Raw genomic sequence first — 57,613 nt, 5'->3', positions numbered from 1 at the left:
AGTAATTTACTGGCTCCATCGCCTACAAAACCAACACGTTTTGTCCTATAACCCACTTTCAAAAAGAGGAGTCATCATTTGATGACTCCTCTTTTATCTATAATAATCGTCCTCGTAATCGTCTTTATACCGTATTGCATCTAGATCTGATGGAGATAGTCTATTCCCCTCTTCATCAACATATTCTCGGAATTCGTTAAAATATACACCTGGAATATCGGATTCTTCTAACTCAGGCACATCCTCGGGCTCAATATCCCAAAATTCAATCTCTATAGGTTGATTTTGATGCTCCTTAGCAATATTCGATTCACATCTATTATCTTCTAATTTTATTTTAGGTTCTTTAGAAATATTGCTATCCGATGACTTAATTCCTAGAAACTTCAATAATCCACTTATCATTACATAACACTCCCTTTATTAGAGCACTCTATTTAAAGACAAACAAACTTCCTATAATGTTAAGTACTATCAAAAAAATGATTCTACTATATATACTAAATCGACTAATAACATCAGTTAATTTATAAGGCAAATTCGTTTCTTTATTAATCACTTGATTTACAATTTTCTTCAAATAAACCAATTTAATCATTTCAGATATAGATACTAAGAATAAAACAATAGAAAATATCTTATTACTATAATCAGCAAAAATTAAACCTAAATAAATTACTAATATTTGAAAGATTTGTATAAATAGAAAGGATTTATTTCTTTTAAAGGAAACAGATACAAAATATATTTCTTTTGATTTAACTAGAAATACTATTGTAATAACAGTCATTAATGTTATAAAAAGAAAAATCATGTTATCCTCTTACTGTCTTTTTGACAAGCAATAATATTATTAATTAAACACAGCAACACATATAAATCATTTATTTTTAAATTGTAACTTTATTTTAGCAAAATATATAAAAATAAGCACTATATCACCTTTTGGGTATATAGTGCTTATTTTGTATTTAAGTTTTAACTTATATTTTATTATGCTCCAAAGAGTGACATTTGTTCGTCTTCAGGTAGTTCACCACAGCATTTGAGTTCTTTCATAAGATCAATGATGGTGTTAGATACTTTACAACGACGTTGCAAGTCTTTTAAAGATGTAAACGGACGTTCTTCTCGTTCAGCTACGATAGCATCTGCTACTGTTTCACCTAAAGAGTCAATAGCCAAGAATGGCGGCAATAAAGCACCATCTTTAATGCTAAAACGTCTTGCTTCAGAGTGTTGAATATCTACATTAACAAAACGATAACCCCGTTGGTACATTTCCATAGATACTTCTAAGGCACTCATAAGGTCCTTATCTTTAGGACTGGCACCACGATCAAGAGCTTTAATACGATTGAACTCAGTCATTTGCGTTTTAAGGTCTCCCGTCATAATGCGCAAATCAAAGGCCTTGGCACGAATGGAGAAGTAGGCAGCATAGAATGCCAATGGATGGTATACCTTAAACCAGGCTATACGGAATGCCATCATTACATAAGCTACCGCATGGGCCCGTGGGAATAGATAGGAAATCTTTTTACAAGATTCAATGAACCATTCTGGAATATTATTTTCCCGCATTTCAGCTTCAAATTCCGTCGTAGCTTGACCTTGTTTATTCCGTTTTTCTATGCCCTTCCCTTTACGTACGTTTTCCATTACGAAGAAACTATGCTTTCGATCCATACCGCGATGAATCAAGAAGTTCATTACGTCGTCACGGGTAGAAATGGCTTCGTTCAATTTACAAGTACCATTTTTAATGAGGTCTTGTGCATTATCGAGCCATACGTTAGTACCATGAGAGAAACCAGAGATACGAACCAAGTCAGAGAATGTTTGAGGACGAGAGTCTTCAAGCATGCCCCGTACAAATTTCGTACCACATTCTGGCACTGCTAAACTTGCTACCTGGTCACCTTGTAATTGCTCAGGTGTTAAGCCAATCCCCTCTGTCGAAGAGAATAAGCTCAATGTCTTTGGATCATCAAATGGGATTGTCTTAGCATCTATACCGGTCAAATCCTCTAGCATACGAATGATAGTCGGATCATCATGCCCCAAGATATCAAGCTTAGTCATACGGCCTTCGATAGAGTGATAGTCAAAGTGTGTTGTTAATACACCACTTTCCTTCTTATTCGCTGGATGTTGTATAGGTGTAAAGTGATGCACATCCATATCGCGAGGACATACCATGATACCGCCAGGATGCTGGCCTGTTGTATTCTTTACGTTTGTAAAGCCTTTTGCTAAATGTTCAAAGAAACCACTACGAGCTTGTATATCTCGAATTTCTGCATACTTTTTAACATAACCAAAGGCAGTTTTATCAGCTATTGTACCGATGGTACCCGCTTTAAATACATTGTCACGTCCAAATAGTTCTTCCGTATATTTGTGAGCCTTTGCTTGGTAATCACCGGAGAAGTTAAGGTCAATATCTGGAACCTTATCACCTTCGAAACCAAGGAAGATGGCAAACGGAATATCATGGCCATTTGTTTGTAAAGCTTGACCGCATTCAGGACAATCTTTACGTGGTAAGTCAAAGCCACCTGCGTATTCGCCCTTTTCAAAGAATTCTGAATATTTACAGTTAGGACATACATAATGCGGCGGTAATGGATTCACCTCTGTAATTTCAGACATGGTTGCTGCAAAGGAAGAACCTACAGAACCACGGGAACCTACAAGATAACCATCATCAAGTGATTTTTTTACTAGCTTATGCGCGATGTAATACAATACACCGTAACCATTGGAGATAATACAATCTAGTTCATAATCAAGTCGCTCTTGTACTACGCGAGGCAATGGATCACCATAAATGGCTTTCGCATTTCTATAACACATTTCTGTGAAAGCTTCATCAGCACCTTCGATCTTTGGTGAATATGTGCCATCTGGAACTGGTTTAATATCTTCAATGCTATCATTAATTGCACGAGTATTAGTAACAACTACTTCATAGGCCTTTTCTTCACTTAAGTAAGGGAAGGATGCCAACATTTCATCGGTGGTACGTAAATGTAAATCTGGTTGTTCATCTGCATCTGGATAACCACAGGCAGTCAACATGATTTCACGGTAAATCTTTTCTTCTGGTGTTAAATAGTGAACGTCACACGTTGCACAAACAGGCTTATTTAATGCATCCCCTAATTCAATAACCGTTTTGTTCATATCGATAAGGGCTTGCTCATCTGGCATAAGTCCTTTACGAACCAAGAACATATTATTTGTATGTGGCTGAATTTCAAGATAGTCATAGAAAGATGCAATCCCTAATAGTTCTTCCTTTGTAGCGCCGCGAACAATGGATTGCATAAGTTCACCAGCTTCACAAGCAGAACCGATAATAATGCCTTCACGATGTTCTTCAATAACAGAACGAGGCAAACGAGGACGTACCTTATAGTGTTCAAGGTGAGAAATAGATATCATCTTGTACAGATTGCGCAAACCTACCATATTTTTAGCTAATAAGATAATATGGTAACGTTTATCTTTTTCTTTTTTCTTCTTCTTATCTACTACAGGCTCTTCATCACGAGCAACAATTTCATCATCAATGAGATAGCCTTCTACACCGTAGATAACCTTAACGCCCAACTCTTTACCAAGAGCTTGAGCTTCTGGAAAGGCTTGTACAACGCCGTGATCTGTAATAGCTACCGCAGGATGGCCCCATTTTTTTACTGTTTTAAATAGGTCTTTAACAGATATAAGGGCATCCTTATCACTCATCTTAGTATGTAAGTGAAGCTCTACACGGGAGTCTGGACGGTTTTCAGTACGTTCTACACTAGTAGTCTCCATAGCTTCAATGCTTCGAATAGATAAGATATAATCCTTATCAAATCGATCATCAAAGCTGACGCTACCTTGTACGCGTACACGTTGCAAACCTTTTAACTGTTTAAGTAACGCATCCCCTTCTTCAGGGCTGTTCGTAAACTTGATGAATTTGATACTATTCGTATCGTCTACGATGCTGCCGTTAACGATACTTTTACCAGTCTTAGTATCACGTTTATCTAGACCAACAAATACACCTTCAAAAATAACACTAGGCGTATCTAAAGTACCCATAATTTTAGAGGTAACTCCCTCAATTTTAGGTCCTAAAATCATGCCTTCATCAGTAGGAGCATCCTTTGGGGCACGACGAGGGTATTTACTATCTCCTTCACTACCTTTAGCAGTAGATTTTGTAGTACTTTTATGTGCAAAACCTTTACTTGTTTTAGGTGTACTGCTCACAGCTGCGACAGTATCACTATTGCTAGATGCGGCAGCCGTTTGATTAGAACGAGATACAACAACTGGACTATTGTTGAAATAACCTAACTCAACAGCCTCTACGAATGGAGCAAAATCATCTTCGTCAACATCATCATATTCATCTTGTTGATCATAACCTGCAAAAGACTTGCCTCTAGGGGCTTGATTTTTAGCTTCTTCAGCCTCACGTTGCGCCTCAGCAGCTTCAATCCATTCACCAGCGCCGCAGCCGCCACCATAATAATAGGTATCTAAACCTTCCCCAGTTTCAGTATCTACCTTCCAGGCGAAGCAACAAGCTGTATCTGTATTAGTTGGAATATCATCAAAAGAGATATTTTTTTCCTTATACCATGCAGACAATCTTTCACGCAAACTAAGTAATGTAGAAAAGGCCGAATCTGCTGCTTGAATCGTCACATGTTGGCTATGACAGTTTACATAGAAGGATGATTTCTTATTCTGTTTTGGTACAACACGATAACGTACTTTCATTTTTATCCCTTATACCCACAATAGGTAATACATAAATCTCTAAATCGCCAAATATCGCCCTTGCTACTACGGCTATCCAATATAATCTCATAGAGCCCTTTTAATAAAGCTCGTAGCGCCTTAATTGAAATTCTAGGACTCGCCTCATAAGCTAGCTTAATTGGATATGGTTTAAATGACGAATCATAATCCTTACATAAGTTTTGAATAGCTTGAACAGACATTCCCGCTTGACGGCATTCGCTAACCAGTAACTGTAAACGTAATTGCCCCTCAATATAGCTCATTGCACGGTCTAATTCTTTATAGCCGAACATAAACGGAAATAGTTCAAGCAATGTATCAATATCTCGTTTTAACAGAGCCTCTTTAAAGGTGAAAATGTTTTTAGCCCCATAATCGCTACCATTTTCTTCGAGAAACTCTTTAGTAATGACTTTATCACCTGTAATTTGTAGAAAATACCGGTCAAATTCGGTTCTCATAAAAGAAACCGGTACATCTTGCCACAAATCGATGAGATGAGCTACATATTCCTGTGCATCAGGTGTCATTTTAAAACCATTAGAAGTGCAATACTGACGTATCCACATCACAAGGTCTGCCCCTTCAAGGCGCTTACATTGATGATTGGGAATTTTATCTAAAATCGCTTTATTCTGCTTGATGCGTTTATCAATCATATCATGATAAATCAAAAGGATGGGATTATTCCCATTATATTCCATAATGAGTTCATATAATGGAACCCAAGCATCGCTATTTTTACCGCTTTTACGAATAATAGGTAAATTCACTAAACAAAATACCTTTTGATCGCCAAAGAGCGAATCTTCACATAGCTTTTCACTTATTTTCTGTGGCCCAGCTTCATCATCTAATACAGTTACTGGAAGGTCAGGATAGGCACTTAAAAATTTACGTTTTTCTTCTTCAATTAATTGTGGCTCATCGCCATAAATGAGTTGAATATGTGCCATAGTTCCTCCTTTCACAGATAGATATCTTTAATGTAACTGTACCCCATTATATACATGTGTTTTGATGATGGGTCCACATCGCGTAATGCACCATGAGGACTACTAAATAAAACAGTATTATCCGGTAATATGCGACCAATTTCGTTCATTATACTAGATCGACTCGTAATAAATAATGTATTAGTCTTATCATTTAATTTTAGATTTTTTTCTCCTCTTTGTCCATTATATACATCGATTTCTTTCATACTATTTTTATATATTGTTTTTGCAGATCCGTTACTATGAAAGTAGTCTACTTTTACAACTTTTGGATTGACACCATATGCCCGTATAGCTTGATTGATAAGCCTTTCATTAGGTGTAGTTTTAATATGGTCTGGCGCATCAATTAATACATAGGCCCCTTCGTGATTAGGTTCTATACAAAGTAACACATTACACTGCTTCATAGGAATATAGTGAACCAATACATCCTTATGATAATGTGTAACATAAAATGATGCCCCAAAGCTGATAATCATAAAAAACAAGGACATAACTATATAAATAGTATACTGTTTTCCATGTGTCAAAAAGTACGTAAATAAACCTAATAGGACAAAATACATATAAGCACAATAAGGATTCATCATGCCGAACCAAAGTAAACTGCCACTACGACCTAACACATGATTTAAATATAAGGATATACGTAATAGTACATCTATCAATGACCATAGAAATGATATCGGCAATACATAGCTAATAACAGTACTTATAAAAATTAAAACGATAGATAAATCTAATAAAGGTGCCACTATACAAGCTGCTAACAAACTAGCAATACTAATATAATGAAAGTAATATAGCTGTAGAGGCAAGATGAGCAACTGTGCTGATACACATAATACAAGAGGTGTTTTAATCCATTTAGGTAACCATTGAATACGTTCATATAATACTTTTCCCCATATGAGCAAACCATAGGTTGCACCAAACGATAGCTGAAAACTTACATCAAATATAGAAAAAGGATCATATACTAAACATAGTATGGCACATATGCATAATGCTTGCTTAGCTTGATATAATCGACCTTTTATGTAAGCCATACACATGAGTATGCTCATTATCGTTGCCCGTACAACAGGAGCATCACCACCAACGACACCACAATACATACAGGCCACTAAAATTCCCATAATCAAACTGGTTCGTTTTCTTAATTTAATAAGTCGTCCCAGTCCATATACCAATGCTAACAAGAGAGCAATATGTGAACCTGATATGGATAAAATATGGATAAGTCCTGTGTAGGAAAAATCCTTCATTGTATCTTCCCCTAGCTCACTATAATGGCCACCTAAAGCTAATGATTGTGCTAATACATGTTGTGGACCCTCTAGATAATTAGAAATAGTTTTATCTATAGACTCACGTATTGATCCACAAATAAATAAGAGTTTCCTATACAGTTTTTCAGAAAAGGGCTCTTTATAGTTGAATGCTTGTAAGTCTTTATTTGTAGCAGTTCTATATACACCATCGTAGATTCGCCCTCGAGAATTGGAACTCATATATCGACCGCGAAGATTAATACGACCTTCCTCTTCGATAAGAAATAAGGACTTTGGTGTACCTTCTACAACTGCGTATTCCCCTAGTCGTATGGGATGTTTGGTGGTAGACACCTTTGAATATACCTGTAACCTTCCCTGTGCATTAATATAATCATTTTTGGCAGTATCTTTATAAGGATGTAAGCCATGAGTTTCAATTGTATATTTGTAGCACTCCTGTCCGTTCAAATTTACTCTTTCAGGAGCAGTTACAACCGTACCAAGATATTCTCCTTCTTGCTGCAAATAATATGAAGTATAGCTATTAAAATGTATAATCCGTAAATCTGTTTGATAATACGACAGTCCTACAAAAACGGACACTAAAACTATTAACTTACCAAGTGATCGCCACCAATTAGACGATTGTAAGACTTTAAAAACACCGACACCTATAATGGCTATCCCTATCGCAAAGATGTAGTACATTTGATTGAGTACAGGAAAATAATTTCCATACCCTAGTATTGTTCCTATAATGATAGATCCTAATATAACATGTGCCCATTGACTATGAGTTAACACCACTTTTGTACGATCAATAATATTTGTATGTAGTGGCATACCTTCGTGATTACAATTTTGATTGTTAAATTGTAATTTTGTCTTTAATTTTCTTAAATACGCCGTCACCAATGCCCTTCACCCCCTTGATACCTTCAACGGAAGTAAAGGGGCCTTTTTGTGAACGATATTCCTCAATTCTTTTAGCCATGGCAGGGCCTATACCTGGCAGAGAGTCTAATTCTTTTGCAGTGGCAGAGTTTATGTTTATCTTATTACCACGCAATAACACTTCAGGATTACCGTGAAAGTTAAATACTACATGGATATGATCACCTGCAGTAACTGGCTTAGCCATATTTACCGACTCTACATCTGCATACGGTAATAGTCCTCCTGCTAGCTTAACAATATCACCTACAGTAGCTGAGCTTTCAAGCTCATATAAACCAGGTGAAGCGACTGCACCTGTTATATAAGCGATTTGTTTATTAGGCTGTTGTTCTACAGTAGATATAGAAGAATTTCCATCTATACCCCCTTCAGCTAGGACAGAATCGCTTTCATCTGTTATAATAGGCCATAGGAAATAAATTCCTACTAAAATACATAGGATTAATACAATTATCATATAGGGCTTCAATTTAACTTTCATAGTGCACCTCCTACTGAAGGATTTCCCTATGAAAAACAAAACTCCTACCGATGACTCTATTGGTCACACTAGCAGGAGTTTAACAATTGATGACGAATTAAAGGAGAAATTATGAATCAAGATACATTAAGAAAATATGCCCGTACATTATTACAATACGGTGTAAACTTGCAGCAAGACCAAACATTAGTTATTTCTGTAGATGTAGAAAACAAAGACTTTGCAGTGATTGTTACTGAAGAAGCTTATGAACTTGGTGCTAAGGAGGTTGTTCTGAACTGGAGATGCTCCCCAATTGCCCGTCAACGTTTATTGCATGCTAACGAATCTGTTTTAGAAAAACCAGCTAACTGGATTCCTGAATTCTACAAGCAGTACATCGATGAAAAGGCTGCCTTCTTATCGTTAATCAGTGCTAATCCAAAAGCCTTAGAAGGTATTCCAACAGATCGTATTTCCTTACAATCTCGTAACTTAAATAAAGCGTTATCCTTCTATCATACAGCCATCATGAACTCTTCTGTTACATGGTGTGTTGCTTCTGTACCAACAGTTCTTTGGGCAGATTTATTAGGCTATAAAGGTACAGACGAAGAAAAAATTAACCAGTTATGGGATACATTATTGAAACTTTGCCGCATTGAAGGTGTAGAACCAAAAGATACGTATCGTCATCATATGGCAAAATTACGTCACCGCTGTGAAGCATTGAATAAATTAGACTTAAAGGCATTGCGTTATACTTGTGAAAATGGTACTGACCTCCTATTAGAATTGCCAGAAGGTCATATTTGGCTAGGTGGTGAAGAATCCTCTAAAGATGGTACTATTTTCAATGCCAATATACCTACAGAAGAAGTTTTCTCTGCTCCACAATACAATGGCGTTAATGGTATTGTGTACAGTACAAAACCTTTAATTTACCACGGTAATACTATTTCTGATTTCTCCTTTACGTTTAAAGAAGGTAAAATCGTTGAATATACAGCCAAAGAAGGTTATGAAGTATTGAAAGAATTAGTAGAAACTGATGAAGGTTCCCACTACCTCGGCGAAGTTGCTTTAGTTGATCACTTCAGCCCAATTAGTCAATCTAACCAAATCTTCTTCGAAACATTGTTTGATGAAAATGCATCCTGCCATTTAGCAATTGGTGCCTCTTATCCAACATGCCTCAAAGATAGCAATGGTTTATCTGAAGAAGAATTAAAAGAACGCGGCCTTAACCACTCCTTAACACATGTAGACTTTATGATTGGCCATGAACGTATGAACATCAAAGGCTATACTCGTGACGGTCAAGAAGTAGACATTATGATTGATGGTCGTTTACAAGTATAAACATAACTACAAAACATAACTACAAAACAATCATAAATTGGATGACAGCAAAGAACTATATGTCTAGTCTAACGTCTCTAGTAGATATCAATTTATATTGGAAAACTACATATGAAACAGACCCTATATACGCTTGTATATAGGGTCTTTTGATAATAGTAAAAATTTATTCTATTACAATGTGATATTTAAAGTACGGCCTGTAGGTTTATATTCAATAATCTCTACACCTGCAGTTTTTAACATCCGCTTAGATGCTTTAACCTCTTTAGTATCTTTATAAAGGTCATCGCGGTAGATAACGGCCTTAATACCACTTTGAATGATTGCCTTAGCACATTCATTACAAGGGAATAATGTAACATAAATCTTGGAACCCTCTAGAGAACCACCGCGATAATTCAGAATAGCATTGAGTTCACTATGTACAGTATAGAAATATTTGTTATCGTCTGCTGAATCGCGTTCCCAAGTAAAGTCATCATCACTACAATTCAAAGGCATGCCATTATAGCCAATAGATAAGATTTTATTATCATTGCTAACGATACATGCACCAACTTGTGTATTAGGATCCTTAGAGCGTTGCGCTGCTAAGATGGCAACCCCCATGAAGTATTCATCCCAGGAAATATAATCGCTACGTTTTGCCATAATTACCTCACTAAAAAATAAGCCCCCTTCTACTTATGTAGTTGGGGGCTTACTGTATTAAACGAATAGAATATCGTTATTTAACTACGATATTTACAAGTTTACCAGGTACATAAATAACTTTTACGATATTTTTACCTTCTGTAAACTCTTGAACACGACTAGATTCTTTAGCCAATGTTTCTAATTCTTCTTTTGTAATATTTACAGAAACAGTAAGTTTATCACGAACTTTACCATTTACTTGTAATACTACTTCTACTTCATCTACAACGAGAGCTGCCTCTTCGTATACAGGCCATTTTTCAGTGTGGATGGATGTAGTTTCACCCAATTCATGCCACAACTCTTCTGTCATATGAGGAACGAATGGTGCTAAAAGAAGTAATAAGGAATGAGTTAATTCATTAGCTAAAGCACTATTGATCGTTTCAGCTTTGTCCTTATGAGCGTACATAGCATTTACTAGTTCCATGATAGCAGAAATAGCAGTGTTGAAGTTGAAGTTGTTATCGAGGTCTTCTGTTACCTTTTTGATAACACGGTGTAATTCACGACGCAATGCAAATTCGTCTTTTGTAAGTTCACCAGTTACATTTTTCTTAGCTTCTTCGTTGTACGCATCAACAATACGCCATACACGACCCAAGAAACGGTAAGAACCTTCAACGCCTTGGTCAGACCAATCAAGGTCACGATCTACAGGAGCTGCAAAGAGTATGAACAAACGGGCAGTATCTGCACCATAAGTATTGATAATTTCTTCTGGAGAAACTACATTACCTTTGGATTTAGACATTTTGCTGCCTTCTTTAAGAACCATACCTTGTGTCAACAAGCCACGGAATGGTTCATTACACTCAATAAGGCCTAAATCATGAATAACTTTCACAAAGAATCGAGAGTACAACAAGTGCAAGATAGCATGTTCAATACCACCGATATATTGGTCAACATTCATCCAGTAGTTAGCGATTTTTTTATCGAATGGAGCTTGGTCGTTTTTAGCGTCTGTATAGCGCAAGAAGTACCAAGAGGAATCGATAAATGTGTCCATTGTGTCTGTTTCACGACGTGCAGGACCACCACATTTAGGACATGTAGTATTTAGGAAGCTTTCAGAAGTAGCCAATGGAGATACGGCACCAGACTCAAATTTAACATCCTCTGGCAAGCGTACTGGCAACTCTTCTTCAGGAACAAGTTGTTCACCGCATTTTTCACAATATACTACAGGAATTGGCACGCCCCAGTAACGTTGACGAGAAATCAACCAGTCACGAAGACGGAAGTTTACCTTACCTTCACCAATGCCACGTTCGTTAAGAGCAGCTGTAATAGTTTTACGAGCCTCTTCAGATGTTTGGCCATTATATTCACCAGAGTTAACTAGGATACCATCTTCATGGTACCATTCTTGCCATTTATCAAGGCTATATTCTTCACCTTCACGAGCTACGACTTGTTTAATAGGCAAATCGTATTTATGAGCAAATTCCCAGTCACGTTCATCATGCGCAGGGGAACCCATTACGGCACCAGTACCATAGTCTACCAATACATAGTTTGCAATCCATACAGGAACTTGTTCGCCAGACATTGGGTTTACTGCATAGGAACCAGTGAACATACCTTCTTTAGGCGCTTCTGTAGATGTACGATCAATATCGCTCATATTACGCATACGTGTAATGAAAGCTTCCAATTCAGCTTTATTAGGCGCATTTTCAATAAGGCGTTCCACATATGGATGTTCAGGAGCCAATACTACATAGCTTACGCCATAAATAGTATCAACTCGTGTAGTATAAACAGATACGCGTTCATTGATGGATGGAACTTCAAAGGAGAATTCTGTACCTTCAGAACGGCCAATCCAGTTCTTTTGCATCAATTTAACGCGTTGTGGCCAATGATCAAGAGTGTCCAAATCAGTTAACAAGCGATCTGCATATTCTGTAATGCGCAAGAACCATTGAGACAAGTCTTTTTTCTCAACTGGGTTGTCACAGCGCCAGCAGGCACCATCGATAACTTGTTCGTTAGCCAATACAGTATGGCAAGTTTCGCACCAGTTTACTTTTGCTTCTTTTTTATAAGCTAAGCCTTTTTTATAGAATTGCTCGAAGAACCATTGAGTCCATTTGTAGTAATCTTCTTTACATGTTGCAACTTCACGGTCCCAATCATAGGACAAGCCAAGTGCTTTTTGTTGCAATTTCATGTTCTCGATGTTATCAAGAGTCCATGTTTTAGGGGCAATACCATGTTTGATAGCTGCATTTTCTGCAGGCATACCAAAGGAGTCCCAGCCCATTGGATGTAACACGTTAAAGCCCTTCATTTTTTTGAAACGAGCTACTACGTCACCGATGGAATAGTTACGCACGTGACCCATGTGTAAGTTACCAGATGGGTACGGGAACATTTCTAATACATAGTATTTTTCTTTGGATTCATCATATTCTGTTTTAAATGTATGGTTATCATCCCAATACTTTTGCCACTTTTTCTCAATATCTTGGGCTACATATTTTTCATTCATGTAGGGGCCTCCTCATATAGTCAACCTCATTAGTTGCCGTTTTATAATCAATATTTTTATTTTACTACGTACTATGAAAGCAGTCAAACTCTAGCGTTTTACTACTTGTACAGATTTAGTTAATTCATTTTTAGTAGTTGTATTTTGAACAGATCCATGGCTCTTATAAGAAGCAATTTTATCCTTTGCCTCTTGTGAAGCACGTTCCTTTTGAGCCTTAGCCTCTTCTTCTAAACGCTTTTTCTCTGCCTTGGCTTCCTCAACTTGACGTTTTTTCTCGGCTTTAGCTTGCTCCGCTTCTTCTTTAGCTTTGCGTTTAGCTAATTCTTTTTCTTCTTTTGCCTTACGTTTTGCTTCCGCTTTAGCAGCTTTGGCCTTTTCTTTTTCTTCTAAACGCAATTTATATTGTTCAAGCTTAGTTAATGGTTTAGTTTCTTCTACTACTGGTTCAGGAACAACCGCTGTAGGAGATTTAGGAATTCCACGGCCTAAGTCTTTACCTTGAATCATAGCAATAGTAGATTCGTCTTCAAAGCCTTTACGCCATGCAGCAAAACCGCCGAGCTGTAATTCTTTTACAAGGTCTAATTTCAAACCTAAGGACGTATTATCTTCAAACCAAATACGATCGGAACCAGAGCTAGTTGGGATAGATAAATAATATAATTTTAATCTATCATCCCATGTCATTTTATCCTTGTAGTTTGCAAAGTAACTACCTATATTTTTCATAGCCAATGTTTCGCCTTTAGCATAGCCATTTGTATCATGCCATAAGCGCATATAGAATGGCACACCAAGTACTAGTTTTTGGGATGGCACTTCAGAAAGCATTTTTTCTGCATGATTGCGAACCCATGGATAACTTGCTACAGGACCTGCTGTAGTACTCTTAGCCCATGTTTCATCATAAGCCATGAGAACTACATAATCTACGGAATTAGCAAAGGCACTACGATTATATACTAAGGACCATTCAGGGCTATCGGAATAACCGGTTACATCAATGGATGTTTTAATATTGTATTGATGTAAATGATTTGATAGATATGCTACAAAGGCTGTTAAACGATCACGGTCGGCATAATCAATGTTTTCAAAGTCAAAGTTATAACCATCAAATCCATAAATATAAGCATATTGAACGAGGTTATGAGCATATTTCTTCCATACAGATTGGTCTGCTAGGATGCCGCTAGTAAAACCAGGGTCAAATCGATTCGTAATCAAAGGCCATACGTGGTAACCTTTACTCTTATAATCGTTAACATAATCAATACTTACATTAGGACTTGCTTCGAGGCCGAGGCTATGCAATTTAAACCAGCTTGGAGAAATGATATTATCGCCGCTAGCATTAAGTTTTGCTTGATATGGAGTTCCCTGTGTTGGCCATGGATCAAAAGCCCAAGACAATGGTGTTTGCATTGTATACGGAGCTTTTACCGTGGAAGCTTGTGGAGCAGGACCTAAGGTTAATTGTCCATTCGTCTTGGTATAGCTCACACCAAGCATAGCTGGATCAGACTCAATATCGACATAGGTCGTGCCATTTTTGCTAGTTGTGGGCAATTTTACAGGTTCACCAACAGCAGCAGGATCTAAAACGATAGTATTTCCTTGTAATACTGTTTGAGGTACATATACCATATAGGATGTTTTATATTGATTAGCTTCATAATGACGCGTAGTATTCGCCAAGAATTGATCGAGCGGCACTAATACTTCTGCTTGTACGGCTGTACTAGATAATGCAGACATCACCAAAGCTGTTAAAGATTTTAAAATTGTAGATTTGCGAATCATGAACTCTCCTAACTCTAGTCCCCTAAAGGGGATATAATTTCAATCTCTATATTATACCATATTATATAGAATTCCTCTCAGTTGTTGCATGAAGAGTACATGTAATTTATAATTTACCTTATACAATACAAGTTATTACATAAGGAGTTTTATATGCATCAATATCTATTTTTTATAGGTGACTTCCCTATCAGGGCCTATGGTGCCATGTTAGCTTTAGCTATCATCTGTGGTGCCTCTGTTGCCTATGTTTTATTAAAAAAAGATGGTCGAGGATGGCATGAACATATTATCGACTTTTCCATTACGGTTGCCGTAGCTGGTCTCATCGGGGCCCGACTATGGGATGTATTCTTCTTTGATTGGCACTATTATGGCAATCATTTATTAGAAATTCCCTTTGTATGGCAAGGTGGTATGGCCATTCAAGGTGGCGTTGTATTAGGCACCATTGCAGGCTACTGGTACTTACGTAAAAACAATATCGATTTCTGGGCCTTTGCTGATTTATTTGCCCCTGCCTTAATTTTGGCTCAATCTGTAGGGCGTATGGCAAACCTCTTAAATGGCGATGCCTTTGGTCATCCTACGGGTGGTAACTTTGGTATTCTCTATCCTGAAAGCACGTTAGCACATCGCACTTACGGCAATCAACCATTATGGCCTGCCGAAATCTGGGAAGGTCAAATCGACATTCTTATTTTTGTGGCCCTTCTATTGTTTAGCTCCTTTAAACATGCTAAAGGTCAAGTATTCGTACTATATGCTATTCTCTACTCTACAGCTAGATTCTTCCTTGAATTCTTGCGCGGCGACTATGTAGACTTAACACTAGGCTTAAAATCTGCTCAAATGACTAGTCTTATTGTCATCATTGTAGGTATTTGCTTATTCATTTATTTAGGCTACTTAGAAAAGAAAAACCAACCTGTACTTGAAACTACAGAAACAGCGCCTAAAACAAAAAAACGTAAATAACTTCATATAATAAGCAACATATATTGAGAATAAAAAATCCTTCATTCATGGGTGTCCCATTGAATGAAGGATTTTTCTTTATAAGTCTTAAAAACTCATATAGTATGGAGCAATTTATTTTATATGTCCAAAATTTATAGTTTTTCTTTAGCCTTTAAAGCATCTAGCTCTTCTAATGCACGATTAGCAATGAGTGCATTTTTCTCTTTTTTCTTACGGATTTTTTGCGGCCATGGATCCATGATACCAAAGTTGACATTCATAGGTTGGAAGTTAGACCCTTCATAGTTAGAAATATAGTGACTAAGGGATCCAATAGCTGTAGTTTTAGGGAAGTCTATAAATGAACGTTCTCCTAAATAACGGTCCACTTGTAAACCAACCATAAGACCACTAGCAGCAGATTCTAAATACCCTTCTACGCCGGTCATTTGGCCCGCAAAGAATAAACGCGGTTCTTTTTTTAGTTGGAATGCATGGTTCAACAACTCAGGGGAATTGATATACGTATTACGATGCATAACGCCATAACGAACGAATTCTGCGTTTTCAAGGCCTGGGATCATACCAAATACACGTTTTTGTTCGCCCCACTTTAAGTGAGTTTGGAAGCCTACCAAATTAAACATAGTGCCTTCTTTATTTTCCTTACGCAATTGAACAACTGCATAAGACTCCTCATTGGTACGCTTATCCACCAAACCTACAGGTTTTAATGGTCCATAGCGCAATGTATCTTCACCACGGCTAGCCATAATTTCTACAGGCATACAACCTTCGAAATAGATTTCTTTTTCAAAATCCTTTGGTTGTACTGCTTCAGCCGTTGTAAGCTCATGCCAAAATGCTTTGTACTCTTCCTCTGTCATAGGACAGTTAAGATAATCTGCGTCGCCCTTATCGTAACGGGAAGCGGCAAATACTTTATCGTAATTCAAAGATTCTGCTGTCACAATAGGTGCTGCTGCATCGTAGAAGTAAAAGCCTGTTTCACCAGTTAATTCTTTAATCTTATCCCCTAATGCTTCAGATGTAAGGGGACCAGAAGCAAAAATAACAGTACCTTCAGCAGGAATCTCGGTTACCTCTTCGTGATGAACTGTAATATTAGGATGGCCTTTTACCTTTTCAGTCACCATTTCACTAAATAGATGACGATCAACAGCTAATGCACCTCCAGCAGGTACAGCAGTCGCATCAGCACATTCCATAATAATAGAGCCTAAACGACGCATCTCTTCTTTTAAAAGACCTACTGCATTTTCAATATTGCCAGCTCGTAAAGAGTTACTACATACGAGTTCTGCAAATTGATCTGTTTGATGTGCAGGGGAACTCTTAACAGGGCGCATTTCATATAAGTCAACATGAATGCCACGGTTAGCGAGTTGCCAAGCCGCCTCAGAGCCAGCTAGACCTGCGCCAATAACAATAACATTTTTATTATTCAACTGTTGTTTCCTCTTTTTTAGCTTTGCTAGACTTTTTAGACCCTTTAGATGCTTTAGATTTTTTAGACTCTTTAGACTCTTTAGAATCCTTTACAGTTTCTTCACTAGCTTCGCTCTTTTTCTTTCTAGTTTTCTTTGGAGGTCGAGTTGGACATGCTTCATTGGAACAGAATTTCTTAGTCGTTCCATTTTTATATGTCTTTTCAACCATAATAGAACCACATGTATCACAGAATTCATGGGTTGGTTTATCCCATAATGTGAAATCACATTGTGGATAACGGTTACAACCATAGAACAAACGTCCTCGACGAGACTTTCGTTCTACGATTTCTCCTTCTTTACATTTAGGGCAAGTTACACCTGTCCCTACCGTAATAGGTTTTGTATTTTTACATTCTGGGAAGTTAGAACATGCAAGGAACTTACCATAGCGACCAAATTTATATACCATTGGACTATGACAGAGTTCGCACGTTTCATCACTTTCCATAGATACAATTTCAATACGATCTACATCGCTCGCATCTTCTAGCTCTTTAGCGAATACTTCATAGAAATCAGACAATACCTTTAGATATGTATCCTTACCAGATGCAATAGCATCGAGTTCTTCTTCTAGATCACGAGTAAAACCTGTATTGATGACTTTTTCAAAGTACGCAATCAAGAAATCTACCACTACAAAGCCTAACTCTGTAGGAACGAATTGTTTATTCGTATTTTCTACATAGTTACGGCTTACGATTGTATCAAGAATTGGAGCATATGTACTTGGACGACCAATACCGAGCTCTTCCAATGTTTTGATGAGGCTCGCCTCAGAATAACGTGGAGGTGGTTGCGTGAAATGTTGTTCAGGCAATACCTCTACCGTATGAGCAGCATCATTCTTTTTAAGCGCTGGCAATTGAGGAACATCCTCTTTTTTAGCATCTTCATAAACAGCACTAAAACCTGGGAAGATTACACGAGAACCTGTCGCTTTAAATGTGTAGTCGTCATGAACAGTCAATTCAATGGTAGTGGATTCATTTTGTTGTGGTGCCATTTGGCTCGCCATAAAACGATTCCAAATCAACGTATATAATTTTAGCTCATCACGACTCAAGAATGGTTCTACCATTTTTGGTGTTAACTCTAATGATGTAGGACGAATCGCTTCATGGGCGTCTTGAGCGGAACCTTTTGCACCATACATGTTAGGTTTAGATGGATAATAATCTTCACCATAGTTACGAATAATATAGTCCTTAGCCATAGCTTGCATTTCTTTAGAAATACGCGTAGAGTCTGTACGCATATAAGTAATCAAACCTACATGACCATAGGAACCGATTTCTAAACCTTCATACAAATGTTGAGCAATCATCATGGTACGCTTTGCACCAAAGTTCAACTTACGAACACCATCCTGTTGCAACGTAGAGGTTGTAAATGGTGGTGCCGCTTTACGAGAGCGCTTACGTTTTTCTACATTCGTTACTACTGCATCGGCACCGCCTATGGCATCGACAACGGCTTGTGCATCTTTTTCAGTAGTAATATCGATTTTCTCGCCTTTAATATGAGTTAATTCTGCTGTGAAAGCCTCTTTTTTAGGCGTTTCAAAATTACCTTCAATAGTCCAGAACTCTTGTGGCACAAAGGCTTGTATTTCTCGTTCGCGTTCACAGATGAGACGAACAGCAACGGACTGTACACGACCTGCACTAAGGCCCTTACAAACCTTTTTCCATAATAGTGGACTCAATTTATAACCTACGATACGGTCTAACACACGGCGTGCTTGTTGAGCATCTACCATGTTCATATCGATAGTCCGTGGAGATTCTAAGGCCTCTGCAACGGCATTTTTAGTAATCTCGTTAAAGGTAATACGGCATGTAGACGTAGGATCTACATTAAGAATGTACGCCAAATGCCATGAAATAGCTTCCCCTTCGCGGTCAGGGTCAGTTGCGAGCAATACGGCACTACTTTCATCGGCATAGGAAACGAGTTCATCAATAACCTTTTTACGAGTTACTAGATTGCTATAGCGCGGTGTAAAGCCATGCTCAATATCGATACCCATTTGAGATTTAGGCAAATCTCGTAAATGGCCCATACTTGCTTTTACCACATAGTTTGGACCTAAGAATTTTTCAATTGTTTTAGATTTAGCAGGAGATTCTACGATAACCAATACTTTGCCATCTGGATTATATACGCGAGGTTCACGTTGTTCAGGTGGCACAGAGGTTTGTAATACAGACTTGTCCCGTACAATCCCCATAGGAGTAAGAGCCTCTTTGGCAACCTTACGTTTTATCGTAGTACTCTCTTTTGTAGTACTTTTCTTTTTTGTTTCTTTACTAGTACTAGCTGCTTTTGGCTCGCCAATAACGATAGATCGTTTAATGGACAAGTATATCACTCCTAGTCATATTAATATAGCCTCTCGGCGGTTGATGCTCTATAGCCCCTTCTAGCTCTAACTCTAGTAATAAGGGCTGCAATTGTTGCAATGGAATGTGAGTTACTTTCAAAATATCACTAACAGTAATACATCGATCATGAGGTATTTCACTCAAGATTAAACTCTTATCCAAACTAAAGCTTAACATAGACGGCCCATGACTATCAACACCCTTACATGTATTACTCCATAAATCCCCCTCATTTACATGACTATGTTCCTCTTTCTTTGACGTTGAAAGTTTCTTTTTTGCCGGTGAAAGTTTCTCTTCTGTAGCAAAAAAATCTCGTAAAGTTAAATGATATTGTTCCACTATATCCTTATATCCAGTCAGTACATAAGCCCCATTGCGCATAAGAAACTTATTACCATCCGCTATATGGTCTAATAGGTTACATGGTACTACAAATACATCGCGCCCTTCACTGACCGCCATATCTGCAGTAATTAAAGAACCACTACTAGCCTTAGCCTCCACTACGATTACACCTCGACTAAGTCCACTAATAATACGATTTCGCGCAGGAAAATGTTTAGCTGATGGCGGTGTGCCTGGAGGATATTCGGATAGGAGTAAGCCATTACTTGCCAGTATCCGGTCAAATAATTTTGAATTTTCTCTAGGATATACAATGTCTAAACCACATCCCATAACAACAATGCCGTACCCCTGACTTGCTAGTAGTCCTTCATGACCATGTGAATCGATACCGCGAGCTCCGCCACTCACAATTATAGTACTGTATTTACCCAATTCTTTCCCTAACACTCTCGCCACATTCCGCCCATATAAGGAACATCGTCGAGCCCCTACAATAGCAATACGGTTCAATCTTTTATCTAATAAAGCTCGGTTGCCTCGCATAAATAATATGGCTGGTGGATTATAGATTTGGTTTAACATAGATGGAAAATCTTTATCTAGAAAGGTAGTAACATCCATCTGATATTCATCTAATTTTTGAATTATATAATCTAGTTTTTCATCCTTAGCCGATGCTGCAATAGCGCGTTTATCAGCTACAGAAATATATGTATACCCTTTTAAATTCTCTACATTTTTAACAGCTTTCCACGCTTCGTAAGGAGAACCAAAGTCTTCTATAAATCGTCTTACATACGTAGCTCCTACATTATATAGACTCTGTAGGCCTGCAATATAAATATTGTCGTCATATCTTGTCATATCATTACCTATTTACCAGTTCTAAATAACATTGCTTCGGAAATATGATGTGGTTCCACTTTTGGGTTTCCCTCAAGGTCTGCTATGGTACGACTGACCTTTACTATGCGATCAAAAGCACGTCCACTTAAATGGAAATGGTCAAATATATTACCGAGTACACTCCAAGCCTTATCGGTAATATGGCAAAGCTCACTTATGGCCTTATGCGGTACGGCACCATTAGAGCTAAAATCTAGGCCTTCATACCGTTTCTGTTGCATCGAGGTCGCCATAACAACTTGTTCTCTCATACTTTCACTAGTCATCGTTGACGACGAAGTATCTAATAATTGCTCTAATGTGGGCCTTTCAACAGGTATGTGCAAATCGATGCGATCCATAATAGGCCCAGATAATCGTTGCTGATAATTTTTAACCATTGTTTCCGTACATACGCACTCTTTATACGGATCATGATAATAGCCACAAGGACATGGATTAGCCGCTAAGATACAAATAAAATCGGCAGGATATATGTAATTACCTTGAGAGCGATTGATGGTAATTGTACGTGATTCTAAAGGTTGCCTAAGCGCATCGATAACTTGACGTTGAAATTCAGGTGCCTCATCCATAAACAGCACACCTCCGTGAGCAAGGGTTACCTCACCAGGTCGACCTTGAATACCGCCGCCTACCATACTCGCTAAAGTTGCAGTATGATGAGGATATCTAAAAGGACGAGTTGTAACCAATCCTGTATCTCCTAATAATCCTATTACATCTTGTATACGACTCACTTCAATGATTTCATTCCATGTCATAGGTGGTAATATGGTCGGCAATCTCTCAGCCATCATCGTTTTACCACCACCTGGTGGACCTATCATAATACAATGATGATGACCTGCAGCACTGATGAGCATAGCCCTTTTACCAAGCTCTTGCCCCTGTACATCACTAAAATCAACTGTATATGTTTGATTAGATTCTGTATCTGCACAATTATTTTTATCAATATAATCTACAGGATCATATGACTCTAACAATTCCGTTGATTGATTATGGATTTGATTTGCCGAACTTGTAGATTTGTTGATAGTCCCTTTATTTCCTTTAACGGTCTTTGATTTAACTAGTTTCTCTAAAATAGAAATAATATGTAGTAATGAAGATTCCCCATAAATGGAAAGCTTTGGTATGGCTTTTAAATTATGACCATTTTCAACACTTGTAAATATAGTTGAATAATTAGAAACCAAGCCTGCAAGGGACATAGCCAAGGTTCCAAAGGTTGGTAATAGTGATCCATCTAAAGCTAGCTCCCCCATAAATAAACTGTTTTTTAATAAAGCTGAAATACTAGCTTTGCGCCCCTTTATCTGTCCCGATGCAATGAGAACACCCAATGCAATAGCTAAATCGAGTCCTGCACTACTTTTACGAATCGTAGCAGGTGCTAGATTCACTACAATACGTCTCATAGGGAATTCATAGCCACTATTTTTGATGGCGGCCCTCACGCGTTCGCGAGCTTCCTTAACCGATTGATTAGGTAAACCTACAATGTCAAAGACCGGCAAGCCTTGAGATATATCAACTTCAACTGTAATAATGCATCCATCTATGCCATGTAAAGTGGCTCCATATAGTTTTGCATACATAGGCAACCTCTCTAAAAGCACTGCGGCAAATAATGAATAGAACTTTGAAAGTCTTCATGTAAGTACACTTCAATTACATCAAAGGATAACTCTTTCCAGCGCCGTCTTTTCTGATGAAGATCATATAGAAACAACATAGCAGCTCGTTTTATATGCTTTTGTTTCTTCTTTGTCACCGCCTCTCGAGCTAATCCATGCTGCATACCACGGCGGGCTTTAATCTCAATAAAATGATAGATTAAATCGCGTTTGGCAATGATATCAATTTCTCCTAACCGGGTTCTATAATTCGTATCTACAACTGTAAGGCCTATTTTTTCAATATATTTAATGGCCACCCGTTCGCCCCATTTTCCAAGCTCCTTTGAATCTAGTTCATTAAATGCTTTACCTGTACTAATCGTTTTCATATATACCTCCTATTTAAGTGTAGTAACCACAATAACTTATAGAATATTTATTACTCAATCTACATCTAAACTTTCAACAGGTAACACTTACTTGTAGCGTAGAATATGGAGACTATAAAAGTAAATACAAAAGAGGTTCCTAATAGTCACATCGGTGACCAATAGGAACCTCTTTACGGTTATAAACTATATACAATTTGTATGATAAATTTACGTTAATATAATTACTCAGGTTTAACCCAACGTACGATAGATTTAATGGGTTCAAAGCTCTTACGATGAAGTGGTGTTACACCTTGTTGTTCAACAGCTTCTTTGTGTAACTCCGTATAATAGCCTTTATGAATGCCGAATCCATAACCAGGGTATTCTTCATCGAGGCTCTTCATATATCGATCTCGCGTAACCTTTGCAATGATTGATGCGGCAGCAATATTGGCGCTTTTACTATCGCCCTTAATAATAGATTCAACGGGAATCGTCAAATCAGGCAATTTCATAGCATCAGCCACTACTGCTTCTGCTGGAACGCTGAGCGTACGAATCGCCTCATACATCGCTTGTCGCGTTGCTTCATAGATATTTAGCTCATCAATCTTTTCTGGGCCGTAGGAAATGCAGCTTACGGCTACAGCTTCGTCCATAATGATATTATAGAGGGCCTCACGCTTTTCTTCTGTTAGCTTTTTAGAGTCATTAAGGCCTGGAATTAATGTCATAGGCGGCAAAATAACGGCAGCTACCGTCACAGGCCCTGCAATAGGACCACGGCCTACCTCATCAACACCAGCCACATGATATATCCCTTGATCATAGAACATGCCTTCATAGTCATACATACCCATGAGACGTTGCTGTTCTTTTAACTCTTTTTCTTGACGTTTAATATAAGAAGCGGCCAATTTTTGTACAGAGCTACGATCGTCCTCTTGAGCCAATGGCAAAATTTCTAAGGCTTGTTCAGTTTCAAAGAGAGCCTTTATTTCTGCAACCTTTAATTTAGAAAAAACATCCTTATCCATTTTGTGTTTCCTCACCATCTTCAGGATAATATGGTTCTTCATCTACTTTGTCGAGTGTAATTGTACCAAGTTTAGTATTACGATAATCTTGCAAGATGATGCGGCGTGCTTTATCAAAATCTACTATGCCACCACTTACGAGACAACCACGACGACGGCCGATACTTTCAAGAATCGTATCTACATCCGTCATCTCTTCTTCTTTTAATTTATATCGTTCCACCAAAATCTTTGGTGTATTCATCAATAAGTGATTAATTAATTGTTTAATGACATGCTCTAAATCATACACATCATCAGAAACGGCACCAGTCATAGCAAGACGAGCCGCTGCGCGTTGGTCTTCTAGTTTAGGCCATAATACACCTGGTGTATCAAGCAATTCAAGATTTTTACCGATTTTAACCCATTGTTGACCACGGGTATGACCAGCCTTATTAGCTGTACGCGTTGCTGCAGAACCAGCTAAGGAGTTAATCAACGTAGATTTACCCACATTAGGAATACCTAAAATAATAGTACGTACAGAACGACTACGAATGCCTTTAGCTACCCAACGATCAATGATAGGCTTGCTCAAACGTTCTACAGTAGATATTAATTTCTTATTACCCTTGCCAGACTTAGAATCGATAGCCAATACAGTGATACCTTGTTTAGTAAAGAATTCAGTCCATTCCTTTGTGGCTTTAGGATCTGCTAAATCAACTTTATTTAACAATACGATATGCGGTTTCTGACCAACCAGTTCAGTGATTACAGGATTGGCACTAGAACGAGGAATACGCGCATCGAGTAACTCGATAACTACGTCTACCTTTTTGATATACTCCGTAATCATACGTGTGGCTTTCGCCATATGTCCAGGGAACCAATGTACGATAGGTGAATCTGCCATAGTATTTCCTTTCTACATCTAAATTTTAGCAAAAATAAAAGGCTGCCGACGGCAGCCTTTTATGAACATTAGCGTTTTTCGCGAATACGAGCAGCTTTACCAGTAAGGTTACGTAAGTAGTACAATTTAGCACGACGAACAACACCACGGCGCATAACTTCGATTTTAGCTAAGCGTGGGCTGTGAAGTGGGAATGTACGTTCTACACCTACACCGGATGCAATACGACGAACTGTGAAAGTTTCACGTACGCCACCGTTTTGACGTTTAATTACCAAACCTTCGAATACTTGGATACGTTCACGAGAACCTTCCACTACTTTTACGTGTACGCGAACTGTGTCACCAGCGCGGAAAGTAGGGATGTCTGTACGAAGTTGTTCTTGTTCAAGTACGTTAATAATGTTCATTGTTTCCTCCTGTTTGCAGACATTCAATACCTACACCTTATAGGCAGCGGACTGTCTCAAATTAACAGCAATATAGTATCATAAATCACGTACTGTTCGCAAGTATTTTCTATATAATTTTGAGAAACTAATTATTTACTTAAGATTGGGCGCTTTAACTTACCTAACAAGCGGTATAAATCATCTTTTTCATCATCAGAAAAATCAGAAAATAGTACATTAAGAAATTGATCATACGAATGTAGTAATGATTTACCTAGTCGTTTCCCCTCTTCAGTAAGTCCTACTACAGAAATTCGTTTATCCATATAATCAATATGCTTTGTGACATACCCTAATTCAATGAGTATATCCGTCTGCTCCGATACTGTAGCGGGACGCATATTAAGAGCATCTACTAATTGTTTTTGAGATGCTCCTTGAGATCGCATATATAATTCTATAATTATTTTATCACGAGACTTTTCTTTGCCGTTTGGCACCTTACATAAGGCTTTATATAATTCATCATGATTCATGACATTTATCTCCTCATACAACTTTGTATATTATAAGATATTCGCCATGATCTCAAAAATTCCTGCATAAAATATGTATATTCTTCGTAAAAGCAAAAAGAGGTACCAAATGGTACCTCTTCTTTCATATATTTCTGTAAAAGTTTAATGTATCTAATACAAAATATATTATTTTAATGCACTAATATCGCCGATAATAGCCATTACGTTGTACGCTAAGCGAACAAGTTGTAAACGGTTAGCTTTAATAGCTTCATCTTTATCCATAACCATTACATCTTCAAAGAATTTGTTGATGGCTGGAACCAAAGTAGCTGGAACTGCTACAACTGCAGCATAATCATTAGCTTCCCATGCAGCAAGACTTGCTTCAGATGCTTTAGAAGCAGCTTCGAATAATGCTTTTTCAGCATCTTCTTTCAACAAGTCGCTATTAACGCCTGTATATTCTACATCTTTTACAAGATTGTACATACGAGTATAAGCTTGAACAAGCTCAACATTTTCATCGATGCGATTTGCTAACAATGCGTTTACAAGACCTTCTGCATCAGCAACGGACAATTCATTGTTGGACAACAACAAGTCGATTACATGATGAGGAACTTCGCGATCAAGGAAGATATTTTTCAAACGAAGTGTGAAGAACTCTTCTACTTGGCCAAGCAATTCCTCTTGTTTTTCAGCTGGTACATTAAGTAATTCCATAGATGCTTTGAAGATTGGGCGCAAGCTAATATTCCATTCGCTACCAAGCAAGATGTTCAAGATACCAATTGTTTGACGGCGCAATGCATATGGATCTTGAGAGCCTGTAGGAATTAATCCACGGCTGAAAGTAGCTACGATATTATCTACTTTATCGATGATGGACAATACTTTACCTGCTTCAGTTTGAGGCAATACATCACCTGCAAAACGTGGTAAATATTGTTCGAAAATAGCTTCTGCTACCTCAGGAGATTCACCATCAAGTAAAGCGTACTCTTTACCCATTACACCTTGTAATTCTGTGAACTCTGTAACCATACCTGTAGTAAGGTCAGTTTTAGCAAGCTCTGTAGCACGTTCCAATACAACAGCTGCATCTTCGTGCAAGCCACATTCTTCGCCAAATACACGGCCCAATTTAAGTAAACGTTCAGTTTTATCTGCTAAGTTACCAAGACCTTCTTGGAATACGATTTTAGTCAAACCATCTTGACGGTCGATAAGAGGTTTCTTGCGATCTTCGTTAAAGAAGAATTTAGCATCATCAAGACGAGCGCGCAATACGCGTTCATTACCAGCTTGAACTACTTCGATGGAATGGTCAGAACCATTGCGCACTGTTAAGAACATTGGCAACAATTTGCCGTCTTGGTCAATCAATGGGAAGTAACGTTGATGGTCTTTCATTGGTGTAATGATGGCTGCATCAGGAAGTGCCAAGTAGGACTCTTCAAAACCACCACACAATGCTGTAGGCCATTCAACAAGATAGTTAATTTCTTCTAACAAATCATCATCCCAAACGATGGATGCGTTTTTAGAAGCTGCAATATCATGTAATTGTTTGGAGATTAATTCACGACGTGCGTCTTGATCAACCATAACAAAGTTTTCTTTTAATGTATCTACATAAGATGCTGCATTTTTGATAGTGATTTCATCAGCCCCTAAGAAGCGATGACCACGTGTTACATTACCAGATTTTACAGTAGCAAATTCTACAGGAATTACTTCTTCATCAAGTAATGCTACAAGCCAACGTACTGGACGTACAAACTTAGCATCTAAATTGCCCCAATGCATGGATTTAGGGAAGTTAAGACCTGTAATCAATTGTGGCAACATGTCGGTAATGATATCTTTTGCAGGTACGCCGGCAGTTTTAGTTTCAGCATAGATATAACCGTCTTCTACAACGAGATCGGCTACATCAAGACCTTTACCACGAGCAAAGCCGATAGCTGCTTTTGTAGCATTGCCGTCAGCATCATAGGCGATGGATGCAGAAGGACCTTTATGACGTTCGCTGATCTCAGCAGATGCATCAGCAAGACCTTTCACGATAAGAGCCAAACGACGTGGTGTACCGTAGGTTGCGATGCTTTCAAAAGGAAGATGGGCATCATTTAATTTTGTTTCAGCCAATGTTTTCAATTGACCTAAGATATTTGGCATAAAGCCGGCAGGAATTTCTTCTGCACCGATTTCAAATAATAAATCCTTTGCCATCTTATTTATCTCCTTTCAAAAGTGGGAAACCTAATTCTTCGCGTTTAGCAAGGTATTGTTGTGCACAAATACGAGCTAATGCACGTACGCGACCGATGAAAGCAGTACGTTCACTGATAGAAATAGCACCACGGGAATCAAGCAAGTTGAATGTGTGGGAACATTTCAATACATAGTCGTAAGCTGGTAATACATAACCTGCTTCGCAAACGCGTTTTGCCTCTGCTTCATACATATCAAATAATTTGAAGAGCATATCTGTATCTGCTAATTCAAAGTTATATACAGATTGTTCAACTTCGTTAGCATGCCAAACGTCACCGTATGTAACGTTTTCATTCCATTTAAGATCATATACGTTTTCTACGCCTTGAATGTACATAGCCAAACGTTCTAAACCGTATGTAATCTCTACAGACACTGGTTTACAGTCGATGGAACCAACTTGTTGGAAATATGTAAACTGCGTTACTTCCATACCGTCAAGCCATACTTCCCAACCAAGGCCCCAAGCGCCCAATGTTGGAGATTCCCAGTTATCCTCTACGAAACGAATGTCGTGATCTTCAGCGTGAATACCAAGAGTTGCCAAGGATTGTAAATATAATTCTTGGATATTATCTGGAGATGGTTTCACGATAACTTGGAACTGATGATGTTGGAACAAACGATTAGGGTTATCACCATAACGACCGTCTGCTGGACGACGAGAAGGCTCTACATAACATACCGCCCATGGTTCAGGACCAATAGCATGCAAGAATGTTGCAGGATTCATTGTACCTGCACCCTTTTCGATGTCATATGGATTTTGAACGATACAACCTTGATCGCTCCAGAATTTTTGTAGATTTAAAATAATCTCTTGAAATGTCATTGCTGCCTCCACTTTACACAACCGACATAAAATCAACCATTTCGTTACAAACAAAAAAGTCCCTGTAACGAAAAACGTTACAGGGACGAGTATACCCGCGGTTCCACCCTATTTGGCTTGCGCCCTCTTTTTTCTATGTTGGCCTTTACTAACAGATGCCTGCGTTCCTGCCAATGCTCTACAGCGCCTTCAACCAAATGTGAGCTTGCACCATCCTCACTCGCTAGAGAGGTTTACTACTCTGCTTCATCGCATATATTATACACAATATTGTAGCAATACAGGGGGAAGAATGTCAATCTTTCAGAATATATAATTGTCTGACTAGAACTATTAAAAGCAATAAACCTAGTTCTAGATATATATCCCATAAATATACTTCATAAACAAAAAAACTAATACACCTACTAATACAGATAAGACAAATAATGCTAAGAAAGTACGAGTCAGAATCCATCCTCTTTTTTCATACTCAGTTAGTGTTCCAGCTTTATTTTTACGCCATAAGATATAAGTACCTACCATACCTATTCCAAGCATAAATAGTGCATTAAAGTCCTCAATGAATTTAGGTAACCCAAAATACGATTCTATTAAAATACTGATTAAGAAATAGTTGCCAATTAGTGTTAAAATTGTAACCTTCCGTGTACCCCAAGATTTAATCATATAATAATTAAAACCTAAAAGTAAAAATATATTTACTATTTGTTTTTCCATTCGTCTGCTTTCTAAGGAGATATTACAACCATAGAATAAAAGTTTAATTTAATAGCATTATTAAATTAATGAAATATTATCCATAAGATAAAAATAATTCCAACTATGTATATATAATTTTCATTACGTCCATCTTTATATGTACTAGATTCCTTTTTCTGGATATTTCTAATGAAATCTTTAAAAAAATGAATTACTAGGACTGCACCTAATGGATAAAAATAAGCATATCCAAAATTAAAGAACATATAGAATATTAAAAAAACAATTCCAGCCACTATACTTACTAAATTTGTAAATTTATATAAATGTGGGTATCGCATTTTATTTACCCATTCTTGCTGCTTACGAGTTAAATTCCGTTGTAATACATTTTTATAATACGCACGAAGATCCCAAACCAAAATAAATAATACTACTCCAAAAGTATAATCAAACTTATTTATCATTTAGCAGACTTATCTCCTAACTAGCTTTAAATAACTCTTTTATAAAATAACAGTCATGTTAAATCATATTAAAATATAGAATGTTCTATTCAAATAAATTGACAAAACCCTAACTATATAATGACTTTAGTATTTTATAAATAGCTATAATCATAGAAATGCATAATATCCATATAGGAACATTATTTGAATACATCCATACAAAAGTAATAATAGAACCTATAACCCAAAATCCCAAAAATAACCAACCATAAATACTCTTTTTCGCTATAGGTATACCAACTAATTTATTGTGAAACCCTAAAATAAATAATATATATACAATTAATCTCGAATTATACTGATTTATCCCTCTTCTATATATACGCTTAACAATACGACGTCCACGAATTAATGGTGTTAATAACACGCCACCCATAACTAATATAGGGATAATAAACCTATAGTCTACATTCGGTGCAGTCGCCTCAATAGCATTACCTGTTATAGTAATTGCTAAAAAAATTGTTCCAATTATTCTAAACCTTATTAAATTTAATAACTTAACAATTTTTACATTCATATATGATTATCCAATTTCTTTAATTATAAAAGTCATACTAATGTCCTCATCATACAATCAATCTTATTATATTTTTAATATACACAATATATAAATACACTAATAACCCATGTTTGATTAATATAAAGTTAGATTGAGAATAAAATAGCCATTAAAAATAACAATATAGTAAATAGAGAAAATAAATAATAAGTCCATTTATTATCACTATTTTTAAAAATTAGTGAAAACATGTATGTACTAAATGATAACAATAAAAACTCAATTAGGTACTTAAATTCTTTATTTAAGGTATCTAAGAACTTTAAATCTGTAAAAAGCACAAATAAAAATATACCCAAACTAATCAGTCTATATTTTTCATTTATGTCCTTATTGGATCTTCGGATATATTGAGTTACACTATAGGCAAATGCTAAAAACAAGGATATAGTAGCAAAATAATATATTAATTTCATTGATTCTATTACACCTCATTTTTACTTCTTCACCTGTTGAAATATTTTTTTCAAGGCTTACAGCTCAAAAACTAATTTTAATAAAGCAAAAATAACAAGCCAGCATACAAAAGTAAGGCTATAAGATTTATATTCTATATTATGGCCTTTAATATAGTCATATATTATTTTTCCCATAATAGAGAATAATAGAATCAAAAAGATCAAATTAAATACTAGCTATATCATTTAACCAAACCTCAAATTTTGAATTAATATTATTTATATATTTAAAATTGCTTTCAATATACCAAAGAATATTAACCAACTAACAAATCCAGCACCAAAAAAATCATAGTGAATTTCAGCACCGTTCATATAATCATACGCCATTCCATATATAATTGAAGTCAATGAAAATAATGCAAATGCATAGAAAAATAATTTTTTCATAATATTCACTTCAATAGTTCCCAGAGTAGAAAAACTATTCCAATAATACTAAAAGAAACAATTATAATAATAGATAAAGAATTATTTATATCAAAATATATTTTAGATACTCCTTCCAATGTTCCTTTCTTATAACGATAATAAAATATATATTCACCAGCCAAAATAAGGAGTAATGTGCATAATGTATTGATTTTTTCAATACCATTAATATGCTCATACATAGAATAAAGATTTACTCCTCCCCATATATTACTAAATAAAAAAACAATGATAAATTTTTTGAGATTATTACGTTGATTTTTAATTAACATATAGTTAGATAGTAGTAAACCAATAACTATATACAGTGTCGCATCTGAATGGAATAAATTGCTATACATAAAGCTATACTTTCTATTAGTTAACAATTAGTGACTTTTTCAAAAACTGTTTAATAAAATTTTAAACCACCTACCAAAGATAATCAATTCATCTTCGATAGGTGGTTTATTTTATTCCCCCTTAGCAATACGATCTAAGAGTTCAATATAAGTTTCTTTATTTAATACTGGTGTAAAGTTGTCTAATACATCTTTAGCGCCTGCTGCATCATCATATAATAAGTCTACGATTGTCATAGCCAAGGCTTGTGCTGTTTTAATGTAAGCTACATCAGGTACAGAGATTTCGTATTCTGCGCTGTGTAGTACACCACTGATACAGCCAACCCATGGATGGATAACCGGCATCAAGTGAGATACGTCCCCCATGTCTGTACTAGCTGTAATATGTGGGCCTTGGTATACATTGGCTTCACCAAAGATAGGGTTTGAATTTTCTCGTAATAGAGCATTCATACGTTCATCATTACGCATCGGTAAATAGCCTGGTAGGTCATTGATAATACATGTAGCCCCTACTGCATCACCACCGGCTTTTAATGCCCTGTTAACACGATGGTTACCATCTACAATAGCTTCAATATTAGAGGCACGCACATAGCTTTCAACTTGAACATAATCAGGCACACAATTTACCAATGTACCCCCTTGATTAATGATGGGATGGAATCTGAAATAATCGCTTTCTTTGAAAGTTTCACGAATGGAGTTAACCCCCATAACACCCATCAAAGCAGCATTAAGAGCATTGATGCCTTCATGAGGTGCTTGAGCCGCATGAGCTACCTTGCCGTGATATTCAATCAGCTTAGATACAAAACCATTAGAGGTGCTACCTAGCCCCATTTCACCAGCTGGAGTTTTGGCAGTCTCCACATGCATTTGCATAGCCATATCGATATCGTCGAAAGCACCTTCATAGATGAGCTGTTGTTTACCGCCCATATACTTGAGTTTTCCTTGTTCACGCAATTTATTGCGGTAATCAATTTCAATCATTTCCTCTGCCGGAACGGCAAATAGTACAACATCGCCTGCTAATTCGTCCATCACCGCTTGTAAGCCTATAGCTACAGCAAACATATTAGTAATTTGTACATTATGACCACAGCAATGGGCAGCCCCTGTTAAATCATCAGCACGAGGATGGCGAGGACACAGAATGGCATCTAATTCCCCAACCATGGCAACCGTATATTTACTATCTCGGCCTTTCATTCTACCTTTTACACCTGTCAGTGCATGGCCTGTAGTATAAAAAATGCCAAGTTCATCAAACATAGCTTGAACCTTTTTAGATGTTTTTACCTCTTTAAAACCTAATTCAGGTTCAGCCATAATAGATTCTGCTAATTCTCGTAAACGTGGTTGTGCATCAACAATTGCTTTACAAACACGTTCTTTAACTTCTTCCTTTGTCATACGGCTCATAATATCTCCTTTATAAAATCGACCGTATAAAATACGGTCGATCATTGAATCCTAATGTATAGATATCTTATGAAAATATAAATCTATATGTATATCTTAACATAATTAAGACATCTAACATTATGATTTAGTATTAAATTAAACCTTCTAAATGAAGTACTACTTGTGCTAATGCTGTTGCACAGATGAAAGTACCTGCTGTTACAGCTAGTGCAACAGGAATAATACGCCAAGATAAGCGGCGGAATGCACCTAGGTCTTTACCTAAGGATAAACCTGCATAAGCAAGTACAGGTGTTGTTGTAGCAAGGAATGTAACTTGACTAGTTTTAGCAATAATCCATTCTTGGCCAGGCATACCTGGTAAGGATGCAATAACACCAACTAAAGATACCCAGAATACCATAGGCAATTTATTAGCATATGGCAAGTTAGAAATCAAAGCGCCAATTGTAGCAAGGACTGCCAAGATAGCTACGCCAACTAAACTATCGCTAAATAGATGTTTGCCATCCATTACATTACCTACTGCAGTGATGATAGCAGCAATACAGATAACGATGACAAATTGTGTTAATTTTTCGCTTTTACTCATGATGTGCTGCCTCCTCTGCTAAATCTTGTTCACGGGTACGACCTGTAAAGAAATTGTATGTTTTTTCCATAACAGGTAAAGAAACAAATAGACCAAAGTATACGCCTAGAACAGTAGTTAATAAGTTTGCTGCCCCAGCAAGAGCCATAATTTGTTGTTCATAATCTGGATATACTGCAATGATTGGAGCTGTAGCGGCAGCCATCATACTAGCACTACCTACACCAGCACCCATAGCCAATGCCAATGGATGGAACCAACCAGATTGTGCCAGCATACCTGCCAATACGGAGGACCACATTGCGCCAATAAGAACGCCACAGATGTACATGCCCATAACACCACGGCCCTCTGGAGAGCTAAAACCGAATTTGTCGATAATAATCGCTACATTCGGTTCACGGTCTACAGAGTAACATGCACCTACTGCTTCGCGACGCATACCTACTAACAAAGCTACAGGTAAACCGAATACAATAGTACCAAAGAAATGACCAAGCTCTTGTAATAACAATGCCCAGCCTGCACTTGTAAGAATACCAAGATTTGGACCAATACCTAAACCTACTTTTACCATCAAGATCATAACGGCAATACCGATATAATCTGCAGATTTTTCCATCTGTTTAATAGTAAGAATTTTAAATTTAGGAATAGAAATTAATAAACCTAGAATCAATGTGTACAATAATGGCAATAATACAACAGGACCTAGTTTTTTTATGCCTATAAATTCAGCGACTACGGTTAGTACGAGCGCTAGAAAATGTATTTTGAGATTTCCCAAAAGCTGCATAATGACCTCCTATAAAAACATATAATATAACATTGTTATATTATAAATAATTGTTATCAAAAGTGTCAATTACAGATGTACATTTGTCTATTTGCATTATCTTTTTTCAATCATATAAATACCTTTTTCAGCGTCAATTACCTCAATAACAATATTTTCTATCATTGACGGTTTCACTTTATGAAACCTTTGATCTTGTTCATCATAATAAATGGCCCATTTAGACATACATGCCGGAATAGTGTCACTATAATAATCTTTACCCCTCCAAATAGCATCATCTCTAAAATAACTTAGTCCATCTTTTACTAATTCTGTATCTAAACAAAATTCCCCAGCTAGGCTAATATGATTATCTAATAAAAGATCTCTAAGAATGATAGCTTCATATTCCCAACTTAGAAAACATAAGTATTCAAAGTATCTAAGTGCTATCTTAGGATCCCAACGATTGTTCAAGACCATAGTTTGAAATAACTTATTTACTAACCCATAATCAGAAAATATATAATAGTCATTAGTTAAAAGGAAATCGTATATTTGTTGAATTTCTTGTAAATCTAAAGTTTTATCTTCATTTATTTTTTCTACAGGTAACGAAGAAAATATTTTATCCATATAGTACCTCATAATATATATTCCAATAAAAGGCAGTTTGATTTCTCAAACTGCCTTTTACTATTATTAAATTATGGAATTTAAAAACTTAACGCTTTGTAATGGTTTACCGATTTCTTGCTCGCAGTATGCAAATAGTAGCTTTTCAAGTTCCTTCCAAATTATTTTTGGAAGTTCTATAGGCGTGTCTTCGCCCCACTGATAAGCGAGAATTTGAGGTAATCCAGCTTTCACAGAACGAGAAATGCTAAGATTTGTTGTTTCTTTAACCTGCATCCAGAATGGTTCAATACCATCTTGATGTGAAAAAGCATTAGCACTTGGCACAACCCCCGCTAAGGACAGCAATTGCCACCCAAGCATTATCGTTCCGAGCTGTACATTGCGGCGACGAATTTGCTTAGAATAGTTTACAACAGTATCAAACACCTTGCGATCTACATCATACATAGCAAATAGTTCTTGGATGAGCTCACTCGCTACTGCAGCGTAAGCAATATTATCTAAATTTAGGTCTAACGATTCTACCACATAGGAACCATCAATTTGCGTCACATTTACATATTCACCATCAGGTACCACTGTGATATACATGGCACTAAAGGGACGTAAATAGGAACTGTTACGCATGGTCATCATACGCTTATGCGGTATGGATGCACGAATAAGCCCTAAGCTAGGTGTGATAAAAGTAAATACGGAGTATAGCTTATATTTTTTTCGACTGATGACGATGGCAGGTGTGTTAAAACCACCATTAAGCTTCTTCATGTTCTTCTTCCGCTACTTCCTCTACAGGTAAAGGTGTTACTTTAATACGAGAAACGCGATACCCTTGCATTTGTGTTACTTCAAAGGTATATCCCAATGCATCCACAGTATCACCAACGATTGGCGTCCGTTCTAAGAGACCAAATACATAGCCCCCGATTGTATCAGAGTCAGAATCGTCGATTTCAACATCCATCATTTCTTCCACTTCATCTACGAGGACCTTACCATCAAACTCGAAGGATCCATCTGCATAAGCAATTTTAGCTGGTAAGTGTGGTTCATGTTCGTCTTGAATATCGCCAACGAGCTCTTCAATAATATCTTCAAGCCCTACGAGACCAACCATACCACCGTACTCATCTACAACAACAGCTTGATAAATACGACGAGTTCTCATGTATTGTAGCAATGTAGATAATTTCATTACCTCTGGCACAGTTAAAATATCTCGTTTTACATTACGCAAATCCTTACGCGCTTGATTAGGACGTTCCATGAGGTCCTTAATATGAACAAGACCGATTATATGATCCTTATCCTCTACACATAGAGGATAACGGGTATGTGCTTTAGAACGAATAAATTTCATCGCTTCATCGTAACCGTCTTCAACGAAAATACAGTCCACATCTTGACGAGGTACCATAACCTCTTTGGCTCTACGGTCTACAAAGTTAAATACATTGTCGATCAACTCAGATTCCACTTGGTCTAGTTGACCTTCTTCATGACTTCGAGAAATCATCATACGGATTTCTTCTTCAGAGTATACTAGGTCTAGCTCTGTTAAATATTTTGTTTTGTAAAAGCCCAAAATAACAGTGGAGATTTTGCTTGCAATCCAAATGAACGGATATACCAAGCGACCAGCTGCTACTACGATACGGCAATATGTATTTACGTACTTTGTTGGGAAGGATAAGCCTAATGCTTTAGGTACGATTTCACCAAAGATAAGAACAATTAAGCTAATAAATAGCAATAAAAGTATATCTAGTACAAAGTGCATCCATGTGCTATGTAGATTAAATACCGCCACAAGTTGATCTACGATATTATCAAATACATAGGTACCTGTTCCTGCAAGGGCTAAGATAAAGAATAAAATCAAAAACTGAGTCGTATTCAAGAAATACTCAGGGTTTTGATAGAGCCTTAATAAAAACTCTCGATCCTTTTCCAAGAGGATATCCATATCCTCTACATGCTCTTTACGAAGACGAGCAAAGGAGAACTTTGCAACCACAAAAAAGTTAATTAAAAATATACATACAAGACCAAACCCTATGGGTAACAGGCCATCTACACTATCCATCTTAATTCCTTTCATACAATTGAGAAAACAAGTTAGTCTTTATTATAACAAAATTTATTTTCTATAACCAAGTTCAGATAACATGCCAGATTTATTACGCCAATCCTTTTTAACCTTAACCCAAAGGTCTAAGTACACCTTTGTAGCCAATAGTTTTTGAATATCTGCACGCGCTTCAGCACCGAGTTGTTTTAACAAGGCCCCTTTTTTACCGATGATGATGCCCTTTTGGGAATCTCGTTCACAGTAGATAGTAGCGCGAATATAGGTTGTGCCATCATCACGAGTTTTCATTTCATCTACATCTACAGCGATAGCATGAGGAATTTCATCCCGTGTAGACAATAAGATTTTTTCGCGTACGATATCGGAAATAATTAAACGTTCTGGTTGATCCGTAATCATATCTTCTGGGAAGTATTGCGGACCTTCAGGTAATGTTTCCTCTAATACCTTGAGAACTTCAGTTAAGTTCTCTTTATCCTTTGCAGAAATAGGAATGACCCCTGCAAATGGATATGCATCTTGATAAGAAACAATGGCTTCTAAGAGCTCTTCTTTTTTGAGGGTATCAATCTTATTAACTACTAAGAATACAGGAACCTTTACACGTTTCAATTGTTCAATAATGAAGTTGTCCCCAGGACCGCGCTTTTCATTACCTGCTACTACAAATAAAACAGCTTCTGTTTCTTTTAAGGACTCAATGGCAGCGTCTACCATGAATTCACCTAATTTATGTTTTGGCTTATGTACACCTGGCGTATCCATGAAAACAATTTGTTTCGCTTCATCTGTATATACACAGATAATGCGGTTACGCGTTGTTTGAGCCTTATCGGATACGATAGCGATTTTGTCGCCAATAAGGGCATTAATTAATGTAGATTTACCAACATTTGGGCGTCCTACAACGGCAACAAAGCCAGATTTAAAATGTTCGTTCTTATTCATTGTATGGTGCATCCTCCCGCACATAACCGAGGTTACCTAAGATAAACTCCTCTTCAGTACGCATCTCTTTTTTATCTTCGTCGTTCATATGGTCATAGCCTAAAATATGTAAGCAGCTATGAGTCGTTAAATATGCTAATTCTCGTTCAAAACTGTGTCCATATTCAATAGCTTGTTCACGAGTACGCTCTAAGGAAATAATCATATCGCCGAGTAAGTGATGTTCCTCTTCACTGCCTTCGTAATCATCCCCTTCATTTAGAGCAAAGGACAATACATCAGTTGGTCTGTCAATGCCGCGATATTCCTTATTAAGCTCGTGAATTTTTGCATTATCGCAGAGTAAAATACTCATTTCATCTTCTTCAAGGCCATATACGCGACTTACTTCATCACAAACTTTACGTATAACGGCCTCAATATTGGAATCCTCTTGAATTCCTTCATCATAGCTAATATGTATATACATGCTTATCCTTTCGCTACATTCTCTTTGGATACTGCATTAGATTCTGCAGTCTCACCAGCTAACTTACGTTCGTGATATGCATCGTAAGCTTTTACAATGCGACCTACTAAATCATGACGGACAACGTCTTGATCGCTAAAGTAAACCATATTAATACCAGGTACATGACGCAATACCTTTTCAGCCTCGCCGAGACCAGACACAACACGTGGTGGCAAGTCAATTTGTGTCTTATCACCGTTCACAACCATTTTAGAGTTATTACCTAGACGGGTTAAGAACATCTTCATCTGTTCGGCCGTCGTATTTTGAGCTTCATCTAGAATAACGAACGCATTTTCTAAGGTACGACCACGCATATACGCTAGTGGTGCTACCTCGATAGTACCGCGTTCCATAAAGCGTTGTACTTGCTCAATGCCAAACATTTCATGTAATGCATCATACAGAGGTCTCAAATATGGATCTACCTTGTCTTGTAATTCACCAGGTAAGAAGCCTAATCGTTCACCAGCCTCTACAGCAGGGCGAGTCAAAATAATTTTATCTACATTGCGGTTTTTCAAATAGAATGCAGCTAACGCTACGGCTAGGAAAGTTTTACCTGTACCAGCAGGGCCAATACCAAAGGTAATGGTATTTTTACGAATACTATCTACATAGTATTTTTGGCCTTCCGTTTTAGGCGTAATATTTTTACCGCGCATGTTAACGGATAAAGTATCTTCAAACATAGTATGTACAGCATCAGCTTTGCCATTAGCTACGAGTTTTGCCGCAATACGAACTTGAGACTCAGTTATAGTACTGCCTTCACGGTATAAGAACACAAGTTCTTCTAATGTGCGATACAATGCCTCTACTTGTTTTTCATCGCCCTTGATAACAACAGTATCACCGCGAGCTACTACATCTGCAGAGATGACTTCAAGCATCATATGCAGATATCGATTATGTTGACCTAGTATGGATTGTGCTAGGTCATATGTAGGAAATGTAAAAACTTGTTCGCTCATATAACCTCCTAATCTATAAACTTACGAACGGCTTTGCCGTTTAAATAATCACATAAATCACCTTGATGAGCATCTAGTTCGTCTAACTTATCATCAATTAAATCTTGGACGCGCCACCATCCCATGGACCAGTTCGTAAATAACGTGTTATCTTTAGGTGCTCTCCCGACAAGACGTTGTAATACAATGTCAGGATGCAAATGACGAACAAAATTCACAACCCGATCAGCATATTCTTCGGCACTAATTAAGGTGAATTGCCCCTCTTGATACCATTTAGCCATCAATGTATTTTTAACGATATATAAAGCATGCAATTTTACTTGATCTACGCCAAGGGCTGACAAAATACGGGCCCCTTCGATGGTATCCTGCATTGTATCCCAAGGTAAATTGACAATCATATGGGTTGTAACATTAAATCCGTATCTCTTAATGCGCAATACAGCATCAATAAACTGAGCTAAATCATGGCCACGATTAATCTTCTCAAGGGTATCATAATTGACCGTTTGCAATCCTAATTCAATATAAATATCCTTTTGAAAACGATCTCTAATATCAGCTAATATGTCTAAATATTCATCGGCAATACAGTCCGGTCGCGTCGCAATAGCAATGCCTACAGCTTCATCGATACAGCCTTGTTCCATATAGCTTTTAAAATCATCAAGTCCCAAATAGGTATTACTAAAGTTTTGATAATAAGGTATAAATTTTTTCGCCTTATATTTAGGACCTATGTGAGCAATGTTTTCCTCTAATTGCATACGCACTGTCATCCAAGCAGGACGATTTTCATAGCCCGCACCAATTTCACCGCAGAAGGTACAGCCTCCTACGCCGGCTGAACCGTCTCGATTTGGACATGTTAGCGGTAAGGCAACAGGCAATTTATAAACCTTTTCCCCATAGGTTTCTTTATAGTATTTAGATACCATGCGGTATCGTTTTGGTCTCGTTGTATCGGTCATAACACTCCTATTTAACTAACCAATCATCACTTGTTATGTAATATTTCGACTATCAAAATTAGATAAATTATTTTTGTATTACTAACAAGCCTCTATGTCAGGACGTATAAATGGTTTAACATCTTTATTAACGTCTATCACAACTGTAAATGTTGTATCAGGAATATTGTCTATGTTTAAGACACGGGCTGTGTCTTTCGACATAGGCATTTCTACGTACTGTTGGCGAATTTTGCGCCATTCTTTAAATGTATAGTTTGGAATATACTGAGATGCAATCTCTTCGTTGCGCCAGAATGCTTCCCCTTCTTGTAAAAGTTCCTTTGTCTGCTTCGGCAAACCAACGGCTTCGCTTCGAACCTTACCACGATAGCTAACAAGTGTATCGTACTGTAATAATTCAGCTGCTACTTTGTCGCCTTTAGACAAGAAGAAATTATATAAGAACTCGATTTGGTCAATGTCTTTTAAATTAACCTTATGATTACCTGCATCGAGCCAAGCTTGTGTCATTTCACAGAAATAAGAAAAAGCGTCTTTTTTAGGCTCCACTTTAGATGGATCATACTTTTTCATTGGTGGTACATGATTTGTTACTATATCTTCACCAATTATGGATGTATCAGTATGTTCCTTAATAAGCTTGCTACCAATATAGGCAAAGACAGTTCTAAAACGCTCACTATTATAGAAGCGTTCAAATACATCTTCAAAGTGTTTCAAGAACCGAACGTCTTTATATGGCAATACATGTGTACTTAAAACCTCATAAGGAGCTAATGGATCACTAATATATTGGTATTCCTCCATGCGGCGTACACCAGAGCCTTTTAATAGTTTCAAGAACCCTATTTGTAGCGCATGAGGTTGTAAGCTAAATAAATCGTTGAAGGATAATCCAAATCGTGCTTTATTTTCGTAAGGTAAGCCTACAATTAAATCCATATGTACATGTGTACGGCCGGCCTCAATAATAGGACGGATAGCCTTTTGAATATAAGGCCAATCATTGTAACGGTTAATAGCGTCCAAGGTTTTCTTATGTGTACTTTGTACGCCCACCTCGATTTGGATGCGGCCTGGTGGTGTTTCACAGAGAATATTTGTTTCCCACTCTGTCATGAGCTCTGGTTCCATTTCCAAATGGAAGTTCGTCTCTGTATTAGCATCTCGCATGAATTCCATCATAGGGCGATGATGATGTGGTGCACAGTTAAATGTTCTATCTACAAATTTAACTTGTTTTACCTTATGATTGATAAACCATTGTAGTTCTTTGAAGGTTCTCTCCTGTGGGAAGAACCGCACTGTATTCTTATTGCCAGATAAACAGTACTGACAAGAGAATGGACATCCGCGAGAGGATTCATAGTAGATGATTTTATGTTCTAAATCCTCCATATCCTCTTCTACATATGGGAATGGTATAGTACTAAGATCTTTAACCTCTACAGCTTCTGTAGAGCCCATAAGTTCGCCTGAAATATGACGTCCTCGTACCCCAGGGATTTCTTCTTGTAAACCATCCTTACCATTTTGTAATGCACTAATAAGTTGGTAGAAAGCTTCTTCCCCTTCCCCTTGTACAACATAATCTACGGCATGGCATCGATTTAGGATTTCATCGGCTGTGAAAGAAACCTCTGGTCCACCTAAAATGATCTTAATATCTGGTCGAACAGCTTTCACCAGGTCCACCACATGCAATGTCATTTCGATATTCCAAATATAGCAAGCAAAGCCCAATACATCTATATTGCGCTCTGTAATATCGCTAAGAATATGTAAAACAGGCATATTAATAGTATATTCTACTATATCGTATGCCTGTCCGTGAGCCTGCCCATAGGCTTTGAGATAACGCAAAGCCAGGGAGGAATGTATAAATTTTGAGTTTAATGTGGATAAAACTACGTTCATAGGTCCCCTTTACATCATCGAATGGCTCAGCCACCGTCTAGTCATAATATATATATTATACCATTAAAAGAGCCCAAAGATAAAGGAAACAACGGCCCCCACTAAAATGACAACGCCTACAATCGATAGGATGATGCCACCAAAGAAAACTACAGCTGCTAACACGACTGCTAGGATTATAATTAAAATAATACGGCTCAGCCAGCTTGTACTATTAAAGCTATATACCTTCACATGTGGACCATATTGATTATACTCTTCACCGCGTTGATAATCTTCGTTCATATTGCTAGGTGTAGAGTCCACATGAACAGAATCGCCTACCTCTTCAATGGTTACACCGTCAAAATCACGGCGTTCATCATCAGATAATACGCGTGTATTAGGTTCTGCAGCACGTGTATTACTACTGTAGCTATCGCTACGCTCACTACTTCTATATGTATTTTGATTGTTATTTATATTCTGTTGATCATTCATCATTAAGTCCTTTATATGACCAAAATAATAATTAATTTTATACAACCTATTATACCATACTTTACCATAAAAAATGCAAATAAATATCCCCTACAGATATAAGTTCATATATCTATAGGGGATTGATTTTATTTGTATTGCCTATGCGACTATAGGCTAACGGACAAATTAGTCTTTCAAGTATTTTTGAAGCAATTCATTTACCATACCAGGGTTAGCACGGCCTTTAGATTCCTTCATAACTTGGCCTACTAAGAAGCCAATAGCCTTACCATTGCCACCTTTGAAGTCTGCCACTGGTTGTGGATTGTTAGCAATAACTTGTTTAACGATTTCTTCGATAGCACCAGTATCAGTGATTTGAACAAGGCCTTCTTCTTTTACGATAGTATCTGCATCCTTGCCGGATTCCCACATGGATACGATAACTTTTTTCGCGATTTTACCGGAAATTGTACCTTTGTCGATTAGGGCAATCATACCAGCCAAGTTTTCTGGGCTTACTTTAGATTCAGCGAATGTTAAACCACTTTCATTAATCATCTTGGACAAGTCACCAAGCATCCAGTTAGCCACAGTCTTAGCATCTGCACCTGCTTTTACAGTGGCATCTAAGAAATCTGCAGTTTTACGAGATACAGTAAGGATTGTTGCATCTTCACGAGACAAACCATATTCAGATACAAAGCGATCAATCTTAGCATCTTGTAATTCAGGTAACGCACGACGTACTTCTTCGATTTTTTCGTCAGTAATTACAATTGGTACCAAATCTGGTTCAGGGAAGTAACGGTAATCGTTTTCTTCATCTTTCTTACGCATACCAATAGTAATGCCTTGAGCATCATCCCATGTACGTGTTTCTTGATCTACTTTACCGCCAGCTTCAATCAACTTAGCTTGACGTAATGCTTCATATTCAACAACCTTTTGAATAGCTGTTAAGGAGTTTACATTCTTAGTTTCTGTACGCGTACCGAACTCTTTAGTACCGCGCAAACGTACGGATACGTTACAGTCACCACGTAAGGAACCTTCTTCCATACGGCCATCAGATACTTCTAAATATTGCAAAATAGAACGTAGTTTTTCAACATAGGCTCTTGCTTCTGCACCGGAGCGAATATCTGGTTCAGATACGATTTCAAGAAGAGGAACACCTGTACGGTTGTAGTCAACATTAGAAGATTTAGAATCGGAAATAGTGTTACCACTGTGAACAAGTTTACCTGCATCTTCTTCCATGTGAATACGCGTAATACCAATGCGTTTAGTTTCACCATTTACTTCAATGTCCAAATGACCATTTAAGCAAATTGGCAAATCATATTGAGATGTTTGATAGTTTTTAGGCAAATCTGGATAGTAATAGTTTTTACGGTCAAATTTGTTAAAGTTTAGAATTTCACAGTTCAATGCTAAACCAACTTTGATAGCAAATTCTACTACTTGTTTATTTAACACAGGCATAGCACCAGGCAAGCCAAGGCATACTGGGCACACATGTGTATTTTGATCGCCGCCGAATTCAGTGGTACAACCACAGAAGATTTTAGACTTAGTCTTAAGCTCTGTATGAACCTCTAAACCAACGACTGTTTCGTATTTACTACTCATAGAGAAACCTCCCCAGTTGGTGCTACTAATTGACAGTCTGGACGTGCTTGTTCAAATGTGAAAGCCGCACGTAACAATGTTTCTTCACCCATAGCAGGACCAAGCAATTGCATACCGATTGGTAAATTGCTACTACTCATACCTGCTGGAATGCTGATACCTGGGATACCTGCAAGGTTAGCTGGTACTGTACAGATATCTTCTAAGTACATTGCTAATGGATCATTTGCTTTTTCACCAAATTTATAAGACGTATTAGGTGCAGTTGGTGTTAAGATTAAATCCACTTTAGAGAAAGCTTCATCAAATTCGTTTTTAATGAGGCGGCGTACTTTTAATGCTTTCAAATAATAAGCATCATAGTAACCAGCGCTCAATACATAGGTGCCTAACAAGATACGGCGTTGTACTTCAGGACCAAAACCTTCTGTACGAGTTTTAGTAGACATTTCTACTAAATTATCTGCAGGTACGCGCATACCATAGCTTACACCGTCATAACGAGCCAAGTTAGAGCTTGCCTCTGCCAATGCAATGATATAGTACGCAGATAATGCATATTTAGAATTAGGCAAGGAAACCTCAACGATTTCAGCACCTAATTTTTTGTATGTTTCGATAGCTTCTTCAATAGCTTTACGAACTTCTCTATTGAGACCTTCACCAAAGAATTCTTTTGGTACACCAATTTTTAGATTTTTTACATCATTTACAAGAGCAGTAGTGTAGTCTACACGAGTACCTGGAATGGATGTGGAATCTTTAGCATCGTGGCCAGAAATAGCATTTAATACTAAAGCAGCATCAGTTACATCTCGAGTAACAGGGCCAATTTGATCCAAAGAAGATGCGAAAGCAATTAAACCGTAACGAGATACATTACCATATGTTGGTTTTAAACCTACAACGCCACAGAAGGATGCTGGTTGACGAATAGACCCACCTGTATCAGAGCCAAGAGCCCAAATAGCAGAACCGCTGGATACAGCTGCTGCACTACCACCAGAAGAACCGCCTGGTACGCAATCAGCATTCCAAGGATTAGATGTTTTAGCTAATGCAGAATTCTCTGTAGATCCACCCATAGCAAATTCGTCCATGTTAAGTTTACCAAGGCTAATATAATGATTGTCTTGTAAACGTTCAATAACAGACGCATTGTATGGAGGCACAAAGTTTTCTAACATTTTAGATGCACATGTTGCAGGTTCATCTTTAATACAAATATTATCTTTAATGGCACCAGGAATACCTGCCAATGGGGAAATAGCTTCACCTTTAGCAATTGCTTCATCTACAAGCTTAGCTGTAGCCAAAGCACGATCATGAGAATCGGATAAGTACGCATGTACAGTCGGTTCCACTTTCGCTTTATGTGCAATAACAGCATTCGTCAATTCAACGGCGCTGATTTCTTTATTCACTAGTTTCTTGTGTAATTCATGAATTGTTGCCACAGCGAAACCTCCTATTCTTGTACAACGCGAGGTACTTTAAAGTACCCATCCTCTGCTTCTGGAGCATTGGACAAAGCTAAATCATGATCTAAGGATGGTTTTGTTTCATCCTCTCTAAATACATTGTGCAATGGTACTGCATGAGCCATAGGCTCCACACCATCAAGTTCTAATGCATCTAGTTCAGCAACATAAGTCAAGATGTCAGATAACTCTTTTTCTACATGTGCCATATGTTCTTCCTTAACTTCCAATCGTGAAAGTAAGGCGATCTTTTTAATTTCCTCTTGGCTGATTTTCATCGGAACACATCCTTTCATAATTACTTATTATAAAGCAAATAATATATATTTTCAAAACATTGTAAGAATGTATATCTATTGGATTTCACCGAGTTCGCGTAAGAGTTCTACAAACTCTTCTTCGTTCATTACTCGTATACCCAATTCATTTGCTTTAGTAAGCTTGCTACCACTATCTTCACCAGCGATAACAAGAGTTGTTTTCTTAGATACAGAACCTGTAACCTTTGCCCCATGAGCTTCAAGGATTTTACCAGCTTCACTACGACCCATAACCTCAAGCTTACCTGTAAGAACAACGATTTCGCCATCCATTTGGTTACCTGCAGCTTCTACAACATCTACGGTCATTTTAAGACCTGCTTGTGTTAAGCCTTCAATAATGGCAACATGAGCAGAATCTTGACGGTATTCAACGATACTATCAGCCATTGTAGGCCCGATTTCTTCTACCGCCACTAATTCTTCTTTAGTAATTGTCATGAATCGTTCCATAGATTTTACAACACTTGCAATTGTTCCGGCTGCCTTAGATCCAATTAGTCGAATACCAAGACCATATAGTACACGATCTAATCCGCGAGATTTAGAATCTGCGATAGCTTTTACCAAATTCTCAGCAGACTTCTTACCCATTCGGTCCATGGTAACTAGTTGTTCGACCGTTAAATGATATAAATCAACAACATTGGTGATTAATTTGTTATTGATTAGGTTTTCTACAATACTAGGACCGAGACCATCGATATTCATAGCATCGCGAGATGCAAAATGAATAATTTGTTCCTTTTCAATGGCAGGACAATGTTTATTCGTACAACGAACAGCGGCTTCACCTTCACGTCGAACTGCAGGCGATTCGCATACAGGACATGTATTAGGAATTGTGAAAGGCACTTCAGAACCAGTTCGTTTTTCTGGGACTACGCGGATAACCTCTGGAATAATCTCGGCTGCCTTGTGAATGATGACATGGTCACCAATACGAATATCTTTTTCATTGATGAAGTCTTGATTATGTAATGTAACACGACTTACATTTGTACCGGATACGAATACAGATTCCAATTCACCAGTTGGTGTAAGAACCCCCGTACGCCCCACATTGATAGTGATATCCTTAAGAATGGTTTCCACTTCTTCTGGTGGATATTTGTATGCTGTTGCCCATTTAGGATCCTTTGCAGTACTGCCAAGTACCTCTTGGTCGTCAAAACTATTAACCTTAATTACCATGCCATCTGTGTCGTAAGGCAACTCATGACGCTTTTCACCCCAATAATTAATAGCTTCGATTACCTCATCAATTGTTTTACATACGCGATAATGAGGATTTACAGAAAACTTGAACGTTTCTAGACTTTGTAGCAATTCCTCTTGACTATGAATATTGGCCCCCACTTCAGAGCCGATTGCATAGGCAAAGAATGCTAAATTACGACTCGCCGTAATAGCAGGATCTTGTTGACGCAAAGAACCAGCTGCTGCATTACGAGGATTTACAAAGGTTGGTAAGCCCTCTTCATCACGTTCTTCATTAATGCGTTTAAATTCGCTATGAGGCATATACGCTTCACCGCGAACCTCGATAAACTCTGGCGCATTTTCTAAGTATAAAGGGATGGACTTAATAGTACGCACATTAGCAGTTACGTCTTCACCAACGCGACCATCACCACGTGTTACGGCACGTACAAACATGCCGTTCTCATAGTGCAAATTAACAGCTAAACCATCGATTTTAAGTTCTACCACATAAGCAGAAGGCTTATGACCTAATTCCTTCTCTACACGGCTAGCAAATGCACGTACTTCATCAGCACTAAATACATTAGATAAGCTCAACATAGGGCGACCGTGAACGACCTTTTCAAAGGAACCTTCTACCTTCATGCCTACCCGTTGTGTGGGAGATGATGGCACAATATATTCAGGATGAGCCGTTTCTAAATCAACGAGCTCACGATATTTTTTATCATATTCAAAGTCACTCATTGTAGGAGCATCTTTTACGTAGTATAAATACTGCGCATGAGTCAGCTCTTGTTGTAACTCTTTAATTCTATCTTTCGGATTCATCTTATATCCTTTTGTACAGAAAATAACTATCCCTTTTTAACAGGTGCAAATTTTGCCATTACTACACGTACACCTTGTGTGGGGAATTCAATTGTCAACTTCATACCAGCCCCTTCACCGGCAACATTGATAACCTTACCATTGCCCCACTTACTATGAATGGCTGTATCACCAATCTTCCAATCCGCAATTACTTCATTACGAACGATTGGCTTCGTAACTGGTCGGCTTGTGACACTCATATGTTGCGGCACATGGCGCTTAATATCATCAGGTACTTTACGCTTAGCACGCAAACCATCAACTAATTCTTCTGGAATTTCATCGATGAAACGAGACGGTAAATAGCTGCTAGTGCGTCCAAATACGGTACGGGTAGTGGCATTAGAAATATATAATTCCTTTTCAGCACGAGTAATACCTACATAAGCAAGGCGGCGTTCCTCTTCGATTTCCTCAGGGTTCATCAAAGTACGGCTATGAGGGAATAAACCTTCCTCCAATCCTCCTAAGAATACAATTGGAAACTCCAAACCTTTAGCAGCGTGTAATGTCATTAATGTCACTTTAGACTCTTCTTGCTCGAAGGAGTCAACATCATTAACAAGGGCTACTTGTTCCAAGAAGTCCTCCACTGTACCAGTTGGATTTGTATCTTGGAAGTCCTTAGCTACAGATAAAAGCTCACCAATATTCTCAGCACGTGCTTGATCTTGTGGATCTGTACTTTCTTCTAATTGTGCCAAGTAACCTGTTCTATCTAAAATAGATTCTAAGATATCAAGAACAGTTCTATCTTCCATTTCAGCTACGAGAGTAAAGATAAGGATACCAAATTCCTCTAACTTTTCCTTTGTCTTACCTTTAATCGTATCTACCAGATGTAGCTGTGTTAATGTCATAAATAAGGATGTACCATTTGCACGTGCATAGTCTTGTAGTTTTGCCACTGTAGTAGCACCAATACTACGCTTAGGTACATTGATGATACGCAATAAGCTTAAATCATCGAACGGATTATATAAGACGCGTAAATATGCTAAAACATCCTTAATTTCTTTACGATCGTAGAACTTTGTGCCTCCTACCATTGTATAGGGCAATGCTCTCTTAATCAGTGCTTCTTCCAGCACACGAGATTGAGCATTAGTACGGTACAAAATAGCCATATCACCATAAGGTACACCATGGATATCGTGCTTTTTAGCAATAGTATCGCCAATGAAAGCAGCTTCTTCATGTTCAGATTGAGCTGTAAAATGCTGAATTTTAGCCCCTTCTGTTTTATCTGTCCATAAATTCTTCTTAGGACGACCTTCGTTATTTTCAATTACCGCATTGGCTGCATCAAGAATAATCTTTGTAGAACGGTAGTTTTGTTCCAACTTGATAGATGTACAGTTTGGATAATCCTTTTCAAAGTCCAAGATATTTTGAATATCTGCACCACGCCATGCGTAGATACTTTGATCAGCATCACCTACAACGGCAATATTTTTCCAATAAGAGGCTAATAATTTAGCCAATAAATATTGAGCATGGTTAGTATCTTGATATTCGTCAATCATAACATAACGAAAACGCTTACTATATTTATCTAACACAGCCTCATTGGACTGCAATAATTTAACGGCTACCAATAAAAGATCATCAAAATCTAAAGCATTATTCTTACGCAATTCTCGTTCATAATACTCATATACATCAGCAACTTTTTGTTGGTAAAAGTCTCTCGCTTGCTTTCTAAAATCTGAAGCAAATAACAATTTATTTTTTGCATCAGATATGGCACCAATCATAGCACCTACAGGATAATATTTATCGTCGAGATTTAATGCTTTTAAAGCAGCCTTAATAACAGCTTGAGAGTCAGATGTATCGTAGATTGTAAAATTACTGTTATAACCTAAGAAGTTATCTAATTCAAAACGCAAGAATTTCGCACAGAAGCTATGAAATGTGCTGAGCCAAATGCGATTAGCTACATCCCCAACAAGACCTTCTACACGGCTTTTCATCTCCTTAGCCGCTTTATTGGTAAAAGTAATGGCTAAAATTTCATAAGGATTGACACCTTGAGCCAATAAATGTGCAATACGAACGGTTAACACCTTTGTTTTACCAGATCCAGCACCAGCTAAAATCAATAAAGGGCCTTCCGTATGTTGAACGGCTTGTTGTTGCTCTTTATTTAAACCTGTTAGTAATGAATTCATCGGATCACCCCTATCACCCTTACATATACTATAATTTGATAATCATATAAATAGAGAAGAAGAACGTTGCAAGCAACGTTCTTTTTCCTTTGTATACTACTATACTATTTCATAGCACCAAGAATTGGTGGTACGATTTGTTTTTTACGAGACATAGTATTTGGCAAGAATACGCCATTGTCTTTAACTTCTTTTTCAAATGCTTTTGTTACTACTGCTTCCACATCACCACTGAATAACAATGTAGTGCTTTCATCAAGAATATTTGTAACCATGATGTAAGATGCATCATAGTTATTAGCGCTGCGAAGAGCCTCTAATGCAGCTACAAGTTCAGCTTGTTTAGCCAATACATCTGTAGTATCCATAACAGAAATTTGACCGATAGAAATTGTTTTACCTGCTTCGGAGAATTCTTTCATGTCTGTACGAACGATATCGTCATTAGTCAAATCAGAAATATCTGCACCGGCTTTTAACATATCAAGGCCATAGGACTCGATATCTACACCAGCGATTTCTGCCAATTTATGAGCCATTTCTTTATCTGTTTCTGTACATGTTGGAGAACGGAATAACACAGTATCAGAAATGATAGCGGACAACATCAAGCCTGCAATAGCTTTAGGGATTGCTTGATTGTTTTCAATGTACAATTTAGTAATGATTGTATTGGAGCAACCTACTGGTTCTAAACGCATAAATACAGGACCATCAGTTTCAAAGTCACCGATGCGGTGATGATCAACTACACCACACATATTCATGGATTTATAACCATCGATGATTTGCTTAGATTCATTGTGATCAGTTAGGTATAAGTTGCCACCTTCTGGAGCAAACTCTTCCCAGTTCTTAACGATTTGTGGATGTTCAAAACCAAAATGGTTCAAAATATATGTTGTTTCTTTGTTTGCTTCACCTGCACATACTGGAGTAGCTGGTGTACCCATTTGTGTTAAGAAATTAGCAAAGGAAATAGCAGAACAAATAGAATCTGTATCAGGGCTTTTATGACCTGCTACATATGTTTTTACATCACTCATAATATACCTCTTTTATATAAATTTCATACTTAATATCGACTTACGTCAATCCGATTTTTAACTATATTATTATATCATAAATTATATAAAAAAACACGCCACTACTAAGTAGTGACGTGTTTTTGTCATTCTACAAAATTATCTAATGTAAATGATTAGTCGTGATTTTTTTTGCGGTTTGTAAACATACCAGGTCCAAGTGTTTCAATGATAATAAACAGCATTGGAATGATAAAGATACCAAACAATGTGGCTGTTGTCATCCCTGCTACTACAGTAATACCCATGGATGTACGAGCACCAGAACCAGCACCAGTAGATACTGCTAATGGCAACACACCAAGGATGAACGCAAAGGATGTCATCAAGATTGGACGCAAACGAATTTTTGCAGCTTCAATAGCAGCATCAACAACGTTCATACCACGTTCGTCAACACGAATCTTAGCATACTCAATGATCAAAATCGCATTTTTTGCGGCCAAACCAACAAGTGTTAAAAGGCCAATCTGCATGTAAATATCATTAGCTAAGGAATATCTACCTGTAAAGTTCAACAAGAATGGAACTAAAGAAGCACCAATCATACCAGATGGTACAGAGAACAATACGGCAAATGGAACCTTCCAAGATTCATACAAGGCAGCCAAGATTAAGAATACAAATACTAGACCTAAACCAAGAATCATGATGGTTTGAGAACCAGCTTTCAACTCTTCACGAGATTGACCTGCCCAGTCATATGTATAACCGGCTGGTAAAGTTTTAGCTGCCGCCTCTTTCAATGCATTTATGGCATCACCAGAGGAGTAACCATTCGCTTGAGAACCACCGATTTGTACAGCCATCGCATTATCAAAACGAGTAATACTAGATGGTGTGCCAGTTTGTTCCTTTGTAATATAGTTAGATACTGGAACCATAAGGCCCTTGCTATTACGAACAGCTAGCATATTAAGCTGATCCGCATTTTGACGGTAAGCGTCTTCAGCTTGAACTACTACTTTATAGTTTTTACCATATGTAGTGAAATCATTGACTTGAATACTACCATAGAAACCTTGCAATGTAGTAAAGATATCAGCTAATGCCACACCATCTTGAGCCGCTTTTTCACGATTCACATCAAATTGTAAGGATGGTGTAGATGTATCAAAGGTAGTGTAAATAGATTGAATTGCTGGACTCTTACGAGCTTCTGCTAAGAATTCATTAGCACGTTCTGCCATAACTTGTGGGCTGTCACCAGCTTTGTTAATAAGGTACATGCTGAAACCACCTGTATTACCTAAACCTGGAATAGATGGTGGATTCAAAGCAACTACAGTTGCTTCTGGTACGCCTTGAGCAGCAAAGCCAAAGGTTTGGCCAACCATTGCATTAATAGATGTTGCTTGAGTTGTACGATACTTCCAATCAGACATAGTCGCAAAGATTACACCAGCACTAGATTTTTGACCGCCCCCTAAGAGGTCAAAGCCTGCTACAGTAAATACCTCTTGGAATAATTGTTCATTCTTAGGTTTTTCAGGATCATTTTTACCTTCCAAGAAAGATGCTATTTTTTCAAGGGTCGCCATAGTACGTTCAGATGCAGCACCAGGTGGCTCATTAACAGCAATCATGTAGTAACCGCTATCCTCTGCAGGTACAAAGGATGTAGGTAAGAAGTGGAATACTAAACCAGTACCACCAGCAAAGATTAATAATGCAATAACAGTTAAGCTCAAGCGATGGCTTAAACGAGCCAATTGGATACCATACCAATCACTGAAACGTTCTAAGCCTGCATTGAATTTGTTTAACTGACGATGTACCCAGTCTTCGCGTTCTTTTGGCGTGTGAGGTTTTAACATCGTAGCACAAAGTGCTGGTGTTAATACAAGGGCTATAATCGCAGAAATAACAACAGAAACTGCAATCGTCAAGGCAAACTGTTTATAAAGAATACCTGTCATGCCACCCATAAAGGCAACTGGTACGAATACCGCTACCAATACAAAGGCGATACCAATTACAGGGCCTTGCACATTTTCCATTGCTCTAATAGCTGCCTCTTTTGGAGATAAGCCATTATATTTTAATTCATACTCTACTGCCTCTACTACAACGATAGCATCGTCAACAACGAGGCCGATAGCCAATACCATGGCGAATAATGTTAACGTATTGATAGAGAAATCAAGTAATACGAAAGCACCAAATGTACCTAGCAAGGATACTGGTACGGCAATCATAGGAATAATTGTAGATCGCCAGGATTGTAAGAACACATATACTACAAAAAGAACGAGTAGTAATGCTTCTACAAAGGTATGCTCTACCTCATTGATAGATGCACTTACGAATTTAGTATTATCTACAACTACATTGTATTGCATATCTGGTGGGAAGGATTTAGATTGTTCATCTAGTACCTTCTTAACATTCGCAATAGTTTCTAATGCATTGGCATCATTTTGTAAAGAAATAGCAAAGCCTGCTACCTCTTTATGAGCGGACTTAGCAACAAAGTCATATCCTTTAGCACCAATTTGAATACGAGCAACATCTTTTAGATGCAATACTTTACCATTAGAGCTTTTAATAGCAATATTGCCAAATTGTTCAGGTGTCACAAGACGACCTTCAATTTTGATAGGATATTGGAATGCTTGTTGACCGTTTGTAGGATTTTGACCAACTGTACCTGCCGCAGCCTGTAAGTTTTGGCCCTTAATAGCTGCTGTCACTTCAGAAATGGTAACACCAAGATTTTGCATCTTCGCTGGATCTAACCAAATGCGCATAGCATAGTCGGAACCGAACTCTTGTACAGAACCGACACCCTTAATGGCTTTAATAGCATCCATCATATAGTTGGTACCATAGTTCTTTAAGAATGTAGAATCATAAGTACCATCAGGTGAATTCAAGGAGAATACCATAGCCATATCACCAGAAGATTTAGTAGTTGTAACACCAACTGCTTGTACCTCTGCAGGCAATTGTGCAAGTGCTGCTTGAACACGGTTTTGAGTATTAACCGTATCCATATCGGCATCTGTGCCTTGATTGAACTGAACAGTCAAAGAGTAGCTACCGTTACTAGAGCTACTAGATGTCATATAGTCCATATCTTGTACGCCTACGATTTGTGTTTCAATAACACTGGCTACCGTATCATTAACAACTTGAGCCGTTGCACCTGTATAGGCAGTGTTTACACGAACTGTAGGTGGAGAAATTTGTGGATATCGAGCTATCGGAAGGTTCATCATAGAAATGAGACCTACCAAGGTAATAACAATGGCTATTACGATGGCAAAGATAGGTCGATTAATAAAGAATTTCGACACGATCTAGCCCCCTTCTATTTTGTAGCTTTTAATTGTTCTTTTGAAAGCAATTTAGCATTAACCTTCGCACCGTTTTTAACCTTAGTTAAGCCATCAACGATGATTGTATCTCCAGGTGCCAAACCGGCTTTAATAATTGTATCGCTACCACTTGTACCGCCCACTTCAACACTTTTTTGTTCTACTACACCATCAGAATTTACAACAAAGATAAAGTTTTTATCCATGATTTGAAGAATAGCGCGACTAGGAACAAGAATAGCATTTTTAAGTTTTTGACCAGGAGAAATTACTGTGGCAAACATATTTGGCAATAACAAATGATCAGGATTTGGGAAGGACGCTTTTAACACGAGCTTACCTGTAGACTGGTCGAGGCTTTTTGCAGCTTGAACAATAGAACCCGGTTGATTATACGTTTCGCCATCAGCAAGTTTTAACTGAATATTTGGACCATTGGAATCATCGCCGGTTGGATTTTTCATGAAGTCAAGATATTCTTGTTCAGTCATACTAAATTCAACAAAGATAGGATCGATAGAATCAATAGTTACTAATGTTGTAGAACCTGCTTGTACAAATGTACCCATATCGATATCATCCATACGTAATGTACCAGAATATGGTGCATATACCATTGTATCCCCATAGTTATCTTGAGCAATTTTTACGGATGCTTGGTATGCTTCATAAGCTGCCTTAGCTTGTTCTACAGTACTGCGTTGTGTATCTACACGTTGTTGCGCAATAGCATCTTGTTGAGCCAATGTTTCATACCGATTAAGGTCTACTTCAGCATTTTTATAGTTTGCATTAGCTTGAGCAGCTTGTGCTTCAGCATTGGCAAGAGCAGCTTCGTATTGACGAGAGTCGATGCGATATAATGGCTGTCCAGCTACAACTTGCTCCCCGCCTTTAACAAATTTTTCAACTACGTAACCCGTTACACGAGCATGTACAGCTACAGAGTTTTCTGCAACTACTGTACCAGCATAGGTTTGGTTTACCTGTGCATCACTTGCAGTAATTTTGTATGCATTGACACTCACGTCGCCTGCTTGCTGTTGATTACTGCCACAACCAGCAACCATTACAGCGGATACAACGAGAGCCGCTAACATACGGGAATAACGGAACTTCATTATATGTACTCCTTTACACGAAACTAATCATCTATGTATCATAATTACATAAATATCTTTATATATTTTACAGGATTCTATAGACAAAGTCAATTTTTTCGATACCTCTCCACCTCTATAAAACATAGATAAAATCTGATTAAATTCATATTCATTGTGCACAATCAAAGCGATAAAAATTATTGACTATATATATTAAAATATGAGCACTTATAACTTTCAAATATAAAGTAATAAACACTTATTTACTTTTTACTTTCATTTAATACAGTATAACCATTATTATCCACTAAGATTGCTTCTTTATTGTTTATTGGCACTAACGGTATCTTATCTTGATAAATATCTAATGTTTTCTGAGCAGTTTCTTCAAATGGATATTCTCCTATATGAGGAAGAACATAATGATCAAATACATTCAAACCTCCATAATTATCTAATTCAGAAGCTATACTTTTATCATCCATTATCTGATTGTATTCAATACTTTTAGACATAATAATCGCTCCAGCAGACTCTCCAATATACAATAAGCCTTCTTTGATTCTCTTGAAAAGTACGTCTACTAGATTTTTCTTTTTTAACTCTTGTAGTAAATAAAAAGTATTCCCACCAGATATACAAATGCATTCTGTCTTTAAAAACCTATCCTTTAAATAATCTTCATCAAATTTAGAAATATCAATAATTTCTAATTCATACCCTAAAGATTTTAACATCTCAATTCCTTCATCAATAAATCCTGTATAGGGCTCGACATTTCCAGCCGTAGGAATAAAAATTATTTTATTAGAAACCATTTTTGAAAGATACTTTTTGGTTATACTTTTTGTTCCTGCCAAATAGGCCACGAGTAAAATTTCCACGACTTATCACCTTTGCAATTCTCTATATAAATTAATATTATATTTAATCTTATATATAAAAAAACTACCTAAGAATCCACCTAGATAGTTTTTAAAACCACTAAATCGACTACTCTATATCTATTATAGCCGAAAAGTTACATATTTATTTGTAAGCATAGACTATTTTGATAAAAGCATGCTTTTTATTTGGTGGAGATGAGGGGAGTCGAACCCCTGTCCAAAAGCAGGTACCTATCCACAGATTTCCCCGGTT

Annotated in this window: 47 protein-coding genes; 2 read left to right on the top strand and 45 right to left on the bottom strand. The window is 37.5% G+C overall.

The genetic code is table 11. The features are described 5' to 3' along the window. Positions 1 to 93: 93 nt before the first annotated feature. From QZR70_RS00235 to QZR70_RS00215, 5 genes are all read right to left on the bottom strand, one after another. Entirely contained in the window at positions 94 to 390 is a 297-nt protein-coding gene (locus QZR70_RS00235) for a hypothetical protein (protein WP_295792239.1), read from the bottom strand. 603 nt (positions 391 to 993) lie between these two features. Further along, positions 994 to 4,785 carry a PolC-type DNA polymerase III gene (locus tag QZR70_RS00230; RefSeq protein WP_295792235.1) on the bottom strand — a complete coding sequence of 1,264 codons (3,792 nt, stop codon included), beginning with the start codon at positions 4,783 to 4,785 and terminating at the stop codon, positions 994 to 996. Between the two features lie 2 nt (positions 4,786 to 4,787). Next, complete coding sequence (gene holA, locus QZR70_RS00225; RefSeq protein ID WP_295792233.1) at positions 4,788 to 5,765, bottom strand: DNA polymerase III subunit delta; 978 nt, start codon at positions 5,763 to 5,765, stop codon at positions 4,788 to 4,790. A gap of 11 nt (positions 5,766 to 5,776) precedes the next feature. Beyond that, positions 5,777 to 7,999: a ComEC/Rec2 family competence protein gene (locus tag QZR70_RS00220; RefSeq protein WP_295792243.1), complete on the bottom strand. Its 2,223-nt coding sequence runs from the start codon at positions 7,997 to 7,999 to the stop codon at positions 5,777 to 5,779. Continuing rightward, positions 7,956 to 8,525, bottom strand: a complete 570-nt coding sequence (locus QZR70_RS00215) for a ComEA family DNA-binding protein (protein WP_295792230.1) — start codon at positions 8,523 to 8,525, stop codon at positions 7,956 to 7,958. The genes QZR70_RS00220 and QZR70_RS00215 overlap by 44 nt, the downstream gene beginning before the upstream one ends. 111 nt (positions 8,526 to 8,636) lie before the next feature. On the opposite strand from QZR70_RS00215, the gene QZR70_RS00210 reads away from it, so the two are divergent. Beyond that, the gene (locus QZR70_RS00210) at positions 8,637 to 9,866 is read left to right on the top strand and encodes an aminopeptidase (protein ID WP_295792228.1); all 1,230 of its coding nucleotides are present in this window, start codon (positions 8,637 to 8,639) and stop codon (positions 9,864 to 9,866) included. Between the two features lie 174 nt (positions 9,867 to 10,040). On the opposite strand, the gene QZR70_RS00205 is transcribed toward QZR70_RS00210, so the two are convergent. The 3 genes from QZR70_RS00205 to QZR70_RS00195 form a co-directional block, all read right to left on the bottom strand. Continuing rightward, entirely contained in the window at positions 10,041 to 10,520 is a 480-nt protein-coding gene (locus QZR70_RS00205; RefSeq protein WP_005386569.1) for a dCMP deaminase family protein, read from the bottom strand. A 76-nt stretch (positions 10,521 to 10,596) separates the two neighbouring features. Beyond that, positions 10,597 to 13,065 (bottom strand): leucine--tRNA ligase, encoded by a 2,469-nt coding sequence (leuS, locus tag QZR70_RS00200; protein ID WP_295792225.1) that lies wholly within the window; start codon positions 13,063 to 13,065, stop codon positions 10,597 to 10,599. Between the two features lie 90 nt (positions 13,066 to 13,155). Continuing rightward, entirely contained in the window at positions 13,156 to 14,871 is a 1,716-nt protein-coding gene (locus QZR70_RS00195; protein ID WP_295792222.1) for a glycosyl hydrolase family 18 protein, read from the bottom strand. A 153-nt stretch (positions 14,872 to 15,024) separates the two neighbouring features. Between QZR70_RS00195 and lgt the strand changes: the two genes are divergently transcribed. After that, positions 15,025 to 15,849 carry a prolipoprotein diacylglyceryl transferase gene (lgt, locus tag QZR70_RS00190; RefSeq protein WP_105089221.1) on the top strand — a complete coding sequence of 275 codons (825 nt, stop codon included), beginning with the start codon at positions 15,025 to 15,027 and terminating at the stop codon, positions 15,847 to 15,849. Between the two features lie 134 nt (positions 15,850 to 15,983). Here lgt and trmFO read toward each other — a convergent pair whose 3' ends face one another. The 37 genes from trmFO to QZR70_RS00005 form a co-directional block, all read right to left on the bottom strand. After that, on the bottom strand, positions 15,984 to 17,300 hold the full coding sequence (gene trmFO / locus QZR70_RS00185; RefSeq protein ID WP_105089222.1) for a methylenetetrahydrofolate--tRNA-(uracil(54)-C(5))-methyltransferase (FADH(2)-oxidizing) TrmFO: 1,317 nt from the start codon (positions 17,298 to 17,300) through the stop codon (positions 15,984 to 15,986). Continuing rightward, entirely contained in the window at positions 17,293 to 19,710 is a 2,418-nt protein-coding gene (topA, locus tag QZR70_RS00180; RefSeq protein ID WP_295792218.1) for a type I DNA topoisomerase, read from the bottom strand. The genes trmFO and topA overlap by 8 nt, the downstream gene beginning before the upstream one ends. Next, positions 19,700 to 20,947 (bottom strand): DNA-processing protein DprA, encoded by a 1,248-nt coding sequence (dprA, locus tag QZR70_RS00175; RefSeq protein WP_295792215.1) that lies wholly within the window; start codon positions 20,945 to 20,947, stop codon positions 19,700 to 19,702. Before dprA ends, topA begins: the two co-directional genes overlap by 11 nt. A gap of 8 nt (positions 20,948 to 20,955) precedes the next feature. Further along, positions 20,956 to 22,593, bottom strand: a complete 1,638-nt coding sequence (locus QZR70_RS00170; protein ID WP_295792211.1) for a YifB family Mg chelatase-like AAA ATPase — start codon at positions 22,591 to 22,593, stop codon at positions 20,956 to 20,958. Between the two features lie 11 nt (positions 22,594 to 22,604). Beyond that, the gene (locus tag QZR70_RS00165) at positions 22,605 to 23,003 is read right to left on the bottom strand and encodes a YraN family protein (protein ID WP_227720441.1); all 399 of its coding nucleotides are present in this window, start codon (positions 23,001 to 23,003) and stop codon (positions 22,605 to 22,607) included. A 224-nt stretch (positions 23,004 to 23,227) separates the two neighbouring features. Beyond that, positions 23,228 to 24,025, bottom strand: a complete 798-nt coding sequence (locus QZR70_RS00160; protein ID WP_295792207.1) for a ribonuclease HII — start codon at positions 24,023 to 24,025, stop codon at positions 23,228 to 23,230. Beyond that, positions 24,018 to 24,923: a ribosome biogenesis GTPase YlqF gene (gene ylqF / locus QZR70_RS00155; RefSeq protein WP_295792203.1), complete on the bottom strand. Its 906-nt coding sequence runs from the start codon at positions 24,921 to 24,923 to the stop codon at positions 24,018 to 24,020. Before ylqF ends, QZR70_RS00160 begins: the two co-directional genes overlap by 8 nt. Positions 24,924 to 24,991: 68 nt before the next feature. Beyond that, the gene (rplS, locus tag QZR70_RS00150) at positions 24,992 to 25,333 is read right to left on the bottom strand and encodes a 50S ribosomal protein L19 (RefSeq protein WP_005377523.1); all 342 of its coding nucleotides are present in this window, start codon (positions 25,331 to 25,333) and stop codon (positions 24,992 to 24,994) included. Positions 25,334 to 25,464: 131 nt separating this feature from the next. Further along, a complete protein-coding gene (locus QZR70_RS00145) occupies positions 25,465 to 25,851 on the bottom strand; it encodes a MarR family winged helix-turn-helix transcriptional regulator (RefSeq protein WP_119206700.1) in 387 nt (128 codons plus the stop codon). Between the two features lie 168 nt (positions 25,852 to 26,019). Continuing rightward, positions 26,020 to 28,071, bottom strand: a complete 2,052-nt coding sequence (gene glyS / locus QZR70_RS00140; RefSeq protein WP_295792198.1) for a glycine--tRNA ligase subunit beta — start codon at positions 28,069 to 28,071, stop codon at positions 26,020 to 26,022. A gap of 1 nt (position 28,072) precedes the next feature. Beyond that, the gene (glyQ, locus tag QZR70_RS00135; protein ID WP_039969172.1) at positions 28,073 to 28,948 is read right to left on the bottom strand and encodes a glycine--tRNA ligase subunit alpha; all 876 of its coding nucleotides are present in this window, start codon (positions 28,946 to 28,948) and stop codon (positions 28,073 to 28,075) included. A gap of 354 nt (positions 28,949 to 29,302) precedes the next feature. Next, a complete protein-coding gene (locus QZR70_RS00130) occupies positions 29,303 to 29,668 on the bottom strand; it encodes a hypothetical protein (RefSeq protein WP_229025241.1) in 366 nt (121 codons plus the stop codon). Positions 29,669 to 29,733: 65 nt separating this feature from the next. Beyond that, the gene (locus tag QZR70_RS00125) at positions 29,734 to 30,117 is read right to left on the bottom strand and encodes a hypothetical protein (RefSeq protein WP_295792195.1); all 384 of its coding nucleotides are present in this window, start codon (positions 30,115 to 30,117) and stop codon (positions 29,734 to 29,736) included. Between the two features lie 109 nt (positions 30,118 to 30,226). After that, entirely contained in the window at positions 30,227 to 30,679 is a 453-nt protein-coding gene (locus tag QZR70_RS00120; RefSeq protein WP_295792193.1) for a hypothetical protein, read from the bottom strand. Between the two features lie 719 nt (positions 30,680 to 31,398). After that, positions 31,399 to 31,569 (bottom strand): hypothetical protein, encoded by a 171-nt coding sequence (locus QZR70_RS00115; protein WP_295792190.1) that lies wholly within the window; start codon positions 31,567 to 31,569, stop codon positions 31,399 to 31,401. 5 nt (positions 31,570 to 31,574) lie between these two features. Continuing rightward, the gene (locus tag QZR70_RS00110; protein WP_295792187.1) at positions 31,575 to 31,883 is read right to left on the bottom strand and encodes a hypothetical protein; all 309 of its coding nucleotides are present in this window, start codon (positions 31,881 to 31,883) and stop codon (positions 31,575 to 31,577) included. Positions 31,884 to 32,063: 180 nt separating this feature from the next. After that, positions 32,064 to 33,383 (bottom strand): amidohydrolase, encoded by a 1,320-nt coding sequence (locus QZR70_RS00105; protein WP_295792184.1) that lies wholly within the window; start codon positions 33,381 to 33,383, stop codon positions 32,064 to 32,066. Between the two features lie 133 nt (positions 33,384 to 33,516). After that, the gene (locus tag QZR70_RS00100) at positions 33,517 to 33,978 is read right to left on the bottom strand and encodes a hypothetical protein (protein ID WP_004697493.1); all 462 of its coding nucleotides are present in this window, start codon (positions 33,976 to 33,978) and stop codon (positions 33,517 to 33,519) included. Next, positions 33,971 to 34,774: a DUF3100 domain-containing protein gene (locus tag QZR70_RS00095; protein WP_012864410.1), complete on the bottom strand. Its 804-nt coding sequence runs from the start codon at positions 34,772 to 34,774 to the stop codon at positions 33,971 to 33,973. The genes QZR70_RS00100 and QZR70_RS00095 overlap by 8 nt, the downstream gene beginning before the upstream one ends. A gap of 96 nt (positions 34,775 to 34,870) precedes the next feature. Then, positions 34,871 to 35,392: a hypothetical protein gene (locus QZR70_RS00090; protein WP_295792175.1), complete on the bottom strand. Its 522-nt coding sequence runs from the start codon at positions 35,390 to 35,392 to the stop codon at positions 34,871 to 34,873. Between the two features lie 66 nt (positions 35,393 to 35,458). After that, positions 35,459 to 36,163, bottom strand: coding sequence for a DNA repair protein RecO (locus QZR70_RS00085; protein ID WP_295231526.1), 705 nt, complete (start codon positions 36,161 to 36,163; stop codon positions 35,459 to 35,461). Continuing rightward, positions 36,150 to 37,481 (bottom strand): hemolysin family protein, encoded by a 1,332-nt coding sequence (locus QZR70_RS00080; protein ID WP_295231552.1) that lies wholly within the window; start codon positions 37,479 to 37,481, stop codon positions 36,150 to 36,152. Before QZR70_RS00080 ends, QZR70_RS00085 begins: the two co-directional genes overlap by 14 nt. 54 nt (positions 37,482 to 37,535) lie before the next feature. Further along, entirely contained in the window at positions 37,536 to 38,435 is a 900-nt protein-coding gene (gene era, locus QZR70_RS00075; protein ID WP_195185797.1) for a GTPase Era, read from the bottom strand. After that, positions 38,428 to 38,904 (bottom strand): rRNA maturation RNase YbeY, encoded by a 477-nt coding sequence (gene ybeY, locus QZR70_RS00070; RefSeq protein WP_005386517.1) that lies wholly within the window; start codon positions 38,902 to 38,904, stop codon positions 38,428 to 38,430. The genes era and ybeY overlap by 8 nt, the downstream gene beginning before the upstream one ends. Positions 38,905 to 38,906: 2 nt before the next feature. Further along, on the bottom strand, positions 38,907 to 39,920 hold the full coding sequence (locus QZR70_RS00065; protein ID WP_119206434.1) for a PhoH family protein: 1,014 nt from the start codon (positions 39,918 to 39,920) through the stop codon (positions 38,907 to 38,909). A gap of 8 nt (positions 39,921 to 39,928) precedes the next feature. Beyond that, positions 39,929 to 40,894 carry a TIGR01212 family radical SAM protein gene (locus tag QZR70_RS00060; protein WP_295231531.1) on the bottom strand — a complete coding sequence of 322 codons (966 nt, stop codon included), beginning with the start codon at positions 40,892 to 40,894 and terminating at the stop codon, positions 39,929 to 39,931. An 81-nt stretch (positions 40,895 to 40,975) separates the two neighbouring features. Next, complete coding sequence (locus tag QZR70_RS00055) at positions 40,976 to 42,814, bottom strand: B12-binding domain-containing radical SAM protein (protein ID WP_295231533.1); 1,839 nt, start codon at positions 42,812 to 42,814, stop codon at positions 40,976 to 40,978. A 63-nt stretch (positions 42,815 to 42,877) separates the two neighbouring features. Further along, positions 42,878 to 43,294, bottom strand: coding sequence for a DUF4229 domain-containing protein (locus tag QZR70_RS00050; protein WP_295231535.1), 417 nt, complete (start codon positions 43,292 to 43,294; stop codon positions 42,878 to 42,880). A gap of 168 nt (positions 43,295 to 43,462) precedes the next feature. Next, positions 43,463 to 44,911: an Asp-tRNA(Asn)/Glu-tRNA(Gln) amidotransferase subunit GatB gene (gene gatB / locus QZR70_RS00045; RefSeq protein ID WP_295792167.1), complete on the bottom strand. Its 1,449-nt coding sequence runs from the start codon at positions 44,909 to 44,911 to the stop codon at positions 43,463 to 43,465. After that, positions 44,908 to 46,368 (bottom strand): Asp-tRNA(Asn)/Glu-tRNA(Gln) amidotransferase subunit GatA, encoded by a 1,461-nt coding sequence (gatA, locus tag QZR70_RS00040; protein ID WP_295792162.1) that lies wholly within the window; start codon positions 46,366 to 46,368, stop codon positions 44,908 to 44,910. Before gatA ends, gatB begins: the two co-directional genes overlap by 4 nt. 11 nt (positions 46,369 to 46,379) lie before the next feature. Further along, positions 46,380 to 46,670, bottom strand: coding sequence for an Asp-tRNA(Asn)/Glu-tRNA(Gln) amidotransferase subunit GatC (gatC, locus tag QZR70_RS00035; protein ID WP_004696952.1), 291 nt, complete (start codon positions 46,668 to 46,670; stop codon positions 46,380 to 46,382). Between the two features lie 75 nt (positions 46,671 to 46,745). Beyond that, positions 46,746 to 48,749: an NAD-dependent DNA ligase LigA gene (gene ligA / locus QZR70_RS00030; RefSeq protein ID WP_295792158.1), complete on the bottom strand. Its 2,004-nt coding sequence runs from the start codon at positions 48,747 to 48,749 to the stop codon at positions 46,746 to 46,748. A 26-nt stretch (positions 48,750 to 48,775) separates the two neighbouring features. Further along, a complete protein-coding gene (gene pcrA / locus QZR70_RS00025; RefSeq protein ID WP_295792155.1) occupies positions 48,776 to 50,965 on the bottom strand; it encodes a DNA helicase PcrA in 2,190 nt (729 codons plus the stop codon). Between the two features lie 104 nt (positions 50,966 to 51,069). Then, entirely contained in the window at positions 51,070 to 52,011 is a 942-nt protein-coding gene (locus QZR70_RS00020; protein WP_295792153.1) for a manganese-dependent inorganic pyrophosphatase, read from the bottom strand. A 155-nt stretch (positions 52,012 to 52,166) separates the two neighbouring features. After that, the gene (locus tag QZR70_RS00015) at positions 52,167 to 55,349 is read right to left on the bottom strand and encodes an efflux RND transporter permease subunit (RefSeq protein ID WP_295792150.1); all 3,183 of its coding nucleotides are present in this window, start codon (positions 55,347 to 55,349) and stop codon (positions 52,167 to 52,169) included. Between the two features lie 14 nt (positions 55,350 to 55,363). Continuing rightward, positions 55,364 to 56,491 (bottom strand): efflux RND transporter periplasmic adaptor subunit, encoded by a 1,128-nt coding sequence (locus QZR70_RS00010; protein WP_295792147.1) that lies wholly within the window; start codon positions 56,489 to 56,491, stop codon positions 55,364 to 55,366. A gap of 245 nt (positions 56,492 to 56,736) precedes the next feature. Continuing rightward, positions 56,737 to 57,357: a Type 1 glutamine amidotransferase-like domain-containing protein gene (locus tag QZR70_RS00005; RefSeq protein WP_295792144.1), complete on the bottom strand. Its 621-nt coding sequence runs from the start codon at positions 57,355 to 57,357 to the stop codon at positions 56,737 to 56,739. Positions 57,358 to 57,613 lie beyond the last annotated feature (256 nt).

The organism is uncultured Veillonella sp., from assembly GCF_900545205.1.
In the GTDB taxonomy this organism is placed as follows: domain Bacteria; phylum Bacillota; class Negativicutes; order Veillonellales; family Veillonellaceae; genus Veillonella.
Note: the sequence above shows the minus strand (reverse complement) of the source record. Positions and strands in the feature narration are given on the sequence as shown.

Bases quoted from the DNA above. Each gene is read 5' to 3' on its own strand.
- glyS (WP_295792198.1), bottom strand. From the start codon at position 28,071: ATGGCAAAGGATTTATTATTTGAAATCGGTGCAGAAGAAATTCCTGCC.
- ligA (WP_295792158.1), bottom strand. From the start codon at position 48,749: ATGAATCCGAAAGATAGAATTAAAGAGTTACAACAAGAGCTGACTCAT.
- ylqF (WP_295792203.1), bottom strand. From the start codon at position 24,923: ATGGCAGATTCACCTATCGTACATTGGTTCCCTGGACATATGGCGAAA.
- QZR70_RS00105 (WP_295792184.1), bottom strand. From the start codon at position 33,383: ATGAGCCGTATGACAAAGGAAGAAGTTAAAGAACGTGTTTGTAAAGCA.
- QZR70_RS00210 (WP_295792228.1), top strand. From the start codon at position 8,637: ATGAATCAAGATACATTAAGAAAATATGCCCGTACATTATTACAATAC.
- QZR70_RS00115 (WP_295792190.1), bottom strand. From the start codon at position 31,569: ATGAAAAAATTATTTTTCTATGCATTTGCATTATTTTCATTGACTTCA.
- QZR70_RS00080 (WP_295231552.1), bottom strand. From the start codon at position 37,481: ATGGATAGTGTAGATGGCCTGTTACCCATAGGGTTTGGTCTTGTATGT.
- holA (WP_295792233.1), bottom strand. From the start codon at position 5,765: ATGGCACATATTCAACTCATTTATGGCGATGAGCCACAATTAATTGAA.
- gatC (WP_004696952.1), bottom strand. From the start codon at position 46,670: ATGAAAATCAGCCAAGAGGAAATTAAAAAGATCGCCTTACTTTCACGA.
- QZR70_RS00120 (WP_295792193.1), bottom strand. From the start codon at position 30,679: ATGAATGTAAAAATTGTTAAGTTATTAAATTTAATAAGGTTTAGAATA.
- dprA (WP_295792215.1), bottom strand. From the start codon at position 20,947: ATGACAAGATATGACGACAATATTTATATTGCAGGCCTACAGAGTCTA.
- lgt (WP_105089221.1), top strand. From the start codon at position 15,025: ATGCATCAATATCTATTTTTTATAGGTGACTTCCCTATCAGGGCCTAT.
- QZR70_RS00160 (WP_295792207.1), bottom strand. From the start codon at position 24,025: ATGGATAAGGATGTTTTTTCTAAATTAAAGGTTGCAGAAATAAAGGCT.
- QZR70_RS00125 (WP_295792195.1), bottom strand. From the start codon at position 30,117: ATGATAAATAAGTTTGATTATACTTTTGGAGTAGTATTATTTATTTTG.
- QZR70_RS00215 (WP_295792230.1), bottom strand. From the start codon at position 8,525: ATGAAAGTTAAATTGAAGCCCTATATGATAATTGTATTAATCCTATGT.
- leuS (WP_295792225.1), bottom strand. From the start codon at position 13,065: ATGAATGAAAAATATGTAGCCCAAGATATTGAGAAAAAGTGGCAAAAG.
- QZR70_RS00230 (WP_295792235.1), bottom strand. From the start codon at position 4,785: ATGAAAGTACGTTATCGTGTTGTACCAAAACAGAATAAGAAATCATCC.
- QZR70_RS00055 (WP_295231533.1), bottom strand. From the start codon at position 42,814: ATGAACGTAGTTTTATCCACATTAAACTCAAAATTTATACATTCCTCC.
- era (WP_195185797.1), bottom strand. From the start codon at position 38,435: ATGAATAAGAACGAACATTTTAAATCTGGCTTTGTTGCCGTTGTAGGA.
- QZR70_RS00095 (WP_012864410.1), bottom strand. From the start codon at position 34,774: ATGCAGCTTTTGGGAAATCTCAAAATACATTTTCTAGCGCTCGTACTA.
- QZR70_RS00090 (WP_295792175.1), bottom strand. From the start codon at position 35,392: ATGGATAAAATATTTTCTTCGTTACCTGTAGAAAAAATAAATGAAGAT.
- QZR70_RS00085 (WP_295231526.1), bottom strand. From the start codon at position 36,163: ATGAAGAAGCTTAATGGTGGTTTTAACACACCTGCCATCGTCATCAGT.
- QZR70_RS00010 (WP_295792147.1), bottom strand. From the start codon at position 56,491: ATGAAGTTCCGTTATTCCCGTATGTTAGCGGCTCTCGTTGTATCCGCT.
- QZR70_RS00110 (WP_295792187.1), bottom strand. From the start codon at position 31,883: ATGTTAATTAAAAATCAACGTAATAATCTCAAAAAATTTATCATTGTT.
- ybeY (WP_005386517.1), bottom strand. From the start codon at position 38,904: ATGTATATACATATTAGCTATGATGAAGGAATTCAAGAGGATTCCAAT.
- QZR70_RS00145 (WP_119206700.1), bottom strand. From the start codon at position 25,851: ATGAATCATGATGAATTATATAAAGCCTTATGTAAGGTGCCAAACGGC.
- QZR70_RS00170 (WP_295792211.1), bottom strand. From the start codon at position 22,593: ATGTATGCAAAACTATATGGAGCCACTTTACATGGCATAGATGGATGC.
- glyQ (WP_039969172.1), bottom strand. From the start codon at position 28,948: ATGACATTTCAAGAGATTATTTTAAATCTACAAAAATTCTGGAGCGAT.
- QZR70_RS00050 (WP_295231535.1), bottom strand. From the start codon at position 43,294: ATGAATGATCAACAGAATATAAATAACAATCAAAATACATATAGAAGT.
- QZR70_RS00065 (WP_119206434.1), bottom strand. From the start codon at position 39,920: ATGAGCGAACAAGTTTTTACATTTCCTACATATGACCTAGCACAATCC.
- QZR70_RS00130 (WP_229025241.1), bottom strand. From the start codon at position 29,668: ATGGAAAAACAAATAGTAAATATATTTTTACTTTTAGGTTTTAATTAT.
- QZR70_RS00165 (WP_227720441.1), bottom strand. From the start codon at position 23,003: ATGAAAACGATTAGTACAGGTAAAGCATTTAATGAACTAGATTCAAAG.
- QZR70_RS00020 (WP_295792153.1), bottom strand. From the start codon at position 52,011: ATGAGTGATGTAAAAACATATGTAGCAGGTCATAAAAGCCCTGATACA.
- QZR70_RS00195 (WP_295792222.1), bottom strand. From the start codon at position 14,871: ATGATTCGCAAATCTACAATTTTAAAATCTTTAACAGCTTTGGTGATG.
- QZR70_RS00060 (WP_295231531.1), bottom strand. From the start codon at position 40,894: ATGACCGATACAACGAGACCAAAACGATACCGCATGGTATCTAAATAC.
- rplS (WP_005377523.1), bottom strand. From the start codon at position 25,333: ATGAACATTATTAACGTACTTGAACAAGAACAACTTCGTACAGACATC.
- gatB (WP_295792167.1), bottom strand. From the start codon at position 44,911: ATGAGTAGTAAATACGAAACAGTCGTTGGTTTAGAGGTTCATACAGAG.
- QZR70_RS00205 (WP_005386569.1), bottom strand. From the start codon at position 10,520: ATGGCAAAACGTAGCGATTATATTTCCTGGGATGAATACTTCATGGGG.
- QZR70_RS00100 (WP_004697493.1), bottom strand. From the start codon at position 33,978: ATGAGTAAAAGCGAAAAATTAACACAATTTGTCATCGTTATCTGTATT.
- pcrA (WP_295792155.1), bottom strand. From the start codon at position 50,965: ATGAATTCATTACTAACAGGTTTAAATAAAGAGCAACAACAAGCCGTT.